The 57,071-nt window shown below is 68.9% G+C and carries 51 protein-coding genes (1 of these 51 running past the window's edge); 22 read left to right on the forward strand and 29 right to left on the reverse strand.

Features of this window, described 5'->3' with window-relative positions; translation table 11 throughout:
* The first annotated feature begins 318 nt into the window (after positions 1–318).
* A complete protein-coding gene (locus tag J2S76_RS16280; RefSeq protein ID WP_307062006.1) occupies positions 319–1,137 on the forward strand; it encodes an alpha/beta hydrolase in 819 nt (272 codons plus the stop codon).
* A 196-nt stretch (positions 1,138–1,333) separates the two neighbouring features.
* Positions 1,334–1,876 carry a disulfide bond formation protein B gene (locus J2S76_RS16285; protein WP_307062007.1) on the forward strand — a complete coding sequence of 181 codons (543 nt, stop codon included), beginning with the start codon at positions 1,334–1,336 and terminating at the stop codon, positions 1,874–1,876.
* 60 nt (positions 1,877–1,936) lie between these two features.
* On the opposite strand, the gene J2S76_RS16290 is transcribed toward J2S76_RS16285, so the two are convergent.
* From J2S76_RS16290 to J2S76_RS16305, 4 genes are all read right to left on the reverse strand, one after another.
* On the reverse strand, positions 1,937–2,494 hold the full coding sequence (locus tag J2S76_RS16290; RefSeq protein ID WP_026221170.1) for an HNH endonuclease: 558 nt from the start codon (positions 2,492–2,494) through the stop codon (positions 1,937–1,939).
* 144 nt (positions 2,495–2,638) lie between these two features.
* The gene (locus J2S76_RS16295; protein ID WP_307062010.1) at positions 2,639–3,298 is read right to left on the reverse strand and encodes an alpha/beta hydrolase; all 660 of its coding nucleotides are present in this window, start codon (positions 3,296–3,298) and stop codon (positions 2,639–2,641) included.
* On the reverse strand, positions 3,298–5,235 hold the full coding sequence (locus tag J2S76_RS16300) for a M23 family metallopeptidase (RefSeq protein WP_307062012.1): 1,938 nt from the start codon (positions 5,233–5,235) through the stop codon (positions 3,298–3,300). Before J2S76_RS16300 ends, J2S76_RS16295 begins: the two co-directional genes overlap by 1 nt.
* A 335-nt stretch (positions 5,236–5,570) precedes the next feature.
* Positions 5,571–6,896 carry a CE1 family esterase gene (locus J2S76_RS16305; protein WP_307062014.1) on the reverse strand — a complete coding sequence of 442 codons (1,326 nt, stop codon included), beginning with the start codon at positions 6,894–6,896 and terminating at the stop codon, positions 5,571–5,573.
* A gap of 307 nt (positions 6,897–7,203) precedes the next feature.
* Here J2S76_RS16305 and sdhC point away from each other — a divergent pair, with 307 nt between their 5' ends.
* The 10 genes from sdhC (at position 7,204) to J2S76_RS16355 (ending at position 16,834) form a co-directional block, all read left to right on the forward strand.
* The gene (sdhC, locus tag J2S76_RS16310) at positions 7,204–7,596 is read left to right on the forward strand and encodes a succinate dehydrogenase, cytochrome b556 subunit (protein WP_307062016.1); all 393 of its coding nucleotides are present in this window, start codon (positions 7,204–7,206) and stop codon (positions 7,594–7,596) included.
* Between the two features lie 4 nt (positions 7,597–7,600).
* A complete protein-coding gene (sdhD, locus tag J2S76_RS16315) occupies positions 7,601–7,999 on the forward strand; it encodes a succinate dehydrogenase, hydrophobic membrane anchor protein (RefSeq protein ID WP_307062017.1) in 399 nt (132 codons plus the stop codon).
* 4 nt (positions 8,000–8,003) lie between these two features.
* On the forward strand, positions 8,004–9,842 hold the full coding sequence (gene sdhA, locus J2S76_RS16320) for a succinate dehydrogenase flavoprotein subunit (RefSeq protein ID WP_307062019.1): 1,839 nt from the start codon (positions 8,004–8,006) through the stop codon (positions 9,840–9,842).
* 21 nt (positions 9,843–9,863) lie between these two features.
* The gene (locus J2S76_RS16325; protein ID WP_126281677.1) at positions 9,864–10,646 is read left to right on the forward strand and encodes a succinate dehydrogenase iron-sulfur subunit; all 783 of its coding nucleotides are present in this window, start codon (positions 9,864–9,866) and stop codon (positions 10,644–10,646) included.
* Positions 10,647–10,730: 84 nt separating this feature from the next.
* Positions 10,731–11,345, forward strand: a complete 615-nt coding sequence (locus J2S76_RS16330; RefSeq protein ID WP_307062022.1) for a LysE family translocator — start codon at positions 10,731–10,733, stop codon at positions 11,343–11,345.
* 4 nt (positions 11,346–11,349) lie between these two features.
* Positions 11,350–12,216 carry a tRNA glutamyl-Q(34) synthetase GluQRS gene (gluQRS, locus tag J2S76_RS16335; protein ID WP_307062024.1) on the forward strand — a complete coding sequence of 289 codons (867 nt, stop codon included), beginning with the start codon at positions 11,350–11,352 and terminating at the stop codon, positions 12,214–12,216.
* A gap of 102 nt (positions 12,217–12,318) precedes the next feature.
* Positions 12,319–14,001 carry a benzoylformate decarboxylase gene (gene mdlC / locus J2S76_RS16340; protein WP_307062026.1) on the forward strand — a complete coding sequence of 561 codons (1,683 nt, stop codon included), beginning with the start codon at positions 12,319–12,321 and terminating at the stop codon, positions 13,999–14,001.
* Between the two features lie 80 nt (positions 14,002–14,081).
* Positions 14,082–14,792: a spermidine synthase family protein gene (locus tag J2S76_RS16345; protein WP_307062028.1), complete on the forward strand. Its 711-nt coding sequence runs from the start codon at positions 14,082–14,084 to the stop codon at positions 14,790–14,792.
* A gap of 22 nt (positions 14,793–14,814) precedes the next feature.
* Positions 14,815–15,483: a DUF2161 domain-containing phosphodiesterase gene (locus J2S76_RS16350; protein WP_307062348.1), complete on the forward strand. Its 669-nt coding sequence runs from the start codon at positions 14,815–14,817 to the stop codon at positions 15,481–15,483.
* A gap of 76 nt (positions 15,484–15,559) precedes the next feature.
* On the forward strand, positions 15,560–16,834 hold the full coding sequence (locus tag J2S76_RS16355) for a glycerophosphodiester phosphodiesterase family protein (RefSeq protein WP_307062352.1): 1,275 nt from the start codon (positions 15,560–15,562) through the stop codon (positions 16,832–16,834).
* Between the two features lie 68 nt (positions 16,835–16,902).
* Here the strand turns inward: J2S76_RS16355 and J2S76_RS16360 are convergent, their stop codons facing one another.
* The 6 genes from J2S76_RS16360 to J2S76_RS16385 form a co-directional block, all read right to left on the reverse strand.
* Positions 16,903–17,847 carry an AEC family transporter gene (locus tag J2S76_RS16360; RefSeq protein WP_307062030.1) on the reverse strand — a complete coding sequence of 315 codons (945 nt, stop codon included), beginning with the start codon at positions 17,845–17,847 and terminating at the stop codon, positions 16,903–16,905.
* Between the two features lie 3 nt (positions 17,848–17,850).
* A complete protein-coding gene (locus J2S76_RS16365) occupies positions 17,851–18,144 on the reverse strand; it encodes a hypothetical protein (RefSeq protein ID WP_018388049.1) in 294 nt (97 codons plus the stop codon).
* A gap of 190 nt (positions 18,145–18,334) precedes the next feature.
* Positions 18,335–18,934 (reverse strand): disulfide bond formation protein B, encoded by a 600-nt coding sequence (locus tag J2S76_RS16370; RefSeq protein WP_370874768.1) that lies wholly within the window; start codon positions 18,932–18,934, stop codon positions 18,335–18,337.
* A 25-nt stretch (positions 18,935–18,959) separates the two neighbouring features.
* Positions 18,960–19,115, reverse strand: coding sequence for a DUF5993 family protein (locus J2S76_RS16375; RefSeq protein ID WP_307062034.1), 156 nt, complete (start codon positions 19,113–19,115; stop codon positions 18,960–18,962).
* 98 nt (positions 19,116–19,213) lie between these two features.
* Complete coding sequence (locus tag J2S76_RS16380; RefSeq protein ID WP_307062036.1) at positions 19,214–21,439, reverse strand: primosomal protein N'; 2,226 nt, start codon at positions 21,437–21,439, stop codon at positions 19,214–19,216.
* A 107-nt stretch (positions 21,440–21,546) separates the two neighbouring features.
* A complete protein-coding gene (locus J2S76_RS16385; protein ID WP_307062037.1) occupies positions 21,547–22,257 on the reverse strand; it encodes a class I SAM-dependent methyltransferase in 711 nt (236 codons plus the stop codon).
* A 186-nt stretch (positions 22,258–22,443) separates the two neighbouring features.
* Here J2S76_RS16385 and J2S76_RS16390 point away from each other — a divergent pair, with 186 nt between their 5' ends.
* Entirely contained in the window at positions 22,444–23,436 is a 993-nt protein-coding gene (locus tag J2S76_RS16390) for a tyrosine recombinase XerC (protein ID WP_307062039.1), read from the forward strand.
* Positions 23,437–23,443: 7 nt separating this feature from the next.
* Complete coding sequence (locus J2S76_RS16395; RefSeq protein WP_307062041.1) at positions 23,444–23,878, forward strand: VOC family protein; 435 nt, start codon at positions 23,444–23,446, stop codon at positions 23,876–23,878.
* Positions 23,879–24,211: 333 nt separating this feature from the next.
* On the opposite strand, the gene lpdA is transcribed toward J2S76_RS16395, so the two are convergent.
* The 7 genes from lpdA to zapE all read right to left on the reverse strand — a co-directional run bounded on the left by lpdA (position 24,212) and on the right by zapE (position 34,168).
* The gene (lpdA, locus tag J2S76_RS16400) at positions 24,212–25,615 is read right to left on the reverse strand and encodes a dihydrolipoyl dehydrogenase (protein WP_307062043.1); all 1,404 of its coding nucleotides are present in this window, start codon (positions 25,613–25,615) and stop codon (positions 24,212–24,214) included.
* A gap of 40 nt (positions 25,616–25,655) precedes the next feature.
* A complete protein-coding gene (locus J2S76_RS16405; RefSeq protein ID WP_307062045.1) occupies positions 25,656–26,297 on the reverse strand; it encodes a LysE family transporter in 642 nt (213 codons plus the stop codon).
* A gap of 44 nt (positions 26,298–26,341) precedes the next feature.
* A complete protein-coding gene (odhB, locus tag J2S76_RS16410; protein ID WP_307062047.1) occupies positions 26,342–27,586 on the reverse strand; it encodes a 2-oxoglutarate dehydrogenase complex dihydrolipoyllysine-residue succinyltransferase in 1,245 nt (414 codons plus the stop codon).
* 86 nt (positions 27,587–27,672) lie between these two features.
* Positions 27,673–30,654 carry a 2-oxoglutarate dehydrogenase E1 component gene (locus tag J2S76_RS16415; RefSeq protein WP_307062049.1) on the reverse strand — a complete coding sequence of 994 codons (2,982 nt, stop codon included), beginning with the start codon at positions 30,652–30,654 and terminating at the stop codon, positions 27,673–27,675.
* 328 nt (positions 30,655–30,982) lie between these two features.
* A complete protein-coding gene (gene mdh, locus J2S76_RS16420) occupies positions 30,983–31,948 on the reverse strand; it encodes a malate dehydrogenase (protein ID WP_307062051.1) in 966 nt (321 codons plus the stop codon).
* A 178-nt stretch (positions 31,949–32,126) separates the two neighbouring features.
* Complete coding sequence (locus J2S76_RS16425; RefSeq protein ID WP_307062052.1) at positions 32,127–32,849, reverse strand: DUF1003 domain-containing protein; 723 nt, start codon at positions 32,847–32,849, stop codon at positions 32,127–32,129.
* Positions 32,850–32,947: 98 nt separating this feature from the next.
* Complete coding sequence (gene zapE, locus J2S76_RS16430; protein ID WP_307062054.1) at positions 32,948–34,168, reverse strand: cell division protein ZapE; 1,221 nt, start codon at positions 34,166–34,168, stop codon at positions 32,948–32,950.
* 356 nt (positions 34,169–34,524) lie between these two features.
* On the opposite strand from zapE, the gene J2S76_RS16435 reads away from it, so the two are divergent.
* The 4 genes from J2S76_RS16435 to J2S76_RS16450 all read left to right on the forward strand — a co-directional run bounded on the left by J2S76_RS16435 (position 34,525) and on the right by J2S76_RS16450 (position 39,700).
* Positions 34,525–35,364: a trypsin-like peptidase domain-containing protein gene (locus J2S76_RS16435; protein ID WP_307062055.1), complete on the forward strand. Its 840-nt coding sequence runs from the start codon at positions 34,525–34,527 to the stop codon at positions 35,362–35,364.
* Between the two features lie 228 nt (positions 35,365–35,592).
* Positions 35,593–36,243: a GNAT family N-acetyltransferase gene (locus J2S76_RS16440; protein ID WP_307062057.1), complete on the forward strand. Its 651-nt coding sequence runs from the start codon at positions 35,593–35,595 to the stop codon at positions 36,241–36,243.
* A 132-nt stretch (positions 36,244–36,375) separates the two neighbouring features.
* Complete coding sequence (locus tag J2S76_RS16445; protein WP_307062059.1) at positions 36,376–38,955, forward strand: DUF3772 domain-containing protein; 2,580 nt, start codon at positions 36,376–36,378, stop codon at positions 38,953–38,955.
* Between the two features lie 115 nt (positions 38,956–39,070).
* Entirely contained in the window at positions 39,071–39,700 is a 630-nt protein-coding gene (locus J2S76_RS16450; protein WP_307062061.1) for a CAP domain-containing protein, read from the forward strand.
* A gap of 51 nt (positions 39,701–39,751) precedes the next feature.
* Here the strand turns inward: J2S76_RS16450 and J2S76_RS16455 are convergent, their stop codons facing one another.
* Entirely contained in the window at positions 39,752–40,879 is a 1,128-nt protein-coding gene (locus tag J2S76_RS16455) for a CobW family GTP-binding protein (RefSeq protein ID WP_307062063.1), read from the reverse strand.
* Between the two features lie 64 nt (positions 40,880–40,943).
* Positions 40,944–42,350: a D-alanyl-D-alanine carboxypeptidase family protein gene (locus J2S76_RS16460; protein ID WP_307062354.1), complete on the reverse strand. Its 1,407-nt coding sequence runs from the start codon at positions 42,348–42,350 to the stop codon at positions 40,944–40,946.
* A 200-nt stretch (positions 42,351–42,550) separates the two neighbouring features.
* On the opposite strand from J2S76_RS16460, the gene hisE reads away from it, so the two are divergent.
* Positions 42,551–42,988, forward strand: coding sequence for a phosphoribosyl-ATP diphosphatase (gene hisE, locus J2S76_RS16465; RefSeq protein WP_307062064.1), 438 nt, complete (start codon positions 42,551–42,553; stop codon positions 42,986–42,988).
* 57 nt (positions 42,989–43,045) lie between these two features.
* Entirely contained in the window at positions 43,046–43,627 is a 582-nt protein-coding gene (locus J2S76_RS16470) for a YqaA family protein (protein ID WP_307062066.1), read from the forward strand.
* Between the two features lie 3 nt (positions 43,628–43,630).
* Here the strand turns inward: J2S76_RS16470 and cysW are convergent, their stop codons facing one another.
* The 10 genes from cysW to J2S76_RS16520 form a co-directional block, all read right to left on the reverse strand.
* On the reverse strand, positions 43,631–44,467 hold the full coding sequence (cysW, locus tag J2S76_RS16475) for a sulfate ABC transporter permease subunit CysW (protein WP_307062068.1): 837 nt from the start codon (positions 44,465–44,467) through the stop codon (positions 43,631–43,633).
* Complete coding sequence (cysT, locus tag J2S76_RS16480; RefSeq protein ID WP_307062356.1) at positions 44,464–45,273, reverse strand: sulfate ABC transporter permease subunit CysT; 810 nt, start codon at positions 45,271–45,273, stop codon at positions 44,464–44,466. Before cysT ends, cysW begins: the two co-directional genes overlap by 4 nt.
* A 230-nt stretch (positions 45,274–45,503) precedes the next feature.
* On the reverse strand, positions 45,504–46,526 hold the full coding sequence (locus J2S76_RS16485; RefSeq protein ID WP_307062070.1) for a sulfate ABC transporter substrate-binding protein: 1,023 nt from the start codon (positions 46,524–46,526) through the stop codon (positions 45,504–45,506).
* 517 nt (positions 46,527–47,043) lie between these two features.
* Complete coding sequence (locus J2S76_RS16490; protein WP_307062072.1) at positions 47,044–48,117, reverse strand: 2,3-butanediol dehydrogenase; 1,074 nt, start codon at positions 48,115–48,117, stop codon at positions 47,044–47,046.
* Positions 48,118–48,189: 72 nt separating this feature from the next.
* On the reverse strand, positions 48,190–48,546 hold the full coding sequence (locus J2S76_RS16495; RefSeq protein WP_307062074.1) for a carboxymuconolactone decarboxylase family protein: 357 nt from the start codon (positions 48,544–48,546) through the stop codon (positions 48,190–48,192).
* A gap of 9 nt (positions 48,547–48,555) precedes the next feature.
* Complete coding sequence (locus J2S76_RS16500; protein ID WP_307062076.1) at positions 48,556–49,356, reverse strand: glucose 1-dehydrogenase; 801 nt, start codon at positions 49,354–49,356, stop codon at positions 48,556–48,558.
* Between the two features lie 58 nt (positions 49,357–49,414).
* A complete protein-coding gene (locus tag J2S76_RS16505; RefSeq protein WP_307062078.1) occupies positions 49,415–50,524 on the reverse strand; it encodes an acetoin dehydrogenase dihydrolipoyllysine-residue acetyltransferase subunit in 1,110 nt (369 codons plus the stop codon).
* 11 nt (positions 50,525–50,535) lie between these two features.
* The gene (locus J2S76_RS16510; RefSeq protein WP_307062080.1) at positions 50,536–51,558 is read right to left on the reverse strand and encodes an alpha-ketoacid dehydrogenase subunit beta; all 1,023 of its coding nucleotides are present in this window, start codon (positions 51,556–51,558) and stop codon (positions 50,536–50,538) included.
* A gap of 30 nt (positions 51,559–51,588) precedes the next feature.
* Complete coding sequence (locus tag J2S76_RS16515; RefSeq protein WP_307062082.1) at positions 51,589–52,572, reverse strand: thiamine pyrophosphate-dependent dehydrogenase E1 component subunit alpha; 984 nt, start codon at positions 52,570–52,572, stop codon at positions 51,589–51,591.
* 65 nt (positions 52,573–52,637) lie between these two features.
* Positions 52,638–53,714, reverse strand: coding sequence for an ATP-NAD kinase family protein (locus J2S76_RS16520; protein WP_307062085.1), 1,077 nt, complete (start codon positions 53,712–53,714; stop codon positions 52,638–52,640).
* Between the two features lie 338 nt (positions 53,715–54,052).
* Here J2S76_RS16520 and J2S76_RS16525 point away from each other — a divergent pair, with 338 nt between their 5' ends.
* Positions 54,053–56,062, forward strand: coding sequence for a sigma-54-dependent Fis family transcriptional regulator (locus J2S76_RS16525; RefSeq protein WP_307062087.1), 2,010 nt, complete (start codon positions 54,053–54,055; stop codon positions 56,060–56,062).
* 237 nt (positions 56,063–56,299) lie between these two features.
* Positions 56,300–57,071: the beginning of a GLUG motif-containing protein gene (locus tag J2S76_RS16530; RefSeq protein ID WP_307062089.1), read on the forward strand. 12,053 nt of this gene lie beyond the right edge of the window; 772 of the gene's 12,825 nt are visible here — the first part of the coding sequence; the start codon lies at positions 56,300–56,302; its stop codon lies off the right edge, out of view.

The following is a 57,071-nucleotide window of genomic DNA, read 5'->3' on the forward strand; positions in this document are numbered from 1 at the left end:
CCGCGCCCCCCGCCGCCCCCCCGCGCGGCGGGGCCGGGGGGTCCCCGGGCACCTCGACGCCTTGCCTCGGGCTCGGGTGGAGAGATGGATCCCCGGGTCAAGCCCGGGGATGACGGGGCTCGTCGGAAACAAGGCGTGGAGGACCGGGTCACACCCGGCCATGACGTTGTGACGCGTGTCGGCGCAAGCTCCCTTTACCCCGCCGCTTCCCCTTGCGACCCTGGGAGCACCCTTGGCGCCGGGGTCGGGGTGGGGCATGAGGGGAGGGCCGGAGCCTTCCGGCGCTAAATTCAAACTTCCACCTTGCGGCGCCTGCCCATGAACCCCGTCACTTTGCCCGATGCCGAATGGTTCGACCTGGCGCCGCCCGGTGGCGGGGCGCCGTGGCGGATCTTTCTCGCCCGGCCGCAGGGCGAGGCGCCGGCGGCCGGTTTTCCCACCCTGTTCATGCTCGACGCCAATGCGGGCTTCGCCACCTTCACCGAGGTGCTGCGGCGCGGCGCGGTGCGCCCGGCCGCCACCGGCATCGGGCCGATGGTGCTGGTCGGCATCGGCTATCCCGAAGAAGATGACGCCCGGGCGCGGCGGCATTTCGACTACACGGCCGGGCCGGGGGCGGAGGGCAGCGCGCGGCCGACCGGCGGGCGCGACGCCTTTCTCGCCTTTATCGAGCAGGTGCTGAAGCCGCGCATTGCCCGCGAGGTGCCGCTCGACCCGGCGCGGCAGACGCTGTTCGGCCATTCGCTCGCCGGCTGGTTCACGCTCGACGTGATGGCGCGCGATGGCGGGGCGTTCGCCGCCTATGTCGCAGTGAGCCCGTCGCTGTGGTGGGACGAGGCGCGGCTCGATGCGGGGCTGGCGCTGCCGCGCGCGGTGCCGCCGCGGCTGTCACTGATGGTCGGCGAGTGGGAACAGGCGCTCGCCCCCTGGCAGGCGGAGCGGCCGGAGGCGGGGGAGATGGCGGCGCGGCGGGCACGGCGGGCGATGGTCGACCGGGCGCAGGGCTTTGCCGAACGGGCGCGGGTCACGCTCGGGCCGGAGGCGGAGGTGCGGTTCGAGCGGCTGGCGGGGGAGGACCATGCCTCGATCCTGCCCGCCGCCATGGCGCGGGCGCTGCGCTTCGCGCTGGCGGCGTAGCGGCGAGGCGGGGCAGGGCGCGGCATCCTTCGAGGCTCGCCTTCGGCGCGCACCTGAGGATGACGGGTCACTGGGGATGACGGGCTTCCCGGGAGAGAGAGCGTCGGCATCCGGCAGACGTGATGGGCGCCCCCATTTGCGCTAGCGGGCCGAGCGGCTAGAACTGGCGCGATTGCTTCACGATCGGTGCCCGCCCATGAACACATCTGCCGCGACCGCTTCCGCCGCCCCTTCGCCCGACGCCCGCCGCGCGGCGCGCAACCGCCAGGTGACGGCGGCGCTGGTGGTGGCGGTCGCCAGCGCCGGGGCGCTGGCCGGGGCGTGGTATTTCCAGCTGGTGGTGGGGCTGGCGCCGTGCCCGCTCTGCCTTGAACAGCGCATTCCCTATTACATCGCCGTGCCGGTGGCGCTGGTCGCGCTGCTGGTCGCGGCTTTCGGCAAGACGGGGCCGGCGCGGGTGGCGCTGGCGCTGTGCGGCATGCTGATGGCGCTGGGCGCCTTTCTTGCCGTCTATCATGCCGGGGTGGAATGGGCCTGGTGGGCGGGGCCGGAAACCTGCTCCGGCGCCGGGCCGGCGCTGGGCGGCGGCAATTTGCTCGGCCAGCTGCAGACCGCCCGCGTCGTGCGCTGCGACGAGGCGGCGTGGCGGCTCTTCGGCCTGTCGCTGGCCGGCTACAACGCCTTCATTGCCAGCGCGCTTGTTGTGGTGGCGATGTGGGGCGCGACGGCGAAGGCGTGAGGGGGCGGCACGCGATCCCGGACCGGGCCTGCGGCCCTTCCGGGATGACGCCTTTGCCGCTCACGGGTCCAGCTCGGTGTCCCAGTAGAGATAGTCCATCCAGCTGTCGTGCAGATAGTTCGGCGGGAAGTGACGGCCGTTCTGGTGCAGGTCGAACACGCTCGGCTGGTAGGGCTTTTGCCGCGGCACCATATGGGCGGTTTCCGGCATCTGGCTGCCCTTGCGCAGATTGCAGGGCGAGCAGGCGGCGACGACGTTTTCCCAGGTGGTCTGGCCGCCGCGCGAGCGCGGGATGACGTGGTCGAAGGTCAAATCCTCGCGCGAATCGCAGTACTGGCAGGTGAAGCGGTCGCGCAGGAACACGTTGAAGCGGGTGAAGGCGGGCTGGCGCGAGGGGCGGATGAAGGTCTTCAGCGAGACCACGCTCGGCAGCCGCATCTGGAAGGTCGCGCTGGAGACCTGCCGCTCATAATATTCGACGATGTTCACCCGATCGAGGAACACCGCCTTGATCGCGTCCTGCCACGCCCAGACCGAGAGGGGGTAATAGCTCAGCGGCCGGTAATCGGCGTTGAGCACGAGGGCAGGCCAGGCACCCGGAGACAAAGTCGCCGTCAACGCTCGCTCCCTGTCAGGAACGTCCGCACGGTCGCTTGAGTCGGCGCCGCGTGACGCACGGCGATACTCTATAGGGAGCGTGTCAGTCTTGTGAAGCGCCGGCCGGCAATTCGCCGCAGTGCGGCAGATGGCAGGCGTCGCGCTTCAGGCCAGCACTTCGGTGAGGAAGCTGCCGGCCAGCGACAGGCCGGTGGCGTCGATGCCGTGGGCGAGGCCGCTGGAGAGGTGCGCGCGCACCGTGATGCCCTGCCGCTGCAGGCTTTCCACCGCGCGCGGCAGCGCCATCGGCGGAATCACCTGGTCGAGGTCGCCATGGATGAGCAGCACGGGCGGGCGGGCGATGATCTCGGCGTCGAATGCCGCCATGGCCCGCTCCGGCGGCAGCACATGGATGCCGGAGAAGCCGACAATGCCGGCGGGCGCCACCGCGCGGCGCAGGCCGGTGTGCAGCGCCATCATCGTGCCCTGGCTGAAGCCGACCAGCGCGAGGCGCGAACCGGGCAGGTTCAGCCGGGCGAGCTCGGCGTCGAGGAAGGCATCGAGCGCGCTCTGCGCGCTCTGCACCCCGGCCCAGCGCTCGCGGTCGTCGCGCTCGGTATAGCCGAACCATTGCCGGCCGACCGGGGCGATGGTGAGCGGCTCGGGCGCGTGCGGGGAGACGAAGGCGGCGTGCGGCAGCAGCGGCGCCCAGTACTCGCCGAGGTCGATCAGGTCGCGCCCGTCGGCACCATAGCCGTGCAGCAGCACCACCAGCGAGGTGGCGGGGCCGCCGGCGCGGGGAGGCAGGCGCGGGCCGTTGAGCATCAGTTGGTCTCGGCGGCGCCGGAGGCGCTGGCGGCCACGCGCGCGGCATTGCTGTGGTTGAGCAGCGTGTCGATGGTGGCGCGCTCCTTCTCGAAGCTGGCGAGAATGCGCCCGTCCAGCGCCCGCCCGCGCGGCAGGCGGATACGCATCGGGTCGACGAAGCGCCCGTTGACCAGCACCTCATAATGCAGATGCGCGCCGGTGGAGAGGCCGGTGGAGCCGATATAGCCGATCAGCTGGCCCTGGCGCACCCGCACCCCTTCGCGGATGCCCTTGGCGAAGCTGGACTGGTGCGAATAGGTGGTGACATAGCCGTTGGAGTGCTGGATCTCGATGCGGCGGCCATAGCCGGAGGTCCAGGCGGCCTTCTTGATCACGCCATTGCCGGCGGCATAGATCGGGGTGCCGGTGCGGTCGGACCAGTCGACGCCCGAATGCAGGCGGCTATAGCCGAGGATCGGGTGGCGGCGCATGCCGAAGCCCGAGCGCAGCTGGCCACCGGAGAGCGGCTTGCGCACCAGGAACTTCTTCGCGCTCTTGCCGGCATCGTCATAGAAGTCGATCAGGCCGTCATCCTGGGTCTGGTAGCGGTAATAGCGCCGCTCCTCGCCGCCGACGGTGAGGCCGGCATAGAGCACGCCGCCGGCGCCGCCGGCCTCGTCGGGCTCGAACAGCACCTCGAAGGAATCGCCGGCGCGCACGCGGCGCTGGAAGTCGACATCGAAGGAATAGACCCGGATCATGCTCTCGATGACCGGGCGGGGCACCTCGTGGCGCAGCGCGGTTTCCCAGATGCTGTCGTAAAGCGTGATGCGGCCGCTGCCGCCTTCCTCGTCGCCATCCTCGGGCGCCAGATCGGCGACCTGGGTGTCGCTGGCCTCCTGCACGGGCAGGAAAGTGCCGCTGTCGGACAGCGCCACCGTGCCCTGATGGCCACTCTCGCCGAACACCGCCACGCGCAGCGGCATCGCGCCCTCGGTGGCGTTGTCGAGCAGGACCTTGAGCCGCAGGCCGGGGGTGAGCTTGCCGGACAGTTCGCGGGTGCCGAAGGCGCGGGCGGCGCCGTTGGCGGCGACTTCCGGCACGCCGAGATCGATCAGCACGGAGGCGACGGTGTCGCCCGCCTTGGCCACCACGGTGCGCTCGGACCAGTCATTGCCGCCGGAGGCATCGTCGGCCGATTTGTCGATCGCCGACATGTTGTCGGGCTGCTGCAGCACGTTCAGCGGATCGGCGGCGCCAGAGGGCGCATAGGCCAGCACGCCGAGACCCGGAAAGGCCGGGGCGCGGGCGTCGGCGGTGGGCACGCTGAACTCGGCCGTCTCGCGCACCTTCATCAGCACGTCTTCCATCGGCAGCTCGGCGGCGAAGCGCGTGCTGGCCGGCAGGGTGCCGATGTCGCGCAGGACGATGGTGAGGTCGCCGGTGGGCTCGGCCTGCACCGCCTCGGTTTCGTCATTGGTCGATTCGGCGATCAGCTTGGCCGGGTTGAAGCGCGGCACGTCGACCGAGGCGGAGGTGACGGACTGGGCAAGATTGGTCGCCACCTTGGTGACGGCGCGGACCCGGATCACCTCGCGGTCACCGTCCTTGACAGTGGTGGACAGGCGCAGGGTCTGCTTGGCGCTGAAACTTTCGGAGAGGATCGACATGCGGTCGCCCTTGCGGGCGACATTGGAGGGGCGCTCGCCGGCGGCCAGGGCGCCGCGCAGGGCCGAGCGCACGGTTTCCGGCGACTGGGCGAAGCGGTATTCGCCATCGAGCGCGGCATAGACCGCCCCACCCATCAGGGCGGCGCCGCAAATGCCGGTGAGCAGCGTGGCCATGAGCCAGCGAATGGAGATGCGGCGGCGGTTGATCGGCTCCTCGGCGTCACCATCGACGCCGAGCGGGGGCTCGTCGCCGAGATCAAACGCCGCGAGGTGGGAGCGCCTCACGCCTGCCAGTCCGCGCCTCGTCTCCAACCGGCTTTCCCCGCCTTTTCCCGACATGCTCGCCGCGCGGTCCGCGACCGGCGCCGGCACGTCTGTTTCCTGTAGCGCCCGCCGGACGCGAGGGCGTCGGAGGTTTTAAAATACCCCCGGCGCGGATGGGAGGCGACGATGCCGCCGGCAGCCGCGCCCGTCAACCCGCCGCGCCATCGAATTGACGCCAGCGAATCGCCGTTGCCATCGGCAGGACCGCCGACGGGCGGAGGCCGATGTAGAGCCGGCTCACGGCAAAAGCATGGCGAGGGGCAAACGGCAGGGCGCCGAGCCGGCGCGCGGTCGCGCTATTGGGTGCTGGCGGCGCGGCTGCGCAGCGGCGAGGGCGGGGGCAGTGGCACCTGCGCCAGCCGGGTCGCCGCGGCCGCCTGCGTGCCCGCTGCCGAACCCGGCTGCACGAAGCCGGCGCGCACGAAGCCCGCCTGCAGCGGCAGCGGCGCCCCGGGGGCGATCGGCCGGGCGAGCGAGGGGGCGGGCTCCGGCGCGGCAAAGGCCGTGGGCGCGGGCGCGTCGTTGGCGTCCGGCACGATGCCCTCCCACGCATTGGCCAGCGTGACCGGCTCCGCCCGGACCGGCCGGGCCGCGGCGCCGCGCGGCACCGGCGCCAAGGCGAGGGCGGGGGAGGCGGGAGTGGCGGCGGCGCGCGCGGGAGTGGCGGCGGGAGTCCGGCCGGCCATCTCGACCGGCGGGGCGCCGCCGAAACGCTTGAAGAAGGTCCAGATCTCTTCCGGCGCGTCGAGCCCGCTGCGGCGGGGCCCGAGCAGCACCGAGGCGAGCGCGTCCACCGCGTCGGTCGATTGCGAGGGCGGCTGGTGGCCACCGGCCACCTCGTAATAGGCGACGGCGCCGCCTGTCGTGCAGTTATTCCAGCGGGTGATGCGCGCATGCGGGGCGCTGGTGCGCTCGGGCGTCGCGCAGCCGTCGAGCTTTGCGAACAGCGCGGCGGTGGCGTCGGCCGACATCAGCCGCGCGCCCGGGGTGGGGCGGCCAAACGCCGGCACGATCGGGTCATAGGTGCCGTTCATCAACAGGATCGGCACCGGCTTGGACGGGCGGCAGCTTTCCGCATAGTCCATCGGCACCGTCATCATCAGCGTCGCATAGGCCTGGAAGCGGTCGGCGTAGTTGCAGGCGACATAGGCGGTGAGGAAGCCGCCATTGGAAAAGCCCATCAGATAGGCGCGGGAGGGATCGACAAGGCCCTCCGCCGTCAGCGCCTCCAGCACATCCAGCACGAAGCGGCCATCGTCGCGCTTGTGCAGCAGCGGGATGAAGCCGGCGATGGAGCTGCGGCCGTCATTCCACAGCAGGTTCATCCCCTTGGGATAGGCGACAATGAAGCCCTCGCGGTCGGCCACCGCGTCAAGATCGAGATAACGCTGCATCATGCCGGCCGGCTGCAGGGCGCCGTGCAGCGCGATCACCAGCGGCAGCGGCCCGGGCGGAGCGTTCTTCGGCAGGTGCAGGATATAGTCGCGGCTGAGGCCGCCAGAGGTCAGCGTGCGGACCGAATCCCGCGACTGCGCCGCAGCCGGGGAGGCGGCAAGGCCGAGCAGGGCGACGAGCAGCGCCAGTATTGCGCCAGGCAGGCAGCTGGGTTTCGCAAAAAGCATGGACAACGCGACCTCGAATGCGCGGGTTCCGCGCGTCCCAACAGACGGCGGGTTTCGGTCAATTAAAAGGCAAAGATGGTTAACAGCCCGTCATCGCCGGCTTTCGCAGGGCTTGCGCCCGCGCGACACGCGCCGAAAAGGGGGGGTGCGCGCGGCCGCCGCGATGCGCTAGGGTGTGCTTGCTGCAGCGCAACCCGAAAGAGGAGCGCGGCGGGAGGAACGATAGACGCCACCTTTGGAATGATTGCGAACTGCAATCGTTTCCGCTACGCACACACCACATTCCTGAGTGATCTGGGACACCGACATGGCAGGAGCGGCCGAGCGGCCCCTTTCCCCACATCTGCAAATCTACCGTCCGATGCTGACGATGATGATGTCCATCGTCCATCGTATCACCGGCGTGGCTTTGTATCTCGGCACGCCGCTGCTGGTGGCCTGGCTGCTGGCCGCCGCCAGTTCCGAGCAGGCCTTCAGTTTCGTGAACGGGCTTTACGGCAGCTGGATCGGCCTTCTTCTGCTGGTCGGCTACAGCTGGGCGCTGATCCACCACGCGCTGGGCGGCATCCGTCACTTCGTCTGGGACACCGGCGCGGGCTTCGGCCCCGGGCCGCGCGAACTGTTCGCCAAGCTCACCATCGGCGGCTCGATCGCGCTGACCGGCGTGCTGTGGATCGTGATCTGGCTGGTGAAGGGCTGACCCCATGAGCGCGTCCCCGGGTTCCTCCATGCGCACCCCGCGCCGGCGCGTCGCCGGCCTCGGCTCGGCGCGCTCCGGCACCGGCCATTTCTGGCTGCAGCGCGTGACCGCGCTCGCCAATCTTCTGCTGATCCTGATCGCCCTGCCGATCGTAATATGGGCAGCGGGGCAGGAGCAGGCGCAGACTCTCGCCATTCTCGGCCATCCGCTGGTCGCCATCGTGCTGCTGCTGCTGATCTTCTCGGTCTGCTTCCATATGCGGATCGGCATGCAGGTGGTGATCGAGGATTATGTGCCTGCCGAGGGGATGAAGGTGCTCGCGCTGATCGCCAATACGTTCTTCACCATTGCGGTCGGCAGTGCCGGCGCCTTCGCCGTCCTCAAGATCAGTTTCGGAGGCTGAGACCATGGCCGGAACCTCTTCCGCCACTGGCGCCGCCAACGGGGCGTCGCTGCGTTCCGCCTACCCGATCACCGACCACACCTATGATGTGGTGGTGGTGGGCGCCGGCGGCGCGGGCCTGCGCGCCGTGGTCGGCTGCTCGGAAGCCGGGCTGCGCACCGCCTGCGTGACCAAGGTGTTCCCCACCCGCTCGCACACCGTGGCGGCGCAGGGCGGCATCGCCGCCTCGCTCGGCAATATGGGCACCGACGACTGGCGCTTCCACATGTACGACACCGTGAAGGGGTCGGACTGGCTGGGCGACCAGGACGCGATCGAATATCTCGTGCGCCACGCCCCCGCCGCCGTCTATGAGCTGGAGCACTGGGGCGTGCCGTTTTCGCGCACGGAAGCGGGCCAGATCTACCAGCGCCCGTTCGGCGGCATGACGGTGGACTATGGCAAGACCCCGGCGCAGCGCACCTGCGCCGCCGCCGACCGCACCGGCCACGCCATCCTGCACACGCTCTATGGCGCGGCGCTGAAGCACTCGGCCGAATTCTTCATTGAATATTTCGCCCTCGACCTGATCATGGACGAGGAAGGCCGCTGCCGTGGCCTCGTCGCGCTGAAGATGGATGACGGCACGCTGCACCGCTTCCGCGCGCAGACCGTGATTCTCGCCACCGGCGGCTATGGCCGCGCCTATTTCTCCGCCACGTCAGCCCACACCTGCACCGGTGATGGCAATGCGATGGTGCTGCGCGCGGGCCTGCCGCTGCAGGACATGGAATTCGTGCAGTTCCACCCGACCGGCATCTATGGCTCGGGCTGCCTGATCACCGAGGGCGCGCGCGGCGAGGGCGGCTATCTCACCAATGCCGAGGGCGAGCGCTTCATGGAGCGCTACGCCCCCTCGGCCAAGGACCTTGCCTCGCGCGACGTGGTCTCCCGCTCCATGACGATGGAGATTCGCGAGGGACGCGGCGTCGGCAAGAACAAGGACCACATCTACCTGCATCTCGACCATCTCGACCCGGCGATCCTGCATGAGCGCCTGCCGGGCATTTCCGAGAGCGCCAAGATCTTCGCCGGCGTCGACGTGACCAAGGAACCGATCCCGGTGCTGCCGACCGTGCATTACAACATGGGCGGCATCCCGACGAACTTCCACGGCGAGGTCGTCACCAAGAAGGACGGTAACCCGGACCATGTGGTGCCCGGGCTGATGGCGGTGGGCGAATGCGCCTGCGTCTCCATCCACGGCGCCAACCGGCTCGGCTCCAACTCGCTGACCGACCTTGTGGTGTTCGGCCGCGCGGCGGCGCTGCGCTGCGCCGACATTCTCACCGCCGGCGACAAGCAGCGCGAGCTGCCGGCCGATTCCGCCGATCTGGCGCTCGCCCGGCTCGACCGCTTCCGCAACGCCAAGGGCGGCACGCCCACCGCCGAGCTGCGCCTGTCGATGCAGAAGGTGATGCAGAATAATTGCGCGGTCTACCGCACCGGCGAGGTGCTGGAAGAGGGCCGCAAGCTGATCGCCGACGTCTTTGCCGGCACCAGCGACATCGACGTGACCGACCGCTCGCTGATCTGGAATTCCGATCTCATCGAGACGCTGGAATATGACAACCTGATCGCGCAGGCGAGCGTGACCATGGAAAGCGCCGCCGCCCGCACCGAGAGCCGCGGCGCCCATGCGCGCGAGGATTTCCCCGAGCGCGACGACGCCCATTGGATGAAGCACACGCTGGCCTTCCTGGATTTCGAGACGCAGTCGGTGCGCCTCGACGACCGGCCGGTGCACACCTACACGCTGTCGAACGACATCCAGTACATCGAGCCGCGCAAGCGGGTGTATTGAGCCGGGGAACGATCGCTCGCCATGGTCCAGCTCACGCTTCCGAAGAACTCGCAGCTTGTCGAAGGCAAGGTGTGGCCCAAGCCCGCCGGCACCAACCGGCTGACCGAATACAAGATCTACCGCTGGAACCCGGATGACGGGAAGAATCCGAGCGTCGACACCTATTATGTCGACCGCGACGATTGCGGGCCGATGGTGCTGGACGGGCTGATCTGGATCAAGACCAAGATCGACCCGACGCTGACCTTCCGCCGCTCCTGCCGCGAGGGCATTTGCGGCTCCTGCGCCATGAACATTGACGGCACCAACACGCTGGCCTGCCTGAAAAGCATGGATGAGGTGGATGCCTCGGCGGTGAAGATCTACCCGCTGCCGCACATGCCCGTGGTGAAGGACCTGGTGCCTGATCTCACCCAGTTCTACGCCCAGCACGCCTCCGTCGAGCCGTGGCTGCACACCGAGACCCCGGCGCCGGAGAAGGAATGGCGGCAGGGGCGCGGCGACCGCGAGAAGCTGGACGGGCTGTATGAGTGCATTCTGTGCGCCTGCTGCTCCACCTCCTGCCCGAGCTATTGGTGGAATGGCGACCGCTATCTCGGCCCCGCCGCGCTGTTGCAGGCCTATCGCTGGCTGATCGACAGCCGCGACGAGGCCACCGGCGACCGGCTGGACGACCTCGAAGACCCGTTCCGGCTCTATCGCTGCCACACCATCATGAACTGCGCCAAGGCCTGCCCGAAGGGGCTGAACCCGGCCAAGGCGATCGCCGAGATCAAGAAGATGATGGTGGCGCGCCAGTTCTGAGTTTTTGGCGCGCGGCGCGGCTTCCATCCGCGCCGGCCCGATGCGACGATAATCGCCGGGCTGGTGAGCTTGGAGAAGGTGGCCATGGATGTCTCGACGCTGCTCGCCTTCGCGGCGGCTTTCTTCGTGTTCGCCGCCAGCCCCGGGCCTGACAACATGACCATCGTCGCGCGCACCCTGTCGCACGGTGCGGCCTCGGGGCTTGCCTATGGTGCCGGGACGGTCGCCGGGGTTCTCGTTTTCCTGGCGCTGGCCGCGTGCGGCCTCTCGCTCCTCGCGCAGGAGATGGGCTGGGTGATGACCGTGCTGCGCTATGCCGGCGCGGCCTGGCTCATCTGGATGGGCGTGCGGCTGTGGACCGCCGAGCCTGTCGTGCCGGCGCTGGTGCCGGGGACCGGGCGGGCCGGGCTGCTGCCGGTGTTCGCCACCGGCGTCGCGCTCAATCTCGGCAATCCGAAAATGCCGCTGTTCTATCTGGCGCTGCTGCCGAATGTGGTGGGCCCCTCGCTGACGCTCGGCCAGCTGGCGAGCCTTTCCGCCGTCATCCTCGCCGTCGAGGCGGTGGTGGTGGGCGGCCATGTGCTGCTGGCCGGGCGCGCGCGCCGGCTGCTGCGAACCCCGGCCGTGGTGCGCCGGGTCAACCGCACCGCCGGCGGCGTCATGGTGGGGGCGGGCGTCGCGGTGGTCGCGGCGCGCTGACGCCGTGCCGCGCCCCGTTTTCCGCTTCGCCCCCAGCCCGAACGGGCTTCTGCATCTCGGCCATGCCCGCTCCGTGCTGCTGAACGCGGCGCTGGCGCGGGAAGGCGGCGGGCGGCTGCTGCTGCGGATCGAAGATATCGACGTCGAGCGCTGCCGGCCGGCATTCGAGGCCGCGATCCTCGAGGACCTCGCCTGGCTGGGGCTGGACTGGGAGCGGCCGGTGCGCCGGCAATCGGAACATTTCGCCGACTATGAATCGGCACTCGCCCGGCTTGACGCGCTCGGCCTCGTCTATCCCAGCTTCGAGAGCCGGGGCGATATTCGCCGCGCGGTGGCGGCGCGGCCGGGCTGGCCGGGCGACCCGGACGGGGCGCCGTTGTTTCCGTTTGCGCGCGAGGCCATGAGCGAGGCCGAGCGCGCGCGCCGCGTGGCGGCCGGAGAGCCCTATGCGCTGCGGCTCGACATGGCGCAGGCGGTGGCGTTAACGGGGCCGCTCGGCTGGCAGGAGGTGGACGCGGCCGCCGGGACGGCGCAGCACGTCGCCGCCGAGCCGCTGGCCTGGGGCGACGTGATCCTGGCCCGCAAGGGGGTGCCGACCGCTTACCACCTCGCCGTGGTGGTGGACGACGCGCTGCAGGGCATCAGCCATGTGGTGCGCGGGGCGGACCTCAAGGCGGCGACCTCGGTGCATCGTGTGCTGCAGGCGCTGCTGGGCCTGCCGGCGCCGCTCTATACCCACCATTCGCTGCTGCTCGACGCGGAAGGGCGCAAGCTCTCCAAATCCATCGGCTCGCAGAGCCTGGCCGCGCTGCGGGCGGGGGGAATCACGCCCGACGAGGTGCGGCGACGGGCGCTGGAAGGGCTGCGGTAGCGCGATAATTTTTCCGCGTGCGTCGCTCGCACGCCAATGAACGGGGTTGAGTTCCCTGCCGTAATCGGGAAGCTTTGGCTGCCCGGCGCCGCGACATGGTGGTTGCGGGGGGCACAGCGACGCGCGGCCTGCGGGGGCCGCCGTGGGGGACAAGATGACGGGTTCAACCGTGCGTTCGGTCAACATGACCTTCTGCGTGACCTTGGGCTGACGACCTTCTTCGGCAATCCGGGCTCGACCGAGGAAACCTTCCTCAAGGATTTCCCGGCCGATTTCACCTATCACCTCGCCTTGCAAGAGGCCTCCGCCATCGCCATCGCCGATGGCTATGCGCAGGCGACCGGCAAGCCGGCGATCGTCAATGTCCACACCGCCGCGGGGCTCGGCAATGCGATGGGCAACCTCATCACCGCCGCCCTCAACAAGACGCCGCTCATCGTCACCGCCGGCCAGCAGACGCGCGAAATGCTGCTGATGGAGCCGTGGCTGACCAATGTCGATTCGACGCAGCTGCCACGCCCCTGGGTGAAATGGGCCTATGAGCCGGCGCGGCCGGAAGACGTGCCCGCCGCCTTCATGCGCGCCTATGCCACCGCGACGCAGGCGCCGGCCGGGCCGGTGTTCCTCTCGCTGCCGCTCGACGACTGGGACAAGCCGCTGGAAGGCCGCGCGGTGGTGCGCACGGTGAGCCAGCGCATCGCCCCCGACCCGGAGCGGCTGAAGGAATTCGCCGACATCCTTTCCGGCGCCGCCAACCCGGCGCTGATCTTCGGCGCGGCGATCGACCGGGGTGCGGGCTGGCCGGACGCGATCGCGCTGGCCGAGGCGCTGGACGCCACCGTGTTCGCGGCGCCGGCGAGCGAGCGCTGCCCCTTCCCGGAGGACCACCCGCTCTATGCCGGCGGGCTGCCCTTCGCCATCGGCCCGCTCAGCGAGAGGCTGAAAGGGCACGATGTCGCGATCGTCATCGGCGCGCCGGTGTTCCGCTATTACCCCTATGTCGCCGGCGATTACCTGCCCGAGGGGCTGCGCCTGCTGCATATCAGCGACGACCCGGCGGAGACGTCGCGCGCGCCTGTCGGCGACAGTTTGGTGGGCGATGCGGTACTGGCGACGCGCGGGCTGGCCGGGCTGGTGAGGACCCGGGTGGGCACGGGCGCGGCCCGTGAGAAGCTGACGCACCGCATGGCGCCGCATCCGGCGTCCGACGCGCCGGCGACCGTCGGCGAAGTGCCGACCGCCGCGCAGGTGTTCGCGGCGCTGGCGCAGGTGCGGCTGCCGCACACGGTGCTGGTAGAGGAATCGCCCTCCAATCTCGCGGACCTCCACACGCACTGGCCGATCACCGAGCCGGCGACCTTCTTCACCTTCGCCAGCGGCGGGCTCGGCTGGAACCTGCCGGCCTCGGTCGGCATCGCGCTGGGCGAGCGTGATACCGGGCGCAACCGGCCTGTCATGCTGATCATCGGCGACGGTTCGTTCCAATATTCGCTGCAGGCGCTGTGGACGGCGGCGCAGAGCGGGTTGCCGCTGGTGATCCTCGCGCTGCGCAATGGCGAATATGGCATCCTCAAATCCTTCGCCGTGCTGGAGGAAACGCCCGGGGTGCCCGGGCTCGACATTCCCGGGCTCGATCTCGTCAGCCTCGCCAAGGGCTTTGGCTGCGCCGCCGAGCGGATCAGCGATCTCGACGTTCTGAAGGAGCGGGTGGCGGCGGCGTTCAACGCCGCCGGGCCGACCGTGTTCGAGGTGCCGATCAACCCGTCCATCCCGCCGCTGATCTGAGCGGCGCCTCGGCGCGCGCGTCTTGCCCGAGGGCCCGGTTCGGCGCTACCTCGGGGGATGCCGCGCACCGAGACGCCCTTATGATTCCCTGGACCCTGCTCGATACCGCCCAAGTGCCTGAGGGCGGCGAGCTGCGCCTCAAGCGGCGGGGCGCGGAATTCTCCATCATGGCTGGGGCGACCGAGCTGATGAACAGCCGCCTCAGCGGCTCGGAGAAGGCGCTGGCGACGCTGGTCTGCGCCCGGCTCGGGGCGCGCCCGGCCCCCGTGCTGCTGATCGGCGGGCTCGGCATGGGCTTCACCCTGCGCGCGGCGCTGGGCGAGGTGGGGGCCGAGGCGCGGATCGTGGTGGCCGAGCTGGTGCCGGCGGTGATCGACTGGGCGCGCGGGCCGATGGCGGAGATTTTCGGCGACAGCCTCGATGATCCGCGCGTCACGGTGGCCGAGGGCGATGTCGCCCGGCTCATCGGCGCGGGGCGGGCCGCCTATGACGCCATCCTGCTCGATGTCGACAACGGGCCGGGCGGGCTGACGCGGGCGGCCAATGATGGGCTCTACAGCCCCGCCGGGCTCGGCGCGGCCTCAGCGGCGCTGCGGCCGGGCGGGGTGCTGGCGGTGTGGTCCTCGGCGCCGGACAGCGGCTTCACCGGGCGGCTGCGCCGCGCGGGTTTCGCGGTGGAGGAGGCGCGGGTGCGCGCCCATGGCAAAAGCGGCGCGCGCCATGTGATCTGGCTGGCGGAAAAGCGCGCCGGCGGTGCCCCGGCGGCACCGCGCCCGCCGCGCCGTCCCTGAGTTTGAGCCCGGAGGACCGACCCTGGAGACCACGCTCTATCTGCCGATCAAGCGCTTTCTCGAACAACGCGGCTTCACCGTGAAGGGGGAGATCGGCGGCTGCGATCTTGTGGCGCTGTCGGATGACGAGACGCCTGTGGTGGTGATCGGCGAATTGAAGCTCAGCTTCAATCTGGAGCTGGTGCTGCAGGCGGTGCACCGCGCCGGCGCCGGCGACGAGGTGTGGCTGGCGGCGCGGGCCTCGCTGCGCGGAGGCGGGCGCGAGAGCGATGCACGCTTCCGCAATCTCTGCCGCCGCCTCGGTTTCGGCATGCTGCTGGTGTTGCCCGACGGTGCGGTAACGATCCTGGTCAGCCCCGACGCGCCAATGCCGCGCAAGGACCCGCGCCGGCGCTCACGGCTGGTGTCCGAGCACAGGCGGCGGCAGGGCGACCCGGCGGTGGGCGGGGGCTCGCGGGTGCCCGTGATGACCGCCTATCGCCAGCAGGCGCTGGCCTGCGCCGCCGTGCTGGCGGCGGGGCCGGCGCGCCCGCGCGATTTGCGCCCGCGCGCGCCGGATGCGGGAAAGATCCTGCGCGACAATGTCTATGGCTGGTTCGCCCGCACCGAGCGCGGCGTCTACGCCCTCACGCCCGCCGGGCATGAGGCGCTGGCGCGCTGGCCGCAGGCGGTCGACCAACCGTCGGTTTAGAAGGCGCCGCGTCAAACCGCTGTCACCGGCCGGGGATAGCAGGGGGCACCGCCCGAGCCGACAGGAGAGCTCCGTGATGATGTTCCACGCTTTGCGTCCCGCCTTGCGTCCCTCGCTCCGGCCCTTTGCCACCATCCTGTTCGCGCTGGCGCTCGCCGCCCCGGCGGCGGCCGAGACGGGCGCGAGCGAGATCGGCAGTATCGAGATTGGCCCGCGTCCGTTCTATCTCGTCGACCAGATGAAGGACGGGGCGCTGAAGGAGCAGCTGGCCCAGTGCAAGGGCCCGTTCACGGCGAAGAACTTCTCCATCTCCCATCGCGGCGCGCCGCTGCAGTTTCCCGAGCACACGCGCGAGGGCTATATCGCCGCCGCGCGCATGGGCGCCGGCGTGATCGAATGCGATGTCGCCTTCACCAAGGACCGCGAACTGGTGTGCCGCCACGCCCAGTGCGACCTGCACACCACGACCGACATTCTCGCCCGGCCGGAACTCGCGGCGAAATGCTCGGAAGGGTTCCAGCCGGCCGACCCCATTACGGGGCGCAAGGCCAGCGCGAAGTGCTGCACCAGCGACCTGACGCTGGCCGAGTTCAAATCGCTGCGGCCGAAGATGGACGGCTTCAACCCGCGTGGGGTGACGGTCGGGGAATATATGGACGGCACACCGAGCTGGCGCACCGACCTCTATGTGAACCGGGCGACGCTGGTCTCGCACAAGGAATATATCGAGCTGGTGAAGTCGCTCGGCCTGAAGTTCACCCCCGAGCTGAAGACCCCTGAGGTCGCCATGCCCTTCGAGGGCAGCTACACCCAGGAGCACTACGCCCAGCAGATGATCGACGAGTACAAGGCGGCGGGCATCGACCCGCGCGATGTCTACGCCCAGTCCTTCCGCCTCGATGACGTGCTCTATTGGCTCAAGGCCGAGCCGGCCTTCGGCGCGCAGGCGGTCTATCTCGACGGGCGCGACGAGGAGAGCAAGGGCTTCGACAATATGAAGCCCGAGACCTGGCAGCCCTCCATGCAGGAACTGGCCGACAAGGGCGTGAAGATCCTCGCCCCGCCGCTGTGGATGCTGGTGACGCACAAGGACGGCAGGATCGTGCCCTCCCTCTATGCCGAGGAAGCGAAGAAGGCGGGGCTCGGCCTGATCGGCTGGTCGCTGGAGCGCTCCGGCCCGCTCAATACCGGCGGGGGCTATTACTACCAGTCGGTGAAGCCGGTGATCGACCGCGACGGCGACATGCTGGCGCTGCTCGATGTGCTCGCCCGCGATATCGGCGTGATCGGCGTGTTCTCCGACTGGCCGGCGACCACCACCTTCTACGCCAACTGCCTGAAGCTGAACTGAGGCGATCCTCGCCCTCCCGCCAACGATCCCGGATCGGCCCTGCGGGCCGTCCGGGATGACGGCATAAACTAGCTGACGCCGAGGATCAGGAACCAGATCGTCACGGTGAACAGGCTGGCCGCTGTCGACAGCGAGACCGCGCTGGCGGCGGCGGTGACGCCGGCCTTGTAGCGCTGGGCCAGCAGATAGGCATTGATGCCGCAGGGCATGGCGGCGAACACAACAGCCACATCCGCCCAGACCGGCGGCATCGGCAGCATCCGCGTCAGCGCATAGACGATGGCCGGGTGGATGGCGAGCTTCAGGGTCGAGATCAGGATCGCCGGGCCGATGTCGCCGCGTATGGGATAGCGGTGCAAAGCGAGGCCGAGCGAGACCAGCGCGCAGGGCACGGCGGAGGCGGCCAGCATGTCCAGCGTCTGCTTCAGCACCCCGCCCGGCACATAGCCCGCCAGCTTGGCGATGCCGCCGGCATAGATGCCGAGCAGGATCGGGTTGAAGGCCAGCATCCGCCCCAGCTTGCGCAGGCTGGCCAGCGACATGCCGGCCGCCGCGCCTTCGGCCAGCACGGTGGCCAGCACCATCATGATCGGCAAATGGATGGCGATCAGCAGGAACAGCGGCACCGCCCCTTCCGGCCCGAAGGCCTGGAGAATGAGCGGCACGCCGACGAACACCGTGTTGGCCTGGCCGGAGGTGAAGCCCTGGATCACCGATTCGAGATGCCCGCGCCCGAACAGCCTTTTCGCCGCCAGCATGCCGAGGGCGAAGACCAGGAAGGCGCCGGTGAAATAGGCGATCCAGTAGCCCCAGGGCTGGCCTTCCTGCGGCAGCTGCGCCTCGGCCAGCGTCTTGAAGATGAGCACCGGCACCGCCAGCCCGAACACATATTCGGACAGGCCCTCGGCGGCGCGCTCGCGCAGATGGCCCGAGAGCGACGCGACGAAGCCGAGGCCGATCAGGCCGAAGACCGGCGCCACGACAAGGGCGATGGCACCGAGCTGCGCCAGCATCGCTCAGGCCGCGATCTCGCCCGAGGCGCTGGAGACGAGATGGGAGGTGCGCACCGGCACCATCACGTCGATCCGCGCCCAGAGCCGCTCGGCGATGTCGGGGCCGGCGACGAAGGCGATCTCCGCCCGCATCGTGCCGAGATGGGCGGGGTCGATCTTGCCATCGGCCGGCCCGTCCAGCCGGATGCGGGTGGGCTGCACGTCATGGATGGCGAAGGGCTCCAGCAGGCGGAGCATGAGATTTGGATGGGCATCCGCCTCGACGACGAGGCGGTGGCGGCAAAGACCGGCAGTCATGGGAGCGTCCGATGATGACGAGGAATCGAGAGGGCGTGCGTTCAGGAAACCCGGCCGAACCTGTCGGCCGGGCGGCGAATTCGCCGTCCCGCGCAGAACCGCGCTGTCTCGATCGAAGCGATCATCATGGCGAGGAAACTAGGCGCCGCGCGTGCCGCCGTCAATGGTGGGCGGCCCGGCGCGGCGTCGCTCAGGGCGCCGGTGCCGGGGCGGGCGGCTCGCCTTCAAGGAGGAGATAGTTCACCGGGTCGTCCGGGCACAGGCCGCCGCCGCATTCGAGCACGGTGGAGACGCCATTGCTTAGCGCCAGCAGCGCGATGAGCGCGAAGGCGACCAGCGTCAGGCCGCCGAGCGTGTGGATGCGCGCGGCGGGCGCGAACTGCCGGTCGAACAGCAGCAGCAGCGCGCAGCCGGCAATGATGACGATGAACAGCGCCAGCGCCCAGCTGTAGAAATGCAGGCCGCCAAAGGGTGCTCCGAACGTGCCCGTGCCGGGCACGATGTGCAGCAGCACCTGCCTTGCGGCGACGGCGCCGCCGGCCATGGCCGAGAGAATGGCGAGGGCATAGTGGCTCGGGCGCGGGCCGAACTTGACGTTCAGCGCCAGCCCCACCCCGACGCCGACAAAGCCGGCGCGCTGCAGAATGCAGAGCGGGCAGGGCAATTCGCCGCCGACCAGCTGGTCAAAGAACGCGAACAGCAGCACGACGCCGACGGCGATGAGGCCGAGCGCGTTGAGCTGGCGGGAGAGTTCCGGGGTGAGGAAGCCCGGGGAGGTGTCGTTGTTCATGGCGTCCCGATTCATGGCGCGGCCCTCACAGCACGATGTCGAGCGCGGAGGTGACGTGCAGCTTGAACAGCGTCAGCAGCACGGCGATCGAGACGAGGCCGGCGGCGAGCGCCAGACAGCGCTGGCCGGCCCAGGCGAAGGCCAGGGCGATACAAAACCCGAAAAACGGAAGGCTCATCATGACGCTGCACGCTCCACTGCCGGCAAATGCTACCGCTTGGCGCTAAACAAGCAGGTCCGGGACGCATTGTCATGACGCAGCGCGGCAGGCGCTGCCCTTTACACAAAGCTCTGCGGGTCGATGTCGATCTCGACCTTGAGGCTGCCCGTGGCGCGCGGCGCGCCCGCCATCCAGGCGCGGACATAGGCGGAGAGGTCGAAGCTGCGCTCGCAGCGGGCGAGCAGGCGGTAGCGATGGCGGCCGCGAATCAGCGCCAGCGGCGCCTCGGCCGGGCCGAGCACGCGCACCTTGTCGGTGAAGGGCGAGCAGGCGGCCAGCGCGCGGGCGTGCGCCTGCGCCGCATGCGGGTCCGTGCCTGAAATGATGAGGGCGCAGAACCGGGCGAAGGGCGGCAGATGCGCCTCCTCGCGGATGGCGATCTCGCGGTCGTAAAAGGCGTCGCGGTCGCCCGCCACCAGCGCCTGCATCACCGGGTGCTCGGGCATGTAGGTCTGCAGGAAGGCGCGCCCTTCCACCTCGTGGCGGCCGGCGCGGCCGGCGACCTGGTGCAGCAGCTGGAAGGTGCGCTCGGCGGCGCGGGGGTCGCCATGGCCGAGCCCGACATCGGCATCGATGACGCCGACCATGGCGAGGCCCGGGAAATTATGGCCCTTGGCGACGAGCTGGGTGCCGACAATGATATCGACCTCGCCGTCCTCGATCGCCTTTAGTTCGGCGCGCAGCCGCTCCACCCCGCCGGCGAGATCGCTGGAGAGCACCTGCAGCCGGGCGTCCGGAAAAAGCTTGGCCGCCTCCTCATGCAGCCGCTCGACGCCGGGGCCGCAGGGGATGAGCGCATTGGGCTCGTGGCAGTTCGGGCATTCATTGGGCACCGGCATGGCATAGCCGCACTGGTGGCACTCCAGCCGGCGGCGGAAGCGGTGCTCGACCAGCCAGGAGGAGCAGGAGGGGCATTTGATCCGGTGGCCGCAGGCGCGGCAGAGAGTGAGCGGGGCATAGCCGCGCCGGTTGAGGAACAGAAGCGCCTGCCCGCCGGCCTCGATGGTGCGCTCCATCTCGCGCGCGAGGCGCGGGGCGATCCACTGGCCGCGCGGCGGGCCCTCGCGGCGCAGATCGATCGGCTCCAGCCGGGGCACCTTGGTGCCGGCGAAACGCTCGGGCAGGGCAAGGCGCGTGTAGCGCCCGCGCCGCGCGTTTACTTCCGTCTCAATCGAGGGGGTGGCGGAAACGAGGGCGATGGTCGCCCCCTCCAGCCGCGCCCGCACCACCGCCATGTCGCGGGCGTGGTAATGGACGCCGTCCTCCTGCTTGTAGGCGCTGTCATGCTCCTCATCGACCAGGATCAGGCCGAGATCGCGGAACGGCAGGAACAGCGCCGAGCGGGCGCCGGCCACCACCGACACCTCGCCCGAGGCGACGCCGCGAAAGATCCGCCCGCGCCGCTTGGTCGACACGGCGGAATGCCATTCCGCCGGCCGCACGCCGAAGCGGCGGGCGAAGCGGTCGAGAAAGGCCTGGGTCAGGGCGATTTCCGGCATCAGGATCAGCGTCTGCCGCCCCTGCCGCATCGCTTCCGCCACCGCTTCGAAATAGGCCTCGGTCTTGCCCGAGCCGGTGACGCCGTCGACCAGGAAGGGCTGGAAGGCGCGGGCCTTGACCGAGGCCACCAGCTGCGCGGCGGCCTGCGCCTGCGCCGGCAGCAGCTCCGGCACGGCATGGTCGGGGTCCGGCGTCTCGGCGGCGGGCTCGGGCGGCAGCACCACCGTCTCCAGCACGCCATCGTCGACCAGCCCGTCGACCACCGAGGGCGACACGCCCGCCTCCTTCGCCGCCTCGCTCTTGGCGCGCAGGAACCCGTCTTCCAGCGCGGCGATGACCTTGTCGCGCGCCTTGGTGCGCCGTTCGGGCCGGTGATCGGTGAGCCGCACGCCGATGCGCTCGCGCGTGATGCCGGCGCTCTCGTCATGGCGCAACGCGAGGCGCAGCACCATGCCGGGCGGGGTAACGGTGTAGTCGGCGATCCATTCGATGAAGGCGATCATCGCCGCGTTCAGTGGCGCCACGTCATAGCGGCGCTGGATCGCTTTCAGCTTGGCGGGGTCGACGGGCTTCGGCTGGGCGGTCCGGGAGTCGGATTGGCGGGGCCAGACGCAGCCGAGCATGGTGCGGGTGCCGAGCGGCACCACCACGATATCGCCCACCGCCACCTCCATGCCGTCAGGCACGCGGTAGGAATAGGCGGAGCCGATGGCGAGCGGCAGCAGCACATCCACCACGCGGGCGCGCGGCGGGAACAGGGAGGGGGAATCGGTGGGCGCTGGCATGGCGGGGGTCTTCATAGCGCATCGGGGCGCGGTGCGCCGCCTTCTGCGCGATCGGCGCCGCCTCTGTTGCGGCCGCGCTCCTCAGCTGTCGCGCAGGAGGCGGGCGGTCAGGACGAGGCTTCTTTCTTGCGCGCCACGAGCATGTAATTGAACGTGAAAGTCGTTGGCGTCGCCGGTCCCATGAAGGCGAGGCGGACATAGGTCAGGAAAAGCCAGCGCATGGCACGCTTGATGACGAGGATTACTCGTTGCTTCAGGCCTGCGGGAATTTCGGAGGGAGCGCGGAGAGAGACGACCGTCAGGCCCGTTTCCTTCATCAGCCCTGCGATCAGGCCGCGGCCAATGTGGAGAACATGGGTGGCATCGCCATTCTGGAAGGGCATCGAAAACGGGCTGTCGCCATTGGGAAAGCGCGCGACCAAAGAGCCGCCCGGCTTCAGGACGCGACGGATATCCTCGCACAGGCGGCGCAGATCCGGGTAGGTGATATGTTCGAAGACATCCAGGGCGACGACCATGTCGACGCTCTCATCCGGCACCACTGCGAGCGTGTCGAGGACCGCGAAACCGGTCTGGCGCGCCCTTTCCTTCAGTTCGTCCTGAACCTCGATGCCTGTTGCAACGGCTCCATTATCCCTGAGCCAGCCCAGCAGAGAGCCATTGCCGAACCCGATCTCGATCACATGCGGCTGACGGTTCCTGGTCTTGTCGACGACATGCCCGAATTCGGCATGGTAAAAGAGCGCTTCGCCTGCCGTATATCGGGAGAAATTTTCGCCGCCCCAGCCCTTCCACTCTACGTAATTCTCGTAAGACACGGGAAGACTCCTGAAGAAAAACAAATCTTGCGCGGCAATGGGAGAGATGAAGGCGCCAGGGGAAAGAGGGGGGTGCAGGGTAGCGGGGTGGTGCTGGCGTGTCGAGGCGGGGACAGCCGCGCGCATCGGTTGCAACCAATATTAACCACCCCCCTGGCATGAATGGTGCCGGTTCGGAGGAGAAGCATGGCGAGCACGGACGCACAGAAGGCGGAGCGGGCCGAGCGCGGTCTGCTGGCGGGGGCGGCGCCTGACGTGGCGGCGGCGCTCACAGGCTGGCTCGGGCGGCTCGGCCATGAGCGGCGGCTGGCGGCGAAGACCCGTGAGGCCTATGCCCGCGATGTCGCGACCTTTCTCGGCGTGCTGGCGCGCCAAATCGGCCACCCCCCCACCATGGCCGATCTCGCGCAGATGCAGCCGCGCGATGTGCGCGCCGTGATCGCTGCGCGCCGGGCCGAGGGCATCGAGGCGCGCACGCAGATGCGCTTTCTCGCCGCCGCCCGCTCCTTCGGCCGGCATTTGGAGCGCGAGGGGCTGGGCAAGGTGGGGGCGCTGACCGCCGTGCGCGGGCCGCGCATTCCCCGCACCTTGCCGCGCCCGCTGACCATGGCGGATGCGCGCGCCCTTTCCGACCCGGCGACACGGGCCGGGGATGCGCGCGAGCCCTGGATTCTCGCCCGCGACGCGGCGGTGCTGGCACTGCTCTACGGCTCCGGCCTGCGTATTTCCGAAGCGCTGGGGCTGATGCGCCGCGACATGCCCCTGCCGGGGCGGGGCGACCAGATTCTCGTCCACGGCAAGGGCGGCAAGACGCGCATGGTGCCGGTGCTGGCCTCGGTGATCGCCGGCATCGATGCCTATGCCCGGGCCTGCCCCTATGATCTGGAGCCTACCGGCGCGCTGTTTCGCGGCGCCAAGGGCGGGCCGCTCTCGCCGCGCGTCGTGCAGCTGGCGGTGGAGCGGATGCGCGGCGCGCTCGGCCTGCCCGACAGCGCCACGCCGCACGCGCTGCGCCATTCCTTCGCCACCCATCTCTTGGGACGTGGCGGCGATCTGCGCTCGATCCAGGAACTTCTCGGCCACGCCTCGCTTTCCACCACGCAGATCTACGCCGCCGTCGACACGCAGACACTGATGGCGGCCTGGAAGGCGGCGCATCCGCGCGCCACCAGCACATGAGGCCGGGATGACGCCCATTCAGCCGATGATCGAGCACATGTCGATCGGGGTCAGCGACTATCAGCGGGCGCTCGCCTTTTATGACGCCGTGCTGGGCCCTCTGGGGTTTGTGCGCGTTTCCTCCCATGCCGAGGCGGAAGGCGAATCCGCCTGCTGGGGGCCGGAAGGGGAACTTCCCTCGCCGGAGGGTACGCCGGGCGCGGCGCCGTTCTGGATTCAGCACCGGGCCGAGGCCGTCACCCCGCCGCCGGGCTTTCATCTGTGCTTCATGGCGCCGACGCGCCGCGCGGTGGAGGCGTTCCACGCCGCCGGGCTGGCGGCGGGCGGGCGCGATGCCGGCGGGCCGGGCCTGCGCCCGCAGTATGGCGAAGGCTACTATGCCGCCTTCCTGCTCGACCCGGATGGCTGGAAGATCGAGGCCGTCACCTACACGGATGCGTGATCCGGTGGTGAAATGGCGGCCCGGCGGTGCCGTGGAACCGGCGGGGGCTTTTCACCTTGGGGAAGGTGGGGGACACTCGCAGGCATTGGACCCGACCAGAGGAGACCAATCCATGAAGCGTCTCGTGACCGCTCTGTGCGCGCTTGCACTGACCACTGCGGTGGCTGGAACCGCCTTCGCCTGCCCCTATCAGGCAGCCAAGGCGGCCCAGACTGACGTCAAGGGTTCCTGACCGGCCCTCGTCTTCCCCCTCGACAGAACGGCCCGGAAGGTGACTTCCGGGCCGCTTTTTGCGTCGATGAAACCTCTGCGGCCGGCCGGACAGGCGCGCCGTCACATGTGGATGGCGCGCTTTTCCACCGCCATCGCCGCTTCCTTCACCGCTTCCGAGCGGGTGGGGTGGGCGTGGCAGGTGCGGGCGAGGTCCTCGGAGGAGCCGCCGAACTCCATCAGCACCGCGCATTCATGGATCAGCTCGCCGGCCTCCGAGCCGATGATGTGGGCGCCGAGCACACGGTCAGTGGTGGCGTCGGCGAGGATCTTCACGAAACCGTCGGTCTCGTCATTGGCCTTGGCGCGGCCATTGGCGAGGAAGGGGAACTTGCCGACCTTGTAGGCGGTGCCGGCCTGCTTCAGCTCTTCCTCGGTCTTGCCGACCGAAGCCACCTCCGGGAAGGTGTAGACCACCGAGGGGATGACCTCGTAATTGACATGGCCGGCCTGGCCGGCGAGCAGCTCGGCCAGCGCCACGCCCTCATCCTCGGCCTTGTGCGCCAGCATCGGACCGGCAATGGCGTCGCCAATGGCGAAGATGCCGGGCACGCTGGTGCGGTAATAATGATCGGTGACGACGCGCCCGCGTGCGTCCTTCTCGACGCCGAGCGCCTCCAGCCCCAACCCTTCGGTGTAGGCGACGCGACCGATGGCGACGAGCACCACATCGGCCTCCAGCGCCTGGGCCTCGCCGCCGGCGGCGGGCTCGACCGAGACCTTCAGCGTGTCGCCCGACGAATCGACGCCGGTGACCTTGGCGCCGAGCTTGAACGCCACGCCCTGCTTTTCCAGGATGCGCTGGAACGATTTGGCGACGTCAAGGTCCATGCCGGGCAGGATGCGGTCGAGATATTCGACCACCGTAACCTGCGCCCCCAGCCGCCGCCACACGCTGCCAAGCTCCAGCCCGATGACGCCGGCGCCGACCACGAGCAGCTTGCCCGGCACTTTTTCCAGCGCGATGGCGCCTGTCGAGGAGACGATGCGGGTCTCGTCGATCGCGATGCCGGGGAGCTTGGCCACATCCGAGCCGGTGGCGATGACGATGGCCTTGGCCTCCAGCGTCTGCTGCGAACCATCTGCCAGGGCGATATCGATCTTGCCCGGCGCCGGGATGCTGGCCGTGCCGTGGAAGGTATCGATCTTGTTCTTCTTCATCAGGAAGGCGACGCCCTTGGTGTTGCCTTCCACCGCCTGGTCCTTGAAGCCGAGCAGGGCCGCGTGGTCGAGCTCCGGCGCGCTGACCTTGATGCCCATCTTGGCGAAGCTGTGCCCGGCTTCCTCGAAGCGGTGCGAGGCGTGCAGCAGCGCCTTGGAGGGAATGCAGCCAATGTTCAGGCAGGTGCCGCCGAAGGTGGCGCGCTTCTCGACCACCGCGACCTTGAGCCCGAGCTGGGCGGCGCGGATGGCGCAGACATAGCCGCCGGGGCCGGTGCCGATGACGATCAGGTCGTAAGAGGACATGGTCGGTTCCTTGGGGGCTTGCTCGAGATGGCGAGTTGCGTCAGTTGGCCTTCTGCACCGCGAGGCGCAGGCCCAGCAGCACGAAGGTCGCGCCGGTCAGCCGGTTGAACCAGCTTCCGAACGCCTTGAAACGGGCACGTACAGAAGGGTTGGTGAAAAATAGCGTGACGCCGGCAAACCACGCGATCAGCGCGCTCGCCATGCCGATTCCATAGAGAAAAGACACGGCCGCCGGCGTCTCATGGCTCACCAGGGCGGTGAAAAGCGAGAGGAAGAACAGCACGGGCTTCGGGTTCAGGGCATTGGTGAGGAAGCCCATGCCGAAGCAGGCGCCCAGCGAGAGCGACCGGCCCGCCGTGGCGCCCGCCGCCAATTCGCCCTCGTCGATGTCGAGCGGCTTGTCGAAAAACGACTTCACCCCGAGATAGAGCAGATAGGCGACGCCCAGCCATTTGATGAGCGCGAACAGCGCGAGTGACTGCGAGACGATCAGACCGATTCCCAGCAGCGTGTAGCTGATGTGGAACAGCAGCGAGGCGCCAATGCCAAAGCTGGTGATCAGCGCGGCGCGCCGGCCATGCACGACGCTTTGGCGGACGACGAGGGCAAAATCCGCCCCCGGCGCCACGATTACCACCGCGAACACGGCCATCAGCGCCGCGAATTCGCTGAGATAGGTCATTGCATCCTCCGCCGGGCCACGCCCGGTTCACCCACGTGTCCCGATCACAGATCCAGCACGAGCCGGGTCGGGTCTTCCAGCGCTTCCTTGACGCGGACGAGGAAGGTGACGGCGCCCTTGCCGTCGACGATGCGGTGATCATAGCTCAGCGCCAGATACATCATCGGGCGGGCGACGATCTGGCCCTTCACCACCACCGGGCGCTCCTCGATGCGGTGCATGCCGAGAATGCCCGACTGCGGCGCGTTGAGGATCGGGGTCGACATCAGCGAGCCGTAGATGCCGCCATTGGTCAGGGTGAAGGTGCCGCCCTGCATGTCCTCGATGCCGAGCTTGCCGTCGCGCGCCTTGCGGCCGAGGCCAGCAATGGCCTTCTCGATGCCAGCGACCGAGAGCTGGTCCGCGTCGCGCACCACGGGAACCACCAGGCCCTTGTCGGTGCCGACCGCGATGCCGATGTGGTAATAGTTCTTGTAGACGAGGTCGGTGCCGTCGATCTCGGCGTTCACCTCAGGCACGTCCTTGAGGGCCTGGATCACCGCCTTGGTGAAGAAGCCCATGAAGCCCAGCTTCACGCCGTGCTTCTTCTCGAACACGTCCTTGTACTGGGCGCGCAGATTCATCACCGCCGACATGTCGACATCGTTGAAGGTGGTGAGCATCGCCGCCGTGTCCTGCGCGTCCTTCAGACGGCGGGCAATGGTCTGGCGCAGCTTGGTCATCTTCACGCGCTCTTCGCGCGAGGCGTCATCCGGCGCGGAGGGGGCGCGGGCAGGCGCCGGGGCGCGGGCGGCGGCGGGTGCCGGCGCGGTGGCCAGCGCGGCGAGCATGTCGCCCTTGGTCACGCGCGCATCCTTGCCGGTGCCGGCGAGCATGGCGGGGTTGAGTCCGCTTTCCGCCGCCAGCTTGGCGACCGCCGGGCCATTGGCGCCGGAAGACGCGGCAGCCGGGGCCGGCGCTTCAGCCTTGGGAGCTTCAGCCTTGGGGGCCTCGGCCTTCGGAGCTTCCGCCTTGGCGGGCGCGGCAGCCGGTGCGGCCTTGGCCGCGCCGGAGCCTTCGCCGATGGAGCCGAGCAGCGCGCCGACGCCGACCGTTTCGCCGTCCTTGGCGATGATCTCGGAGAGCACGCCGGCCGAGGGCGCGGGCACCTCGATCGTGACCTTGTCGGTCTCCAGTTCGACAATGGGTTCATCGGCGACGACGGTGTCTCCCGCCTTCTTGAACCACTTGCCGATGGTTGCCTCGGTGACCGATTCGCCCAGCGTCGGAACGCGGATCTCGGTGGCCATGCTCGTTCTTCCTCACCGTTTGCCGGCTGCGGGGCCGGCATTCCCTCGGGTCTTGCGGACTTAGGTCTTGCGGATAGTCGCGATGCTCAGCCCAGGGCGTCCTGCAGGAACGCCTTGAGCTGCGCGAGATGCTTGGACATCAGCCCCGTCGCCGTGGCGGCGGAGGCCGGGCGGCCGGTGTAGCGCGGCCGCGAGGAGGCGGAGCCGGCCTGTTCCAGCACCCATTCGAGATAGGGCTGCACGAAGGCCCAGCCGCCCTGGTTCTTCGGCTCTTCCTGGCACCAGACGATTTCCGCCTGCTTGAAGCGGCCGATTTCCTGCGCCAGCGTCTTGAGCGGGAAGGGGAAGAGCTGTTCGACGCGCATCAAATAGATGTCGTCCAGCCCCCGGCGCTCGCGCTCCTCATAGAGGTCGTAATAGACCTTGCCCGAGCACAGCACGACACGGCGGATCTCGCTGTCCGGCTTCAGCGTCACCGCCTCGGCCGGCAGGGCGGCGGCGAAGTTGCGGTCGGCATCGTCCCACAGCACGCGGTGGAAGGTGGTCTGCGGCCCAAACTCCGCCAGCGTCGAGACGGCGCGCTTGTGGCGCAGCAGGCTCTTCGGCGTCATCAGGATCAGCGGCTTGCGGAAGTCGCGCTTGAGCTGGCGGCGCAGGGCGTGGAAATAGTTCGCCGGCGTCGTCAGGTTGGCGACCTGCATGTTGTCCTCGGCGCACATCTGCAGATAGCGCTCCAGACGGGCGGAGGAATGCTCCGGCCCCTGGCCCTCATAGCCATGCGGCAGCAGGCAGACCAGGCCGGACATGCGCAGCCATTTGCGCTCGCCGGAGGAGAGGAACTGGTCGAAGATCACCTGCGCGCCATTGGCGAAGTCGCCGAACTGGGCTTCCCACATGGTCAGCGCGTTCGGCTCGGAGAGCGAGTAGCCATACTCAAAACCGAGCACGGCCTCTTCCGAGAGCATCGAGTTAATGACCTCGTAATGCGCCTGCCCTTCCCGCACATGGTTGAACGGGGTGTGGCGCTCCTCGGTCTCCTGGTCGATCAGCACCGAATGGCGCTGCGAGAAGGTGCCGCGCTCGCTGTCCTGGCCGGACAGGCGCACCGGATGGCCGTCCAGCAGCAGCGAGGAGAAGGCCAGCGCCTCCGCCGTCGACCAGTCGATGCCGGCGCCGTCGTCAAGGATCGCCTTGCGGCGGGCGTCGAGGAAGCGCTGGATGGTGCGGTGGACGTGGAAGCCTTCCGGCACGGTGGTGATGCGGGTGCCGATCTCGCGCAGCTCGTCGAAATCGACGCCGGTGACGCCGCGGCGCGGATCGTCCTCGGCGGCGGCGGCCTTCAGCCCGGCCCAGCGGCCGTCGAGCCAGTCGGCCTTGTTCGGCTTGTAGGCCTGGCCGGCCTCATATTCGATGTCGAGCTTCGAGCGCCATTCGGCGCGCATGCCGTCGATCTCGCCCGGCGCGATCACGCCCTCGGCTTCCAGCTTGCGCGAATACAGCTCCAGCGTGGAGGGGTGCTGCTTGATGAGCTTGTACATCAAGGGCTGGGTGAAGGCGGGTTCGTCGCCCTCATTATGGCCGAAGCGGCGGTAGCAGAACATGTCCACCACGACAGGCTTGCGGAAGCGCTGGCGGAATTCGGTGGCGATCTTGGCGGCGAAGGTCACGGCCTCGGGGTCGTCGCCATTCACGTGGAAGATCGGCGCCTCGATGGTCTTGGCGACATCCGACGGGTAGGGCGAGGAACGCGAGAAGCGCGGATAGGTGGTGAAGCCGATCTGGTTGTTGATGATGAAGTGGATCGAGCCGCCGGTGCGGTGTCCCTTCAGTCCCGACAGGCCGAGGCATTCGGCCACCACGCCCTGGCCGGCGAAGGCGGCGTCGCCATGCAGCAGCAGCGGCATCACCTGGGTGCGCTCGGCGTCGTGCAGCAAATCCTGCTTGGCGCGCGACTTGCCCAGCACCACCGGGTCGACGATTTCCAGATGCGAGGGATTGGCGGTCAGCGACAGGTGGACCTGGTTGCCGTCGAACTCGCGGTCGGAGGAGGCGCCGAGATGGTACTTCACATCGCCGGAGCCCTCGACCTCGTCGGGCGCCCAGGAGCCGCCCTTGAACTCGTGGAACAGCGCGCGGTGCGGCTTGCCCATCACTTGCGTCAGCACGTTCAGCCGGCCGCGATGGGCCATGCCGAGCACGATTTCCTTCACGCCGAGATTGCCGCCGCGCTTGATGATCTGCTCCAGCGCCGGGATCAGGCTCTCCGCGCCGTCAAGGCCGAAGCGCTTGGTGCCGGTGTAGCGGACATCGAGGAACTTCTCGAAGCCCTCGGCCTCCACCAGCTTGTTGAGGATGGCGCGCTTGCCCTCGCGGGTGAAGGTGATTTCCTTGTCCGGGCCTTCGATCCGCTCCTGGATCCACGCCTTCTCCTCGGGGGAGGAGATGTGCATGAACTCGACGCCGAGCGTGGCGCAATAGGTGCGCTGGAGGATGGCGACCATCTGGCGGACGGTGGCGAACTCCAGGCCCAGCACATGGTCGATGAAAATCGGCCGGTCGAGATCAGCCTCGCGGAAGCCATAGGAGGCGGGGTCGAGCTCGGGCGCGGCGCGCACCGGCTCAAGACCCAGCGGGTCGAGCTTGGCGTGCAGATGGCCGCGCATGCGGTAGGCGCGGATCATCATCAGCGCCTTGACGGAATCGCGGGTGGCCTGCTGGACATCGGCGCTGGACAGCTCGACGCCGGCCTTCTGAGCCTTCTCGCTCGCCTTGGCCTCGACCTTGCGGCCGATCGCCTTCTCCACCTCGATCCACTGCCCGTCCATCGCCGAGACGAGCTCGCCATTGGCGTGGATCGGCCAGCCCTCCTTCTTCCAGGAGGCGCCACGGGCGCTCTTCTCGACATCGGCCGGGGCGTCCTTCAGCCCGGCGAAGAAGGCCTGCCACTCGGCGTCCACCGAGTTGGGGTCGGCCTCATAGCGGGCATAGAGGTCCTCGATCCAGGCCGCATTGGCTCCGTAGAGGAAGGAGGTATTGAGGAAGGTCTCGTTCACGTCCGCGCGCGACATCGTCGGCTCCTGGGGGACCGTTCGGGTCCGGTGGCAGTGCTTTCTTGCCGAAGAGCGCCCGAGGCCGGTGCCCCGGGCTCACTGCGGTGCTCCGCAACGCGAAGCGAAAGTCGGGTAGGCTTTATATAGGTCGCGTATTCACCTCGGGAATGCCGCAGGAATGCGGCACGGCGATGCGAAAATGCGTGACCTCAAGCATAAGCAATACCGGGACCGGCCTGCCCGGCACCAGCGGCGGGACCCTCCCGCCGCCCATAATCGGCCCGAAGGCCGTTCACGTCCTCGCGACAGGGGCGCCGGGGCGCCCGCGCCGGAGGCCGGGCATCGATCAGGCGCCGAGATCGGGGGCGATCTTCTGGCACTCGCCGACCAGTTCCTTCACCGAGGCGACCGACTTGTCGAGCATGGCGCGCTCATTGGCATCCAGCTCGATTTCGACAATCCGCTCGACGCCATTGGCGCCGATGATGACCGGTACGCCGAGATAGAGGTCGTCAATGCCGTACTGGCCGGTGAGATAGGCGGCGCAGGGCAGCAGGCGCTTCTTGTCGCGGAGATAGGAGGTGGCCATCTCGATCGCCGAGGCCGCCGGGGCGTAGAAGGCCGAGCCGGTCTTCAGCAGGTTGACGATCTCGCCGCCGCCCTTGCGGGTGCGGTCGACGATGGCGTCCACCTTCTCCTGGCTGGTCCAGCCCATCTTGACGAGGTCCGGCAGCGGGATGCCGGCGACGCCGGAATAGCGCACCAGCGGCACCATGTCGTCGCCATGGCCGCCCAGCACGAAGGCGGTGACGTCTTCCACCGACACGTCGAACTCGTCGGCGAGGAAATAGCGGAAGCGGGCGGAATCGAGCACGCCGGCCATGCCCACCACCTTGTGGGTGGGAAGGCCCGAGGCCTTCTGCAGCGCCCACACCATGGCGTCGAGCGGGTTGGTGACACAGATGACGAAGGCGTCGGGGGCATGCTGCTTGATGCCGGCGCCGACCTGTTCCATCACCTTGAGATTGATGCCGAGAAGATCGGAGCGGCTCATGCCGGGCTTGCGCGGCACGCCGGCGGTCACGATCACCACATCGGCGCCGGCAATGCCCTCATAGCCATTGGCGCCGACGAGTGCGGCGTCGAAGCCGAGGACCGGAGAGGCTTCGGCAATGTCGAGGCTCTTGCCCTGCGGGATACCTTCCGCCACGTCGAAAAGCACGACGTCGCCGAGTTCCTTGAGGCCGGCGAGAAGGGCGAGAGTACCGCCAATCTGGCCTGCCCCGATCAGTGCAATCTTTGCTCGAGCCATGAGATTTCCTGACTTTCCGAGGGGAGGGTGCGGCGCTCCGCCGCGCCGGGGTTCCGATAGACCTTATCGCTGCGTGGTTCAAGCGAGGAAGGCCGTTGAGGTAAATACGCCCGAGTACAACTTTCGGACCAAGTACTGGTATACGAAATACCTGCCAGCGACGGGGGCGGGTGATGTTCTAGCGGCGCCGACTGGCGAGATCTTCCATGAGTTCGATCTGGATTGCCTGGATTTCCGCCAGGCGCTCCCATTGCCGCGTGAGCATGTGGTCGATCTTCTCGTGCAGATGGCGGATTTCCAGCTCGGCCTTCAGATTGACGCGGTAGTCATTCTCCGAGCGTCGCCGGTCCTTCGCCTCCTGACGTTTCTGGCTCATCATGATGACGGGCGCTTGAAGGGCGGCGACGCAGGACAGCACCAGGTTCAGCAGGATGAACGGGTAGGGGTCGAAAGCGCCCATCAGCCCGGCGATGTTCAGCGCCATCCAGAGATTGATGAACACCATGAACGAGATGATGAAGGTCCAGCTGCCGCCGAAGGAGGCGATGGCGTCGGCGGCGCGCTCGCCGAAGGTGCGCCCGAGCTCGATCTCGTCCTCGATATTCTCGGTGAGGATGTCGTTGGCCGCGAGGCTGGCGATGACGTCGTGGTCAAGCTCGCTGAGGTCGCCGCGCTCGGCCTTCAGCGTGGCAGCGATATAGGCGCTGCGCTCCTTCGCCAGCGCCTTGCGCGAGATATAGGCATCGGGCGCGATGTCGGGATGCAGCGCCCTTATGTGGTCGGCAAGGCCCGGCCGCAGCATGTCGAGGCGCAGGCCATCGCGCGCGGAAACGATCTCGCCGGTGAGGGCGCAGCTGTGATGCGGGGGGTGTTCGTGCGAGTGGGGGGCGTGCGTGCTCATGCGGAAGCCTTCCCGGGCGGGGTATTTCGCGGTGAGGCGCCCGCCGGGCGGGCGTCCTTGGCATGCGGTAAGGGCCGGGCCGCCATGCAGCGCTTCCTTCAGGTCTCGACGAGGCCGGTCGTGTTGCCGCTGGCGTGCGAATCGCCACGCCCATGCGGGCGGGCGATATAGTCGTCGGAGCGCATCTCGTGCAGGCGCGAAACGGTGCGCGCCCATTCAAAGGCTTCCGCGCCCTCGGTGCCGAGGTAGAGTTGCTCGGGCTCGGCGGGGGCGGAGGCGACCACCTTCACGCCCTTCTCATACAGCTCGTCGATCAGCGTGATGAAGCGCTTGGCCTCGTTGCGCGTGTCCTGGTCGAGCTGGGGAATATGGTCGATGACCAGCGTGTGGTAGGTCCGCGCCAGGCGCAGATAGTCGGTGGCGCCCAGCGGCACGCCGCACAGATCGGCGAAGGTGAAGCGGGCGCCGCCGCCGCCGGCGCGCGGCACCGGGATGGTCCGCGCGCCTGACGTGACACGGGCGGGGGCGCCGCCGTCAATGCCGGCGATGCGGTGCCAGACCTTGTCCATCTCGCGGTCGATATCGGCCATGGTCTCGTGCGCCGCCGGCACATACCAGGTGCGGGCGCCGCCGAGCTTTTCCATCCGGTAGTCGGTGGGCGATTCGATCCGCACCACTTCCATGTGCTGCTCGATCATGGCGATGAACGGCAGGAACAGCGCCCGGTTGAGGCCGCCCTTATAGAGATCGTCCGGGGCGACATTGGAGGTGGCGACGATGACCACGCCGAGATCGAACAGTTTTTCGAACAGGCGGCCGAGGATCATCGCGTCGGCGATGTCGGTGACGTGGAACTCGTCGAAGCACAAGAGCCACGCTTCCTCATAGAGCGCGGCGGCGACCGGGGCGATGGGGTCGCCGTCCTTCAGTCGGCCTTCCTTCATGTCCTTGCGCACCTGGAAGATGCGGGCGTGGACATCGGCCATGAATTCGTGGAAATGCGCCCGCCGCTTGCGCTTGCGCACCGCCACGCTCTCATAGAACAGGTCGACCAGCATGGTCTTGCCGCGCCCGACGGCGCCATGGATGTAAAGGCCGCGCACCCGGGGAATGCTGTCCTCGCGCCGCGCGAACAGCCAGCCCAGCGCCGAGGATTTGCGGGCGAGGCGGCGGGAGGCGATTCGCTGCTCCAGGCTCGCCAGCGCCCCGACCACCCGGGCCTGGCCGGCATCGGGCGTGATGTCGCCGGCCGCCATGCGGGCGACATATCGTGCGGCGAGCACCGAGCCGCCGGCTTCCGCCGCCACCATTTCCGCCATATTGGGGCACCCCGCAATGTTGCAGCGCACGCTTATCGTTAGCCGGCCGTTGCGGCAAGGGTTGCGAAAGACTACCGTTGCGAAAGGCAAGCGTTGCGCAAGCCTAGCCAAGGAAAGACAGCTCCCCCCGCCTCGGCCGCGTGGCACTGAGGAACGGCGCCAGTGCGCGGCTCATCCCCGCAAAATGCATGGCAGGGCGGCGGGAACCGATGGGCGGTTCGCGCGTTATTTCTGGTTTGCCTTGACCCGCTCACATTTCTCCCCCCACACTCGCCGCGCTTCTCCAGACGGGTGAGACCGGAATGCGGGTGCGGGGCTTTGGCGATTCTGGCGGAAAGGCCCCGGTTGGGCGGGCCGTGACCGTGGCGTTTACCGTGGCCTGCGGGATCGGCGTGTGCGGCGCGCCAGCGGCGGCGGCGGAGCGCAACGCCTCGACCTCGGCCAGCCTGCCCTCCTCCGCCATCATCATCGATCGCGATGACCGTCTTTCCCGCGACGACTATTCCCGCACCTTCGGCCTGACACCGGCCGCTATGGCCTCGCGCTTCGGCGCGACCGGCCTGGTGCGCTGCGGCTCGGCCGTGGGCACCGGCCAGCTGGTGGGCGCCAACAACGTGCTGGTGACGGCCTCGCATGTGCTGTTCACCCCGGGCGGCGAGCCGCGCGGGCGGGGCGCAGACTGCACCTTCGAGATCACCGCCGGCGGTAGCCGGCAGAAGGTTTCGGTCGATGTCGACAAGGTGGTGTGCGGCGCCCGCGAGCCCTATGGCCAGCCGGCGGTGAAGGATTGGGCGGTGGTGCCGCTCGCCGGAGCGGTGAAGGGCGTGAAGCCCTATATGCCCGGCACGATGCAGGTGCCGGGCAATATCGTGCTGGCGGCGGCGGCGCGGAGCGGCGGCCAGGAATATTATTCGCTGCAGAACTGCCAGGCCCGCAAGGTGACGACCACGGCGTCGAGCGGCCTGCGGGAAGTCGCGATCGACTGTGACGCCGAGGGCGGCGTCTCCGGCGCGGCGATGCTGTCGCCGGACGGGGCGTTCCTGGGCGTCTATGTCGGCTTCCGCTCGGCCCATCCCGGCAAGGTCGGCCCGTTCTCGATGAGCCATTATAATTTCGGCCTGTCGGCCGATGGCGCCCTGCGCGAGGCGATCACCGAGGTGGTGACGCGGGCCCGCACGCTGAGCGCCAGCCGCTAGGCCCCACTCTCTGGCGCCGGCGGGAGAGACGGCCCACGCTGGTGGCACGCGCAGGCTCGCGTCATCTGCGGCCCTACGCATTGGCGCATCGCCGGCGGCGGCGTAGACTGGCGCCGGCTCGCCGAGGCCGCATGCGAGCCATGCAGATGCAGGAGTTGTCTCGTTGTGCGGTGCGCATATTTATGCTGCGCCGCAATAATAATCCGCGGTCCCGTCGAGGCCGAGCCCATGACACCGTCCGCCGCCCCTTCATCTGCCGCGCCGCAGGCGCCGCATGCCCCACCGTCCCCCGCGATGGCGCGGCTGCCCGGCAGCATCCGCAAGCTGGTGCCGGCGGAACGCGAGGCGATACTGGCGCATCTGCTGCGGCTCGATCCGCTGAGCCGCTTCATGCGCTTCGGCGGCGTGGTTTCCGACAACGCGCTGGCCCGCCATGCGACCCGCCTTGTCTCCGGCGAGGCGAGTGCCATCGGTTATTTCGTCGAGGGCGATTTGCGGGCGGTGGCGGAGCTGCACCCGCTCGGCACGCGCCCGGGTAAGCCGGCGGCGGCCGAGGCGGCGTTCAGCGTCGAGCGCCCCTGGCAGGGCAAGGGCATCGGCTCGGCGCTGATGAAGCATCTGGTGCTGCTGGCGCAGAATCGCGGCATCGAGGAATTGCAGGTGGTGTTCCTGCCCAATAACGGGCCGATGCGGAACCTCGCCGTGCACCACGCGGCCGATCTCCAGCTCGACGACGAGGAGATGGTCGGGCGCATGCGCGCCCCGCGCGCCACCTTCTTCTCGCAGGCCCGCGAATTCATCGGCGACATCTTCGCCGTCTTCTCCTCCGCCGCCGACCTGCAGGAGCGGATGCTGCCGCCGCATCTGCGGGGCAACTGACGCGCAGACCTGCCTCGGCAGGAGCGGGCCGTGGCCCCCGGCCGTGCCCCCCCCGCCTCGACCCGTGGCCTTGACTTGGCCTTGATCGGGACTGAGAGAGGTCGGCCACTGGCTCCAATCCGCCCCGGCACGATGTATTCCACCTCACTCTTCCCGTCTTTCCCGCCCCGCCCCGCCGCGCTGTCCGCCTTCCGGTGGACCGGCCGCCTGCTGGCGGGCGTCGCGCCGGTGCTTTGGGCGGTGCTCATGGCGCTGGCCCTGCTGCTCAGCGCGGGTGCCGGCTTCGCGCAGATACCGCCGGAACAGCTGCAGGTGCAGCAGAAGCTGGAGGGCCAGCGCGCCATCGTCGACGGCGTCGAGGCGGCGCTGGGGCGCGACGGGCTTCGCTCGATCGACCTCGACGATCTGCGCAATCGGCTGGACCCGGTGCGGACCGACCTGACCGCCGGCATCGCCCTGCTGGAGCCGCTGCTGGCGAACTTCAATCACCGGGTGAAGGAAATCGGCCCCAAGCCGGCCGAGGACGCCCCGCCGGAAGACGCCTCCATCACCTCCGAGCGCGACGCGCTGACCGCCCGCGCCACCGAGCTCGACGCGGTGCTCAAGCAGGCGAAGCTGCTGAAGGTGCGGGCCGACCAGCTTTCCGACCGCATCACCAGCCGGCGCCGCGCGCTGTTTACCGACACGCTGCTGGCGCGCTCCTACAGCATTTTCGATCCCTCGCTCTGGATGCAGGCCGCCGCCGCCGTGCCGGTGGAGCTGCGCGGCATCAACTATTTGCTGAGCGACTGGGCGGCCTATGCCAATGCGCGCATGCCGTTTCTCGGGCAGGTGGCGGTGGCCTTCGGCGCGCTGGTGATCGTCGCGCTGATCTTCCTGGCGCGCAGCATACTCGCCCGGCCGCTGCACCGCGCGGAGCTTGGCGCGGAGGGCGAGCCGCTCTCGCGCCTGCGGGCGAGCGGGCTTTCGGCGCTGGTGGCCCTGCTGCGCATGGCGGCGGCGCCGGCGGCGGTCACCGCCGTGCTGGCATTGCTGAACAGTTTCGACCTGCTGCCGCCCCGGGTGAACGAGATCGCGCAGGGCGTTCTGCTCGCCGTCTTCATCGTCGCCGTCGGGCGAGGTCTGCTCGACGGCGCGCTGGCGCCGGGGGAGCCGCAGCGCCGCGTGGTGCCGCTCTCGGACGACATGGTGCGGCTGATCTACAGCCACGCCTCGGTAGGCCTGTGGATTCTCGGCACCTCGGCGATGCTCGGCGCCGTGCACCGCGCGCTGGTGGCGCCGGTGCCGCTCTCGGTGGCGACCAGCGCAACGATGGCGCTGTGCCTCGTCCTGGTGGCCTCGCGCAGTATGCGCGCCCTCAATGCCCTGTCCGGCGACAGCGACGAGGACGAAGGCAAGGCGCCGGACGGCAAGGCTATCGACGGCAAGGCGCCAGATGGCAAGATGTCGGACGGCAAGGTTTCGGACGGCAAGGCCGAGGATGGCCGTGACGCCCGCTCGCCCACCCTGCTCAACTGGATCAAGTTTCCCTTCTGGGTGCTGAACCTCGCCGTGCTCGGGGCGCTGATCACCGGCTATGTCAGCATCGCCTCCTTCCTGTCCTCGCGCACGCTGGTCGGCGTGGTGATGGCGGGGGCGCTCTATCTCGTCGTGGCGCTGATCAATGCGCTGTTCGTCGATTCCCTCACCGCCGGCCCGAAGGCGCGCCACGCGGCGAAGGCGCTCGGCATCCGGCCGGCGAGCCTCGAACTGCTGTCGGTGCTGATTGCCGGCGTGCTGAAGGCGGTGGCGATCATCGGCATCGTCATTGTCGTGGTCGGCACCTTCGGCACCTCCACCTCGGATTTCGCCGATCTGGCGAGCCGCGTCACCCTCGGCTTCACCATCGGCAATTCGACGGTCGCTATCGGCGACATATTGAGCGCGCTGCTGTTCCTGGTGATCGGCATCGTCATCGCCCGCGCGGTGCAGCGCTGGTTCGCGGTGGCGATCCTGCCGAAGACCGCCTTCGACCAGGGCCTGCAGAACTCCATCGCCACGATTATCGGCTATATCGGCTCGATCACCGTGATCGCGATGGCGATGGGGCAGCTGGGGCTGAACCTCGAAAACATCGCGTTGGTCGCCGGTGCGCTCTCGGTCGGTATCGGCTTCGGCCTGCAATCTATCGTCTCGAACTTCGTCTCCGGGCTGATCCTGCTGGCCGAGCGGCCGATACGGGTCGGCGACACCATTTCGGTGAAGGGCGAGGAGGGCTATGTGCGCCGCATCAGCGTGCGCGCGACCGAGATCGAGACCTTCGACCGCGCGGCGGTGCTGATCCCCAATTCAGATCTCATCACCGGCATGGTGAAGAACTTCACCCATGCCAACACCACCGGCCGGGTGATCGTGGCGGTGAACGTCGCCTATGACGCGGATGCCGACGAGGTGCGCGACATCCTGATCGGCTGCGCCTGCGACCATCCACAGGTGCTGCGCTCGCCGCCGCCGCGGGTGTTCCTGATGGCGTTCGGCGACAGCTACCTGAAGTTCGAGCTGCGCTGCGTGGTGGCGAATGTCGACTATGCGCTCACCGTAAAGAGCGACCTGCATTTCGCCGTGCTCGACCGGCTGAAGACCGCGAAGATCGGCATTCCCTACACGCCGTGGAGCATCTATCGCGGCGGGCGGATCGGCGAGGAGCCGCCGGCCGGGGATGAGGGCGGCTAGGCATTTTCACTGAACTCGGCGTCATCGGACCCGCGCGTTAGAGATTGGTTTACCGATCCGGGCGGATTCAATCGTTCCCGGACCTTCCCGTCTCCGCGCCCCTTGAGAGTGTCGCATGTCCACCTTCCTGCTGAAGCGCCTTGCCGGTCTGCTGCTGGTGCCCCTGATGCTCGCGGCCTGCGCCGCCGGGCCGACCACGGCGCCGGTGGACGAGACCTTCTATGCCAACATCGCCAAGGGCGGCGCGCTCGACCCGCAGGCGGCGGCCGCGCTGATCAGCGACTACCGGCGCGGGCGCGGCCTGCCGGCCGTCACCATCGACCCGGTGCTGATGAATGTCGCCGAGCGTCAGGCCAAGTCCATGGCGGCGGCGGACCAGCTCTCGCACAATATTGGCGGACGCGGGCTGACCACGCGGCTGAAGGCGGCCGGGTTCAGCGGGCTGAAGGCGGCGGAGAATGTCGGCGCCGGCTATCACACGCTGGCCGAGGCGTTCTCCGGCTGGCGGGATTCGCCCTCGCACAACAAGAACATGCTGCTGCCGGGCGCCACCCGCCTCGGCATCGCCGCCGTGCGCTCCCCGCGCAGCAAGTACAGCGTCTACTGGGCGATGGTGATCGCGGTGCCGGACCCGAAGGCCGAGGCGGCCGAGGCGGCGGCGAACCCGGCCGGCGCAACCGCCGGCGCCCCGGCGGCGGGCGGCACGCAGGTGCTGCTCAACGGCGCGCCGCTGCCGTCTCAATAGGCCGCCAAGGCGCGGTGCGCCCCGCGCCGGCGCGGGGCCGGCGCTCGCGGCTCAGCGCCGCAGCGTATGCGGCGCGAGCGGATTGTCGGTCATAGCGACGCGGTCGGGCTGGCCGATGGCGGGCAGGCCCATGAAGGCGTCGAACAGCCGGCGAATCACCGCTGGCTCGACATCGCGCACAATCATCACCAGGCGGGTGCGCCGGTCGTCATCCGGCCAGGCGGCAAGCTGGCTCGGCGGGTGCAGCACATGCTGGACGCCGTGCAGCACCAGCGGGTGCTCGGGGTCCTCGGCCAGCTTCACAATGCCCTTGAGCCGCAAGAGCTTGGGCCCATGCGTGCCGCGCACCAGCTCCAGGAACATGTCGATGGCGGCGGCGGAGACCGGCGCCTCGGTGGCCACGGTGAAGGCGCGGATGCGCTCGTCATGGCGGTTCTCGTCATGGACGTGGGCGCGCCCGGCTTCCTCCGCCGCGCTCACCGCCTCGTCGGCCAGCCAGCGTGACACGTCGGGAATCTTGGTGGCGGGATCATAGAGCCCGGCGCCGAGCAGCGCGGACGGTGTCGCCTCGCCCTTGGCGGCATCGAGCACTGGCGCGCCGGGCGCGAGCCGGGCGAGGCGCTGGCGCAGCGCGGCGAGGTTGGCGCTCCGCTCGGGCGTATCGACCAGATCGGTCTTGGTGAGCACGATGCGATCGGAAATCGCCGCCTGCCGCACCGATTCCGGGTGCGCGTCGAGCGTGCCGAGGCCGTTCACCGCGTCGACCACGGTGACGACACCATCGAGCCGGAAGCGCATCAGCAGATAGGGATGCATCATCAAGACGTGCAGGATCGGCGCCGGATCGGCGAGGCCGGTGGTCTCGATCACCACCCGGCGGAAAGGCGGGATGACGCCATTGTCCATGCGCCGCAGCAACTGCTCCAGGCCCTCGGACAGGTCGCCGCGAATGGTGCAGCACAGGCAGCCGGAGGCGAGCAGCACGGTGGCGTCGTCGAAATGCTGGACCAGGAGATGGTCGAGCCCGATCTCGCCGAACTCGTTGATCAACACGGCGGTGTCGGCCATGTCCGGCTGCTGCAGCAGCGTGTTGAGCAGCGTCGTCTTGCCGGCGCCGAGAAAGCCGGTGAGCAGCGTGACCGGAAGCGGTTCCGGGGGGAGGCGGGTCGCCTCGCTCATGAGCGAAATCCTGTTCGGCGCGGCACGCGGCGCCGCGCTCGCGCGAGGCTGCGGCGCCCGCAGGCTATTGCGGTGGCGGAGGAACGGCGAGATTGGCCGGCGCGGCACCCGGCCCGGGGGCGGGCTTTGCCGCCGGCTTGGCGGCGGGTTTGGTGGCCGGCTTGGCGCCCGGCTGGGCCTGCGCGGTCGCGGGCTTCGGCTTGGGCTTGGGCTTGGGCTTCGGCGCCGCCTCTGGCGCGACGGCCTGAGGAGCACCTCCGGCCGCCTCGGTCGTGGGCGCCGCGTCGGGATTGCCGGTGTCGATGACCGCCGTGGTAGGCCCCTTCTTGCCCGCGGGCTTCTTGGCGACGGGCTTCTTCGGTGCCGGCGGCGGCGGATAGGCGGCGGCGAGCGCCTCGGCGCTGGGGAACGGCCCGACGAACACCTCGACCGGCGGCATGGAGGGCGGCAGCTTCTGCAGCAGGCTGGCACCGGTCACGGTGCCGTCGAGCCGGGCCATGCCGGCGGCGACATAGCCGGTGGGCGCCGGGCCGCTGTCGTCATCGGCTTCGGAGGCGGTGTTCTTGCGCTTGCCGCCGCACACCTGCTCCCGCATGTCGGTTGGCGGGCCGCTCTCGTTGCGCAGCGAGTCGACCGAGGGGGCGAGCGAGCCGAACACGTTGCCGGACTGCTGGAAACCGCGCTCCAGCAGCAGGGCGGCCTGCTCGGTGCGGGCCTTGCCGGATTCGGTGCCGAGCACGACGACGAGAAGATGCCGGTTGCCGCGGGTGGCGCTGGCCACCAGGTTGAAGCCGGAGGCGCAGATGAAGCCGGTCTTCATGCCGTCGGCGCCGGGATAGCGGTCGATCAGCTTGTTGTAGCTGCGGATCACCGCCGGGCCGATCTTGATCGCCGGAATGCGGAACAGGTCGGCCTGTTCGGGGAAATTGAGGAAAATCGCGCGGGAGAGAATGGCGAGGTCGCGCGCGGTCGACACCTGTGCCGGGTCGGGCAGGCCGTTCGGGTTGGCGTAATGGGTGCCGGTCATGCCGAGTTCGGCGGCGGTGGCGTTCATCTCGTCGATGAAGGCCGGCAGGTTGCCGCTGACGCCTTCGGCCAGCACCACGGCGATGTCATTGGCCGACTTCACCAGCATCATCTTCAGCGCATTGTCGACCGTCACCTGCGTGCCGGCCTTGAAGCCCATCTTGGAGGGCTTCTGCGTCGTCGCGAAGTCGGAAACGGTGATCAGCGTCTCCGGTGTCAGCCGGCCGGCGCGGATGGCCTTGAAGGTGACATAGGCGGTCATCAGCTTGGTGACGGAGGCGGGATACCAGGGCTTGGTGGCGTCTTCCGCCAGCAGCACCTTGCCGCTGTCGACCTCGATGACCAGCGCCGGGGTGGCGCGCGCCGCCAGCGGGGCGAGCAGCGCGGCACTGACAAGCCCGGCCACGAGCCAGGCGCGGCGGGGGCGGAACAGGGAAAGGTTCAGCACGCTTCCAATATCCGTTTCTGACCGGGGCGGCGGGCCGGCCCGGCCCGATGGGGCATTTCGCCCCTTGCATAACCCGAACCCTGCGGCGGCGCAAAAATAAACCCCGGCCACCGGATCACACCGGCGCCATCCGATCGGCGATCCGCCGCACAGGGTTCATGTAAATGGCTCTAGAATCCACGCATGAGTGATTCGGCATGAGTGATTCGATCCGCCGCCTGCACGCCGCCGTGACCGCGACCCAGAAGGGCGCCAACCCTTCGGCGCGGACCCAGAAGCTGTTCCGCAAGGGCCGGGCGGCGATGGCGAAGAAGGTGGCCGAGGAGGCGGTGGAGGTAGCGCTCGACGCCGTGGTCGGCGACCGCGCCGCCACCGTGCGCGAGAGCGCCGATCTTCTCTACAATCTGGTCGTGCTGTGGGTGGAACTCGGCATTGAGCCCGACGATGTGTGGGCGGAGATGCGCCGGCGCGAGAAACTGCTCGGCATGGCCGAGAAGATGCCCAAGCGCCGGGGCAGGGCCGGCAAGGAAGCGCCGCTCTTCGAGGCAGGGGTGGCCGCCCGACCGCTTTTGTGGGACATCGCCGAAGGTGCCGGCGTCGCTCCTCTTCCCGACCTGCCGCGCCGGCGCCCCTAGAGCACGTCCGGTGAAAGCCGGTTCACCGGAATCCACTTCGCTCCGTCAGGTCCTTGCATGCTGCGCCGCCTCTACCAATGGGTGATCGACCTCGCGGAGCGGCGTTCCGCGCCCTGGGCGCTGGCCGCCGTGTCTTTTGCCGAAAGCTCGTTCTTCCCGGTGCCGCCGGATGTGATGCTGGTGCCGATGTGCCTCGCGCGCCCGGCTCGCGCCTGGTGGTACGCGACCATCTGCACGCTCGCCTCGGTGGTCGGCGGGCTAGCCGGCTACGCCATCGGCGCGCTGCTCTATGAGTCGCTCGGCCTGTTCCTGATCCAGCTCTATGGCTACGGCGCCCGGGTGGATGCCTTCACCGAGGCTTATCAGCGCTATGGCCACTGGATCATTCTCATCAAGGGACTGACCCCGATCCCCTACAAGGTGGTGACGATCACCTCGGGCTTCGCCCATTACAGCCTGTTCTGGTTCGTCGTGCTCTCGGTCATCACCCGGGGGCTGCGCTTCTTCATGGTGGCGGGGCTGCTGTATTGGATCGGCCCCTCGGCGCGCACCTTCATCGAGGAACGGCTCGGCCTGGTGACGGCGGCGTTCGCCGTGCTGGTGGTCGGCGGGGTTCTGGCGGCGGTGTACCTATTCTGAGCGTCAGTGCCGCCCGCCGCTGCGGCCGAGGCGCGCTTCCAGCAGCGTCTTCGCCAGCAGGGTGACGATGGCGAGCAGGGCCAGCAGCGAGGCCACCGCGAAGGACGCCTGGAACTGGTACTCGTTGTAGAGAATCTCGACCTGCAGCGGGATGGTGTTGGTCTCGCCGCGCACATGGCCCGAGACCACCGAGACGGCGCCGAACTCGCCCATGGCGCGGGCATTGCACAGCAGCACGCCATAGAGCAGCGCCCATTTGATGTTGGGCAGGGTGACGCGCGAGAACACCCGCCAGCCGCCGGCGCCGAGCGTGACCGCCGCCTCCTCCTCTGTCGTGCCCTGTTCCTGCATCAGCGGAATGAGTTCGCGCGCCACGAAGGGGAAGGTGACGAAGATCGTCGCCAGCGTGATGCCGGGCCAGGAGAAGATGATCTTCCAGCCATTGTCGATCAGCCAGGGGCCGAAATAGCCCTGGGCGCCGAACAGCAGCACGAAGACGAGGCCGGCGACGACCGGGGACACCGAGAAGGGCAGGTCGATCAGGGTGATGAGGAAGCTCTTGCCTGGGAATTCGAACTTGGTGATGGCCCAGGCCATGACGAGGCCCATGACGGTGTTGGCGGTGAGCGACAGCGCCGTGACCAGAAGAGTGAGGCGCACCGCCGCCAGCGCGTCGGGCTCGACCAGGGCGTCGAGATAGGCGTGCCAGCCCTTGGAAAAGGCTTGGGCGAAGACATTGACCAGTGGCAGCAGGATGAACAGGCCGATGATGAGGACCGCGAGGCCGATGAGGATGCCGCGCACCAGCGCGGGCTCGTCGCGGATGGGTGCGGCGCTCATGCCAGCCTCCCGGTGCGGCTCTGCGACCAGCGCTGCAGGCCGTTGACGACAAAGAGCAGCAGGAAGGACGCCACCAGCATCGTCGCCGCAATCGCGGTGGCGTCGGCGTAGCGGAACTCTTCCAGCCGGATGACGATGAGCAGCGGCGCGATCTCCGACACGTTCGGCAGGTTGCCGGCGATGAAGATCACCGAGCCATATTCGCCGACCGCCCGGGCGAAGGCGAGGGCGAAGCCGGTGAGGAAGGCCGGCAGCACCGCCGGGGCGATGACCCGGCGCACCGTGGTCCAGCGCCCGGCGCCGAGCGTGGCGGCGGCTTCCTCCAGATCGTGGTCGAGGTCCTCCAGCACCGGCTGGACGGTGCGGACGACGAAGGGCAAGCCTATGAAAATCAACGCGATCAGGATGCCGAGCGGGGTGAAGGCGACCTTGATGCCGAGCGGGGCGAGCAGGCCGCCGATCCAGCCATTCTCGGCATAAAGCGTGGTGAGCGCGATGCCGGCCACCGCGGTGGGCAGGGCGAAGGGAATGTCGATCAGCGCGTCGAGCACCCGTCGGCCGGGGAAATCATAGCGCACCAGCACCCAGACGATGATGCCGCCCAGCACGAGGTTGATGCTCGCGGCGGCGAGCGACAGGCCGAAGGAAATCTTCAGCGCGTTCAACGTTCTAGGCGCGGTGAGAATGGCGAGGATCCGGTCCGGCGACAGTTCCGCCGTCTTCAGGAACAGTGCCGCCAGCGGGATGAGTACCACCAGCGACAGCCACAGCAGGGTCAGCCCGAGGGTGAGGCCGAAGCCGGGGATGACGCCCTGCACCCGCCCGGCGAGGGGCGGGGGCAGGCTGCCGACAAGGGTGGTCCTATCCAGCGTCGTCTCGCTCAAGGCTTCGCTCCGGGAGGGGTGGTCACGGCGAAGGCCGTGCCTTGCGGCACGGCCCGGGGAGGGTCAAAAGCAGTGGCCGATGAGGCCGATGAGGTGGACAGTGAGGCCGATCGGACCGATGAGGCCGATGCGACCGGGCCTGCCGGCCGGCCTCAGTTGGAATAGATCTGGTCGAATACCCCGCCATCGGCGAAATGGGTCTGCTGTGCCTTGCGCCAGCCGCCAAAGGCCGGATCGTCAATGGTCACGAGCTCGACTTTGGGGAACACCTTCTCATAGGCCTTGGCCACCTCGGGGTCACGCGGGCGGTAGAAATTCTCCGCCGCCAGCTTCTGGCCGTCCTTGCTGTAGAGCAGCTTGAGATAGGCATCAGCGACCGCGCGGGTGCCCTTGCGATCGACATTCTTGTCCACCACCGCCACCGGCGGTTCGGCGAGGATGGAGAGCGAGGGCACGACGATGTCGAACTTGTCGTCGCCGAACTCCTTCTTCGACAGGAACGCCTCGTTCTCCCAGGCCAGCAGCACATCGCCGACGCCGCGCTCGGTGAAGGTGACGGTGGAGCCGCGCGCGCCGGTGTCGAGCACCGGGACATGCTTGTAGAGCTCGCCGACGAACGCCTTCGCCTTGGCCTCGTCGCCGCCATTCTGCTTGAGCGCATAGGCCCAGGCGGCGAGATAGTTCCAGCGGGCGCCGCCCGAGGTCTTCGGGTTGGGGGTGATGACCTGCACGCCGGGCTTGGCGAGGTCGTTCCAGTCCTTGATGCCCTTCGGGTTGCCCTTGCGCACCAGGAACACAATGGTCGAGGTGTAGGGCGAGGCATTGTCCGGCAGGCGCTTCTGCCAGTCCTTGGCGAGGAAGCCCTTATCGGCGATGGCGTCGATGTCATAGGCCAGCGCCAGGGTGACGACATCGGCATCGAGGCCGTCGATCACCGAGCGGGCCTGCTTGCCCGAGCCGCCATGCGAGGTCTTGATCTCGACGCTCTTGCCGGTCTCGGCCTTGTAGCGCTCGGCGAACAGCTTGTTGAACTGGGAATAGAGCTCGCGGGTGGGGTCGTAGGAGACGTTGAGCAGCGTCACGTCGGCGGCGCGGGCGACGGGCGCGGTGGCGAGGGGCGCCGCCAGCGCGGCGATCAGCGCGACGGCAGCCACGGGCTTGAAAGAAAACGACATGGGCAGTCTCCCCGGCAGCGCGGTGGCGCTGGTGAATGTGATGGGGAGAGGTTTTCACAGACAGCGCCGGTGGTCAACTCTAATTCTACCGAATTAATAGGAAATAGAGAGCAATCTCGGCTGCAACGTGGATTTTGTCGCGCCGGCTGTTCAAGCCCGCTCGCCGGGGCGCGGCATTGCGGCCTTATGGGGCCTGCCTCACACCCGGGGATGAGCGGGAACTGAACGCGTCGTCCCGGACGTGCCGGTGGCATGATCGGGGAGCGCGCGCCGGCCGGGGCGGAACGCGAGCCCGGCTCTCGCGGGCGCCACCCCTCCCTCATGGCCGGGCTTGACCCGGCCACCCAGTCCTCAGGCCGGGCTCGAACGGAAAGGCTGGGTCCCCCCGGTCGAGCCCGGGGATGAAGGGTTGGTGGAGGGGAGGAACGGGGTGCGCGATAGCTGGGTCCCCGGGTCACGCCCGGGGATGAGGGAGTGCAGGGTGGGGATGAGGGGCGGCGATGAGGGACCGGCCCTGTCAGGCGAGGTCGATCAGGATCTTCAGCTCGGTGCCGGCGGGGCTCAGCAATTGCTCGAATCCTTCCGCCACCACATCGTCCAGCCGGATGCGGCGCGTGACCACCTTTTCCGCCGGCAGCAGCCCCGAGCCGATCAGCGCGGCGACGCGCGGCCACATCAGCGTCGAGTAGCACCACGACCCGCGCAGATCGATATCCTTGAAGGTGAGGGTGAAGCCGTCCACCGCCGGCTTGCCGACATGCAGCCCCACCTGCACCACCACGCCCTGGCGGCGCACCGCCTCGATGCAGGTGGCGGTGGCGGCTTCCGCGCCGACGCATTCCAGCGCCACGTCGACCCCGACATGGCCCTCCGTCTGATCGCGGATCGCCTCCACCACATTGTCGGTCTTCGGGTTGAGGGTGATGACGTCGGGCAGCACGGCGCGGGCCATTTTGAGCCGGTTGTCATTGGTGTCGGACAGGAAGATGGTGGTGGCGCCCGCCGCCCGCGCCGCGAGAATCTGCAGCTGGCCGATCGGCCCAGCGCCGGTGACCAGCACGGAGGAGCCCGGCCGCACCCCGCCGCGCTCGGCGGCATAGACCACCACGGCGGTGGGCTCGATCAGCGCCGCCTGCGCGTCCGACACGCTGTCGGGCATGGCGAACACGTTGTAATCATTGACGACGGAATATTCCGCCATGCCGCCCCATGGCCACATCAGCCCGACAATGCCGAGCTTGTCCGACAGCTGGTGGAGGCCCCGCCTTCCGTAATGATCGTCGCGCGGCGAGATCAGAGGCTGGATCGAGACGCGGTCGCCGGGCGCGACATTCGTTACCTCGGCACCCACGGCGATGACGGTGCCGCCATATTCGTGGCCCAGCGTCTGCGGCAGCTGGGCGCCGGTGTAGGGATGCGGCGCGGTGGGGATGAAGATCGGGCCGGCGGCGTATTCGTGCAGGTCGGTGCCGCAGATGCCGCAGAAGCGGTTCTTCACCAGCACGTCGCGCGGGCCGAGCCGGGCACGGTCCGGCTCCGGCACCTCGTCGATGCGTACATCGCGCTTGCCGTGGAAGCGGGCGGCTTTCATGGGAATGTCCTCATTTCGGGAGAAAGGGGGCAGGGGGCCGCGTCAGGGTTTGCCGCGTCAGGGCTTGCCGCGTCAGGGTTTGGGCGCGGCCAGCGCGTCGAAGGCTTCCAGCGCCCGGCTGGCATAGACGGCGGAGGGGCCGCCGCCCATTTCCAGCGCGACGGCCAGCACCTCGACCAGTTCCTCGCGGCTTGCGCCGTGGCTGGCGGCGTTGGCGACGTGGAACAGGATGCAGTCGGCGCAGCCCTGATGCACGGCGATGGCCACCGCGATCAGTTCCTTCGTCGCCGCGCTGAGCGCGCCGCGGCGGGAAGCCTCGCCCATGAGCGAGCGGAAGGCGCCCATCGGTCCCGGGGCCGCCTTGGCCAGCGCGGAAAAGCGCCGGTTCATGTCCTTGAGCTGGTCTTGGATGCTCTCATTGCTTGCCATGGCCGTTCCTCAGATGAAGACCATGCCGCCGTCCACCATCAGGGACTGGCCGGTCATGAAGTCGGAATCGGACGAGGCGAGGTAGCGGGCGACACCGACGAGGTCCGCCGGCTGCGAGGCCCGGCCCAGAACGGCGGTGGCAGCGAAGCTGTCGAACGCCTCGTTCTCCTTCGTGGTGAGCTTGTTGTCGCGAAAACCCTTGTCGATCACGTCCCACATCGGCGTGGCGACGACGCCGGGGCAGAAGCAGTTGGCGGTGATGCCTTCCTTGCCGAAGGCGCGCGCCGCCGCCTGGGTCATCGCCACCACGGCGAATTTCGAGGCGCAGTAATGGGCCAGCGGCTCATAGCCCTGCTTGGCGGCGATGGAGGCGGTGTTGACGATCTTGCCGCCGCCACCGAGGCCCGAAGCTGCCTGGCGTTGAAAGGTCTTCACCGCCTCCTGCATGCCGATGAGCACGCCGAGCGCGTTGACATCGGTGACGAGGCGCCAGTCTTCCTCGGTGATGTCGAGGAAGGGCCGGGTCTGGGCGATGCCGGCATTGTTGAACAGGACGTCGACGCGGCCGAAGGCCTCCGCCGCCTTGTCCAGCATGGCGCGAACCTGCGCCCGCTCGCGCACATCCACCGCGACGCCGATGGCCTTGCCGCCCGCCGTGGCGATCTCGCCCGCCAGATTGTCGGCGGCCGCTTGCGAGAGGTCGGCGACGGTGATGGCGGCGCCGTCGGCGGCCAGCGCCCGGGCGATCGCGGCGCCGATGCCGCCGGTGGCGCCTGTGATGACGATGCTCTTGTTGGTGAGTTTGGACATGGTTCCTCCTTCGCCGTCCGCGCGCGCGGACGGCGTTGTGGTTCGGGAAGGGTGAGGCTCAGGCGATGTGGGCGAGGATCAGTTCATTGACCCTTCCGGCCTTCTCCATCTGCACCATGTGGCCGGCGCCCTCGATCACCTCGACGGTCGCCCGCGCGCCGAGCGCCTGCGCATGGGTGGCGGGGATCACCTTGTCGCTGGCGCCTGCTATCACCAGAGCCGGCACGTCGGTGGCGGCGAGCGGCTCCGCCACCCGCTCGGCCTGCCGGCCGCCGGCGAACAGCGCGCCGGACAGGGCCGTGAGCACTTCCGCCACGCCGTCGAGCCGCTTGTACTTCAGCAGGTCGTCCACCAGCTGGCGGGTGACGGTTTCGGGATCGTGGAAAAGCTGTTCCAGCACGGGTTTCAGGTCGCGCCGCGAGGTCGCCTGCACGAAGCCGTCGGTGTAGCCGGCATTGATCTCAGGTCCGAGACCGGCCGAGCCGATCAGCGTCACCGAGGCGACGCGGCCGGCGGCGTCGAGCGCGGTGCGGGCGGCGATGGCGCCGCCCATGGAATGGCCGACCAGATGGGCGCGGTCGATGGCGAGCGCGTCCATGAAGCCGAGAAGCGCGGTGGACAGCCCCGTGAGCGAGGGATCGGCGAGCTTCTTGTCGGACTGGCCGTGGCCGGGAAGGTCGAGCGCATAGACGCTGGCGACCTCCGCCAGCGCGTCGATGTTGAACAGCCAATTGTCGAGATCGCCGCCGAAGCCGTGGATGAGGATGACGTTTTCCGCCCCTTCGCCGCGCCTGGCATAGCGCAGCCGCCCGGCCGGGGTGTCGATGAAGTGGTATCGGGGCGCCTCCTCCTTTGCCGCCTCGGCCGCCGCCTGCGTCGCATATTCGGCGACATAGGCGTCGATCTCGGCGTCCGGCACCGCGTCATCGGCGATGATGCCGAGCAGCGCCTTGACCGGATAGACCGTGTCCGGTGCGCCGATCACCCGGCGCAGCGTGCCCGTCTCATGGGCTTCGACCACGCCGGCGATCTTGTCGGTCTCCACTTCGACGATCTCGTCGCCCGGGGCGATGGCGGCACCGGCGGGCTTGAGCCAGCCGGTGACCTTGCCTTCCGACATCGACAGCCCCCATTTGGGCATGACGACCGGCTTGATGCGTTCATTCATCACGGGGCTCCTCACGCGGCCGACTTGACGGGGCCGGTGGTCTTGTGGACGGCGGCGACGATGGCCTCGGCCGAGGGGATGTAGAGATCCTCCAGCGCCGGCGAGAACGGCACCGGCGTGTGCGGGGCGGTGACCATCTGCGGTGCCGCTTTGAGCGCGCCGAAGGCGTGCTGCGCGACATAGGCGGCGACGTCGGTGGCGAGGGAGCAGCGCGGATTGGCCTCGTCGATGACGACGAGCCGGCCGGTGTTCTCCACGCTCTCGATCACCGTGTCCCAGTCGATCGGCGAGAGGGTGCGCAGGTCGATCACCTCGGCCGAGATGCCGGAGCGGGCGAGCGTGTCGGCGGCGGCGAGGGCGCGCGGCACGGTGAGGCCATAGCCGACCAGGGTCACGTCCTTGCCGTCGCGCACGATGTTGGCCTCGCCAAAGGGGATGGCGTAGCTCTCCTCCGGCACGTCGGCCTCCGAGCCATACAGCGCCTTGTGCTCGCAGAAGATCACCGGGTCGTCGTCGCGGATCGCCTGGATCAGCAGGCCCTTGGCGTCATAGGCGTTGGAGGGGCACACCACTTTCAGCCCAGGAATATGGGTGAACAGGGGGGTGAGCATCTGCGAATGCTGGGCGGCGGCGCGAAAGCCGGCGCCGACCATGGCGCGGATGACCACCGGCGTCTTCGCCTTGCCGCCGAACATGTATTTGAACTTGGCGGCCTGGTTGAAGATCTGGTCGAAGCACACGCCCATGAAGTCGAGGAACATCAGTTCCGCCACCGGGCGCATGCCGCAGGCCGCCGCGCCAATGGCGGCGCCGATATAGGCGCTCTCCGACAGCGGGGTGTCCATCAGCCGGTTGCCGTGCTTGGCGTGCAGCCCCTTGGTGACGCCGAGAACGCCGCCCCAGGCATCCATCTCGCCGGGGGCGCCGGCGCCGCCGACAATGTCCTCGCCGAGGAGGATGACGGTGGGATCGCGGCGCATTTCGAGATCGAGCGCTTCGTTGATCGCCTGCTTGTAGCTGATCATGCGGGCCATGGGATTCCCTCCTTTTATTGGTTGCTTGGCTCAGTAGCTGACATAGACATCGGTGGTGAGTTCGCGCGGGCCGGGCAGCGGCGCGCCCTTGGCGGTTTCCACCGCGTCGTCGATCAGGGCGGCCACCTCGCGGTCGATCAAAGCGAGGTCGGCATCGGCGACGATTCCGGCCGCCGTGACGCGGGCGCCGAACAGCTTCAGGCAGTCGCGATGGGCGCGGTTATGCTCGTTCTCGCCCTTGGCCTTGTAGGTCTGGGCGTCGCCCTCGAAATGGCCGAAGAAGCGCACGGTCTTGCATTCGAGCAGGGCCGGCCCGCCGCCCTCGCGGGCGCGCTTGATGATCTCGCCCGCCGCCTCGTAGACGGCGAAGAAATCCGTGCCGTCCACCGTCACGCCCGGCAGGCCGAAGCCGGCGGCGCGGTCGACATAGGAATCGACGGCGGTGGCGTATTCGACCGACGTGGATTCGGCGTAGCCATTGTTCTCGACCACGAAAATGACCGGCAGGTTCCAGATCGCGGCGAGGTTCATGCTCTCCAGCACCGTGCCCTGATTGGCCGCGCCATCGCCGAAGAAGGTGAGGCCGACGCCGCCATCGCCACGGAACTTGGCGGCGAGGCCGGCGCCGCAGATCAGCGGCGCGCCGGCGCCGAGAATGCCGTTCGCTCCCATCATGCCCTTGGACAGGTCGGCAATGTGCATGGAGCCGCCCTTGCCGCGGCAGCAGCCCGTCGCCTTGCCGTAGATCTCGCCCATCATCTCATGGACATCGACGCCCTTGGCGATGCAGTGGCCATGGCCGCGATGGGTGGAGGCGATGCGGTCGATGTCGGTGAGGTGCATCATGATGCCGGTCGCGCAGGCTTCCTCACCGGCATAGAGGTGGACGAAGCCGGGAATGTCGCCCTTGGCGAATTCCACATGCAGCCGCTCCTCGAAATCGCGGATGGTGCGCATGGTGCGGTAGGCGGTCAGCAAGTCGTCCCGGGAGAGGGGAAAGGGATTGTTGGTCATGGCGTTGTCGTTCCTCCTTGGGCATGCCGGGCTTTGGCCGGCGTTGTTGTCGGGGCGGGCACGGCTCAGGCGCCCGCCAGCAGCGGGACGGGGTGGAGAGCGGGGGTGGCGTGGCGCAGCAGCAGTTTTTCGCGGGCGGCGTATGCCATCACGGCGGCGACATCGACGGTGCGGAAGGCGGCGTCCTGCAGCGTGATCGCCACCTGCTGATGCCCGTCGAAGAACAGCTCGCGTTCGCCATCGAGCGCCACCGCGCCGGCGGCCATGTCGGGCGAGAACAGCTTTCCCGCCGGCATGCGGCGCCAGCCTTCGACGCCAACCGGCGTGACGAGCCCGGGCGCGATAGGCGCGCAGACCGTCATCGCGGCGGTGGCCGCCGGGGCGAGGGTGAGGGCGAGCCCGCCCGGCTCGCGGCGGCTGACCGGCTCGACCAGCCCGGCAATGGCGGCCATGCCGATCACTTCCGGGTCGGCGAAGGCGACATAGAGCTCGCGGAAGGTCTCGGTGCGCCAGAGGGCGCGCGCCCCGACATAGCGGTCGGTGACGAGGGCGACATCGACGAGGGCGATTTCCGGCGGGCCGCCATCGATGCGGACCTCGATCTTCTTGTTGGCGGCGAAGGCGAGGCCGGCCGGCACACGCCCCATGGCGGCCAGCCCGGTGGCGAGGCCGGTGATGGTGGGCTCGCGATGCTCGGGAAAGGCGTTGTTGGTACCGGTGGAGATGCCGGCGATCGGCACGCTGCCGCATTCGGCGACCACGGCGCGGTGGGTGCCGTCGCCGCCGAGCACGATGATGGCGGCGATGTCGCCGGCCTCGCGCATCATCCGTGCGGCGCGGCGCGTGTCGTCGGCGGTGCCCGTCACCGGCATGGCGAGATGGGTCAGGCGGGGAAAGCGCGCCTCGCCCTGCGCATTGGAGCGCTCCATGCCGCGCAGCACATGGGTGGCGATGCCGCCGCGCTCGGGCATCATCACCACATCCTCGATGCCGCAGGCGGCCAGCGCGGCCAGCGCCCGCAGCACGATGTTGGCCCGGTCCGCCACCTGCACGCTGTTGGCGCTGGCGACGACGCGGCGAATGTCGCGTGCCGAGATCGGATTGGCGATGATGCCGACCTTCGGCGGCGTCTGTGACGTCATCCGGCGTCCTTCCCGTGGCGTTCGTCCCATGGGCCGCGCCTTTGCCGGCGGGCCTCGTTTGTGCCGCTTCTCACCGCAAGCGGCGGGCCAAGTGCGGCGAGGGGCTCAAGTCATTGATTTGGCTGGGGGGAGGGGGCAGACGCGGTCGCGTCCCGGTGCGGCGGCGGCGCCGCAGCTGTGGCGGTGGCTGCAACAGGTGTGGCGCCCGGTTCACTTCGTGATGCAGGGCGACGGGGCGGTGCTTGCACCCGCCCGCCAAGGGGACGACACTCGGCTGAAACGGGAGGCTACATCCCGATGCCGGCACGTCCGGCGCGAACATTTCCGGGAGGACGCCGATGAGACGGGAACAGGCCGCTCATATCGACGAGCTCGTGCGTGCCGCCGGCGGAGCGGCGACCCGACGCGACGCGGTGATCCAGGAATCCTGGCGGCGCTGCGTGAGCGAGCACCATCTCGACCCCGAGGTGCTGCGCGAGCCCTGCATTCTCACCGCCACCCGGCTGCGCGAGCACCGGGACGCGATGGAGGAATTCACCCATACGGCGCGCTTCGGCGTGGAGACGCTTTACCGGCAGGTGGCGGGCCTCGGCTATGTGCTGCTGCTCACCGACGCCAAGGGCGTCACCGTCGATTTCATCGGCGACCCGACCTTCGACAATAATCTGATGCGCGCCGGCCTCTATCTCGGCGCCGACTGGAACGAGCAGCATGCCGGCACCTGCGCGGTGGGCACCTGCATCCACACCGGCGAGGCGCTGGTGGTGCACCAGACCGACCATTTCGACGCCACCCATATTCCGCTGACCTGCACCGCCGCCCCGGTCTATGACCCGTTCGGCGCGCTGGCGGCCGTGCTGGACATTTCCGCCCTGCGCTCGCCCGAGCCGAAGGAGAGCCAGTTTCTCGCCCTGCAATTCGTCAAGGGCGTCGCCAACAAGATCGAGACGGCCAATCTGGTGAACCGCTTCCGGCGCGAATGGATCGTCAAGCTCGCCGCCTCGCCCGAATTCGTCGATGTCGAGCCGAGCTATGTGCTGGCGGTGGACGGTGCGGGGCGGCTGCTCGGCTTCAACAATGCCGCCCGGCAGCTGCTGCTGCGCGAGGCGGCGGGGCAGGGGGCGGGGCTAGCGGCGGGGCTGGCGGCGCCGGGATTGGTGGGGCGCCGGCTGGGGGATTTCTTCCAGCTTGATGTCGACGATCTGCCGCGTTTCTCGCATGCGCTGCCGGCCGCCCAGCGGCTGGTCCGGCTCGCCGGCTCCGGCACGCCGCTGTTTGCCGCCACGCTGGCGCCGCCCAGCCGGCCGGGCCGGGCCATCGCCGAGCCGGCGGCGCCCGCCCTGCCGGCACCGCTGGCGGCGCTGTTCCGCGACGATCCGGCAATGCGGCAGGTGACGGCGCGCGCGGCCAAGCTGGTCAACACCCAGATGAGCCTGCTGATCACCGGCGAGACCGGCTCCGGCAAGGAATATCTCGCCAAGGCGATCCACGCCGCCGGCGCCCGGGCCGCCCGGCCCTTCGTGCCTGTCAACTGCGCCGCGCTGCCGGAATCGCTGGTCGAGGGCGAATTGTTCGGCTACGAGGCCGGCGCCTTCACCGGCGCCGCCGCCCGCGGCAAGAAGGGGCTGGTGCTGGAAGCCGATGGCGGCACGCTGTTCCTCGACGAGATCGGCGACATGCCGCTGCCGCTGCAGACAAGGCTGCTGCGCGTGCTGGCCGAGCGCGAGGTCACCCCGCTCGGCCGGTCAAAGCCGGTGCCGGTCAATATCCGCGTCATCGCCGCCACCCATCGCGACCTGGTGGACGAGATCAAGGCCGGGCGATTCCGCGAGGATCTGTATTTCCGCATTTCGGGCGCCGTGCTCGCCTTGCCGGCGCTGCGGGAGCGGCGCGATCTCGACTGGCTTGTGAGCCGGCTCATAGCCGGCCGCTGCGATGCCGGTGGCGCGCGTTTCAGCCTGTCGGAGGCGGCGCGGGCGGCGCTGGCGGCGCATGGCTGGCCCGGCAATATCCGCGAACTCGCCAACGCCCTCGACTATGCCTGCGCGGTGGCGGAGAGCGGCATGATCGGCCTCGACGATCTGCCCGACCGGCTGCAGGGGCTGGCGCCGGAACGTGCGGTGGGCGGGGCACTGCCCGCCATGGCGCGTGCCCGCCCATCGGACCTTCCCTGCGCCCTGGCTGGCCCCAGCAACGGGCGCGACGAACTGATCGCCGCCCTCGCCGCGCAGGGCTGGAACGTGTCGGCGGCGGCACGCGAACTCGGCCTCGACCGGACCACGGTGCATCGCCGGATGCGGCGCTTCGGGCTGGTGGCGCAGCGGCAGGGGGCGAGCCTGATCTCCTGAGCACGCCGCTTATCCGCCTGGACGGTGGGGCGCGGGCCGGGGACTCCCCGGCACGCTCGGCGATGAGGGAAGGGCCCGGGCCTCAGGGCAGGGGCGGCACCGGCTGACGGACTCCGGACGGTCTGACCAAAAATAAACAGGTGGCGCGCGGCTGAATCCCGTCGGCGGCGGTGGAGGAATGGCGCGGTTGCGTGGTAGGTAGCTTGGTGGGTATTCCCCCCGGGGCTATGAGAGAGCATGCGGTTTATTTCGTCCCCCCGTGCCCGCGGGGTCGCCGCCGCACAGTTCCTGGCCAGCGCCGCGTTTCTCGCCTCCAGCCTGCCCGCCCTTTCCCAGAGTGCCTTGCCCACAGCGCCCCGCGTGGCCGCCGGCGCGGCGAGCGTGGCGGCGACCTCGGCGACCAGCGTGCTGGTGACGCAGACGTCGCGCAACGCCATCATCAATTGGGGCTCGTTCTCCGTCGGCGCCGGCAATGCCGTGCGCTTCGAGAATGGCACCGGGGCGACGCTGAACCGCGTCACCGGCTTCTCGCCCTCGCAGATCGACGGCTCGCTCTCGGCCTCGGGCAGCCTCTATCTCGTCAATCCCAACGGCGTCACCATCGGGTCGGACGGCAGCGTCCTCACCGGCGGCAGCTTCATAGCCTCCACCCATGATGTGGCGGATGGCGAGTTCATGGCCGGCGGCGCCATGACCTTCCGCGGCACCAGCACCGCGTCCGTCACCAATTACGGCACCATCGGCGCGCTGGGCGGCGATGTGGCGCTGATCGCCCGCAAGGTGGACAATGCCGGCACCATCACCGCGCCCGAGGGCACGGCCGCACTCGTCGCCGGCTATGAGATTCTGGTGCGCGACGGCGCGCTTTCCGACGGCAAGTTCGTGGTCAAGGTCGGCGGGGCGGATACCGAGGCCACCACGCGCGGGGTGATCAAGGCGGCCGAGGTCGAGCTGAAGGCCAATGGCGGCAATGTCTATGCGCTGGCCGGCAATACGGGCAGCCTGACCA

The organism is Ancylobacter vacuolatus (assembly GCF_030813595.1).
In the GTDB taxonomy this organism is placed as follows: Bacteria; Pseudomonadota; Alphaproteobacteria; order Rhizobiales; family Xanthobacteraceae; genus Ancylobacter; species Ancylobacter vacuolatus.

Bases quoted from the DNA above. Each gene is read 5' to 3' on its own strand.
- J2S76_RS16365 (WP_018388049.1), bottom strand. From the start codon at position 18,144: ATGACTGCCGGTCTTTGCCGCCACCGCCTCGTCGTCGAGGCGGATGCC.
- J2S76_RS16515 (WP_307062082.1), bottom strand. From the start codon at position 52,572: ATGACCAACAATCCCTTTCCCCTCTCCCGGGACGACTTGCTGACCGCC.
- J2S76_RS16425 (WP_307062052.1), bottom strand. From the start codon at position 32,849: ATGAGCACGCACGCCCCCCACTCGCACGAACACCCCCCGCATCACAGC.
- J2S76_RS16390 (WP_307062039.1), top strand. From the start codon at position 22,444: ATGGCGAGCACGGACGCACAGAAGGCGGAGCGGGCCGAGCGCGGTCTG.
- J2S76_RS16395 (WP_307062041.1), top strand. From the start codon at position 23,444: ATGACGCCCATTCAGCCGATGATCGAGCACATGTCGATCGGGGTCAGC.
- J2S76_RS16330 (WP_307062022.1), top strand. From the start codon at position 10,731: ATGGATGTCTCGACGCTGCTCGCCTTCGCGGCGGCTTTCTTCGTGTTC.
- J2S76_RS16500 (WP_307062076.1), bottom strand. From the start codon at position 49,356: ATGTCCAAACTCACCAACAAGAGCATCGTCATCACAGGCGCCACCGGC.
- J2S76_RS16490 (WP_307062072.1), bottom strand. From the start codon at position 48,117: ATGAAAGCCGCCCGCTTCCACGGCAAGCGCGATGTACGCATCGACGAG.
- hisE (WP_307062064.1), top strand. From the start codon at position 42,551: ATGAGTGATTCGATCCGCCGCCTGCACGCCGCCGTGACCGCGACCCAG.
- J2S76_RS16285 (WP_307062007.1), top strand. From the start codon at position 1,334: ATGAACACATCTGCCGCGACCGCTTCCGCCGCCCCTTCGCCCGACGCC.
- zapE (WP_307062054.1), bottom strand. From the start codon at position 34,168: ATGGCGGAAATGGTGGCGGCGGAAGCCGGCGGCTCGGTGCTCGCCGCA.
- J2S76_RS16415 (WP_307062049.1), bottom strand. From the start codon at position 30,654: ATGTCGCGCGCGGACGTGAACGAGACCTTCCTCAATACCTCCTTCCTC.
- mdh (WP_307062051.1), bottom strand. From the start codon at position 31,948: ATGGCTCGAGCAAAGATTGCACTGATCGGGGCAGGCCAGATTGGCGGT.
- J2S76_RS16450 (WP_307062061.1), top strand. From the start codon at position 39,071: ATGTCCACCTTCCTGCTGAAGCGCCTTGCCGGTCTGCTGCTGGTGCCC.
- J2S76_RS16375 (WP_307062034.1), bottom strand. From the start codon at position 19,115: ATGATGAGCCTTCCGTTTTTCGGGTTTTGTATCGCCCTGGCCTTCGCC.
- J2S76_RS16525 (WP_307062087.1), top strand. From the start codon at position 54,053: ATGAGACGGGAACAGGCCGCTCATATCGACGAGCTCGTGCGTGCCGCC.
- J2S76_RS16295 (WP_307062010.1), bottom strand. From the start codon at position 3,298: ATGCTCAACGGCCCGCGCCTGCCTCCCCGCGCCGGCGGCCCCGCCACC.
- J2S76_RS16505 (WP_307062078.1), bottom strand. From the start codon at position 50,524: ATGAATGAACGCATCAAGCCGGTCGTCATGCCCAAATGGGGGCTGTCG.
- J2S76_RS16485 (WP_307062070.1), bottom strand. From the start codon at position 46,526: ATGTCGTTTTCTTTCAAGCCCGTGGCTGCCGTCGCGCTGATCGCCGCG.
- sdhC (WP_307062016.1), top strand. From the start codon at position 7,204: ATGGCAGGAGCGGCCGAGCGGCCCCTTTCCCCACATCTGCAAATCTAC.
- J2S76_RS16380 (WP_307062036.1), bottom strand. From the start codon at position 21,439: ATGCCAGCGCCCACCGATTCCCCCTCCCTGTTCCCGCCGCGCGCCCGC.
- odhB (WP_307062047.1), bottom strand. From the start codon at position 27,586: ATGGCCACCGAGATCCGCGTTCCGACGCTGGGCGAATCGGTCACCGAG.
- J2S76_RS16355 (WP_307062352.1), top strand. From the start codon at position 15,560: ATGATGTTCCACGCTTTGCGTCCCGCCTTGCGTCCCTCGCTCCGGCCC.
- J2S76_RS16495 (WP_307062074.1), bottom strand. From the start codon at position 48,546: ATGGCAAGCAATGAGAGCATCCAAGACCAGCTCAAGGACATGAACCGG.
- J2S76_RS16405 (WP_307062045.1), bottom strand. From the start codon at position 26,297: ATGACCTATCTCAGCGAATTCGCGGCGCTGATGGCCGTGTTCGCGGTG.
- J2S76_RS16455 (WP_307062063.1), bottom strand. From the start codon at position 40,879: ATGAGCGAGGCGACCCGCCTCCCCCCGGAACCGCTTCCGGTCACGCTG.
- J2S76_RS16370 (WP_370874768.1), bottom strand. From the start codon at position 18,934: ATGAACAACGACACCTCCCCGGGCTTCCTCACCCCGGAACTCTCCCGC.
- J2S76_RS16345 (WP_307062028.1), top strand. From the start codon at position 14,082: ATGATTCCCTGGACCCTGCTCGATACCGCCCAAGTGCCTGAGGGCGGC.
- J2S76_RS16470 (WP_307062066.1), top strand. From the start codon at position 43,046: ATGCTGCGCCGCCTCTACCAATGGGTGATCGACCTCGCGGAGCGGCGT.
- J2S76_RS16280 (WP_307062006.1), top strand. From the start codon at position 319: ATGAACCCCGTCACTTTGCCCGATGCCGAATGGTTCGACCTGGCGCCG.
- J2S76_RS16445 (WP_307062059.1), top strand. From the start codon at position 36,376: ATGTATTCCACCTCACTCTTCCCGTCTTTCCCGCCCCGCCCCGCCGCG.
- sdhD (WP_307062017.1), top strand. From the start codon at position 7,601: ATGAGCGCGTCCCCGGGTTCCTCCATGCGCACCCCGCGCCGGCGCGTC.
- J2S76_RS16305 (WP_307062014.1), bottom strand. From the start codon at position 6,896: ATGCTTTTTGCGAAACCCAGCTGCCTGCCTGGCGCAATACTGGCGCTG.
- J2S76_RS16510 (WP_307062080.1), bottom strand. From the start codon at position 51,558: ATGGCCCGCATGATCAGCTACAAGCAGGCGATCAACGAAGCGCTCGAT.
- J2S76_RS16325 (WP_126281677.1), top strand. From the start codon at position 9,864: ATGGTCCAGCTCACGCTTCCGAAGAACTCGCAGCTTGTCGAAGGCAAG.
- J2S76_RS16440 (WP_307062057.1), top strand. From the start codon at position 35,593: ATGACACCGTCCGCCGCCCCTTCATCTGCCGCGCCGCAGGCGCCGCAT.
- cysW (WP_307062068.1), bottom strand. From the start codon at position 44,467: ATGAGCGCCGCACCCATCCGCGACGAGCCCGCGCTGGTGCGCGGCATC.
- lpdA (WP_307062043.1), bottom strand. From the start codon at position 25,615: ATGTCCTCTTACGACCTGATCGTCATCGGCACCGGCCCCGGCGGCTAT.
- J2S76_RS16520 (WP_307062085.1), bottom strand. From the start codon at position 53,714: ATGACGTCACAGACGCCGCCGAAGGTCGGCATCATCGCCAATCCGATC.
- sdhA (WP_307062019.1), top strand. From the start codon at position 8,004: ATGGCCGGAACCTCTTCCGCCACTGGCGCCGCCAACGGGGCGTCGCTG.
- J2S76_RS16360 (WP_307062030.1), bottom strand. From the start codon at position 17,847: ATGCTGGCGCAGCTCGGTGCCATCGCCCTTGTCGTGGCGCCGGTCTTC.